This window comes from Citrobacter sp. Cpa228, from assembly GCF_030333085.1.
Lineage (GTDB): Bacteria > Pseudomonadota > Gammaproteobacteria > Enterobacterales > Enterobacteriaceae > Citrobacter > Citrobacter pasteurii.
Genome location: NZ_JAOWGQ010000052.1, coordinates 112,533 through 170,203, shown reverse-complemented (window position 1 = coordinate 170,203; position 57,671 = coordinate 112,533). Strand labels below are relative to the sequence as shown.

General features: G+C 51.7%; 57 protein-coding genes, 1 other RNA gene and 1 other annotated feature (2 of these 59 cut by a window edge). Of the genes, 22 read left to right on the top strand and 36 right to left on the bottom strand.

The features are described from left to right. From clpB to rluD, 3 genes are all read right to left on the bottom strand, one after another. Window positions 1-550: the 5' portion of an ATP-dependent chaperone ClpB gene (gene clpB / locus OGX91_RS16075; protein ID WP_286626827.1), read on the bottom strand. 2,024 nt of this gene lie to the left of the window's left edge; 550 of the gene's 2,574 nt are visible here — the first part of the coding sequence; it begins with the start codon at window positions 548-550; its stop codon lies off the left edge, out of view. A 129-nt stretch (window positions 551-679) separates the two neighbouring features. Next, a complete protein-coding gene (yfiH, locus tag OGX91_RS16070; protein WP_005130413.1) occupies window positions 680-1,411 on the bottom strand; it encodes a purine nucleoside phosphorylase YfiH in 732 nt (243 codons plus the stop codon). Continuing rightward, window positions 1,408-2,388 (bottom strand): 23S rRNA pseudouridine(1911/1915/1917) synthase RluD, encoded by a 981-nt coding sequence (rluD, locus tag OGX91_RS16065; RefSeq protein WP_005130415.1) that lies wholly within the window; start codon window positions 2,386-2,388, stop codon window positions 1,408-1,410. Before rluD ends, yfiH begins: the two co-directional genes overlap by 4 nt. Window positions 2,389-2,519: 131 nt before the next feature. Here rluD and bamD point away from each other — a divergent pair, with 131 nt between their 5' ends. The 4 genes from bamD to pheA all read left to right on the top strand — a co-directional run bounded on the left by bamD (window position 2,520) and on the right by pheA (window position 5,276). Then, window positions 2,520-3,257 (top strand): outer membrane protein assembly factor BamD, encoded by a 738-nt coding sequence (bamD, locus tag OGX91_RS16060; RefSeq protein ID WP_005130417.1) that lies wholly within the window; start codon window positions 2,520-2,522, stop codon window positions 3,255-3,257. A gap of 269 nt (window positions 3,258-3,526) precedes the next feature. Continuing rightward, complete coding sequence (gene raiA, locus OGX91_RS16055; protein ID WP_005130418.1) at window positions 3,527-3,865, top strand: ribosome-associated translation inhibitor RaiA; 339 nt, start codon at window positions 3,527-3,529, stop codon at window positions 3,863-3,865. A gap of 102 nt (window positions 3,866-3,967) precedes the next feature. Next, window positions 3,968-4,093: a sequence feature (Phe leader region), on the top strand. Further along, window positions 3,969-4,016 carry a pheA operon leader peptide PheL gene (pheL, locus tag OGX91_RS16050; RefSeq protein WP_100250063.1) on the top strand — a complete coding sequence of 16 codons (48 nt, stop codon included), beginning with the start codon at window positions 3,969-3,971 and terminating at the stop codon, window positions 4,014-4,016. (Overlaps the previous feature by 48 nt.) Window positions 4,094-4,115: 22 nt before the next feature. After that, a complete protein-coding gene (gene pheA, locus OGX91_RS16045; RefSeq protein WP_286626824.1) occupies window positions 4,116-5,276 on the top strand; it encodes a bifunctional chorismate mutase/prephenate dehydratase in 1,161 nt (386 codons plus the stop codon). A 96-nt stretch (window positions 5,277-5,372) separates the two neighbouring features. Here the strand turns inward: pheA and tyrA are convergent, their stop codons facing one another. Both tyrA and aroF read right to left on the bottom strand, forming a co-directional pair. Continuing rightward, a complete protein-coding gene (tyrA, locus tag OGX91_RS16040) occupies window positions 5,373-6,494 on the bottom strand; it encodes a bifunctional chorismate mutase/prephenate dehydrogenase (protein WP_199948031.1) in 1,122 nt (373 codons plus the stop codon). Window positions 6,495-6,504: 10 nt separating this feature from the next. Further along, the gene (gene aroF / locus OGX91_RS16035; protein WP_005130422.1) at window positions 6,505-7,575 is read right to left on the bottom strand and encodes a 3-deoxy-7-phosphoheptulonate synthase AroF; all 1,071 of its coding nucleotides are present in this window, start codon (window positions 7,573-7,575) and stop codon (window positions 6,505-6,507) included. A gap of 214 nt (window positions 7,576-7,789) precedes the next feature. On the opposite strand from aroF, the gene OGX91_RS16030 reads away from it, so the two are divergent. The 4 genes from OGX91_RS16030 to OGX91_RS16015 all read left to right on the top strand — a co-directional run bounded on the left by OGX91_RS16030 (window position 7,790) and on the right by OGX91_RS16015 (window position 10,555). Beyond that, window positions 7,790-8,164, top strand: coding sequence for a DUF2799 domain-containing protein (locus OGX91_RS16030; RefSeq protein WP_149692442.1), 375 nt, complete (start codon window positions 7,790-7,792; stop codon window positions 8,162-8,164). Window positions 8,165-8,322: 158 nt separating this feature from the next. Continuing rightward, window positions 8,323-8,841, top strand: coding sequence for a regulatory sequestration protein YfiR (gene yfiR / locus OGX91_RS16025; RefSeq protein ID WP_040234078.1), 519 nt, complete (start codon window positions 8,323-8,325; stop codon window positions 8,839-8,841). Then, window positions 8,834-10,060 (top strand): diguanylate cyclase DgcN/YfiN, encoded by a 1,227-nt coding sequence (gene dgcN, locus OGX91_RS16020; protein ID WP_005130426.1) that lies wholly within the window; start codon window positions 8,834-8,836, stop codon window positions 10,058-10,060. Before yfiR ends, dgcN begins: the two co-directional genes overlap by 8 nt. Window positions 10,061-10,072: 12 nt before the next feature. Further along, window positions 10,073-10,555, top strand: coding sequence for an OmpA family protein (locus tag OGX91_RS16015; RefSeq protein WP_188232267.1), 483 nt, complete (start codon window positions 10,073-10,075; stop codon window positions 10,553-10,555). Between the two features lie 125 nt (window positions 10,556-10,680). On the opposite strand, the gene rplS is transcribed toward OGX91_RS16015, so the two are convergent. From rplS to ffh, 5 genes are all read right to left on the bottom strand, one after another. Then, the gene (gene rplS, locus OGX91_RS16010) at window positions 10,681-11,028 is read right to left on the bottom strand and encodes a 50S ribosomal protein L19 (RefSeq protein ID WP_002914145.1); all 348 of its coding nucleotides are present in this window, start codon (window positions 11,026-11,028) and stop codon (window positions 10,681-10,683) included. 40 nt (window positions 11,029-11,068) lie between these two features. Beyond that, complete coding sequence (gene trmD, locus OGX91_RS16005) at window positions 11,069-11,836, bottom strand: tRNA (guanosine(37)-N1)-methyltransferase TrmD (RefSeq protein ID WP_005130430.1); 768 nt, start codon at window positions 11,834-11,836, stop codon at window positions 11,069-11,071. Between the two features lie 44 nt (window positions 11,837-11,880). Beyond that, entirely contained in the window at window positions 11,881-12,429 is a 549-nt protein-coding gene (gene rimM, locus OGX91_RS16000; RefSeq protein WP_286626833.1) for a ribosome maturation factor RimM, read from the bottom strand. Window positions 12,430-12,447: 18 nt separating this feature from the next. Beyond that, a complete protein-coding gene (gene rpsP, locus OGX91_RS15995) occupies window positions 12,448-12,696 on the bottom strand; it encodes a 30S ribosomal protein S16 (RefSeq protein ID WP_003031228.1) in 249 nt (82 codons plus the stop codon). 247 nt (window positions 12,697-12,943) lie between these two features. After that, window positions 12,944-14,305 carry a signal recognition particle protein gene (gene ffh / locus OGX91_RS15990; protein WP_286626819.1) on the bottom strand — a complete coding sequence of 454 codons (1,362 nt, stop codon included), beginning with the start codon at window positions 14,303-14,305 and terminating at the stop codon, window positions 12,944-12,946. A 165-nt stretch (window positions 14,306-14,470) separates the two neighbouring features. On the opposite strand from ffh, the gene OGX91_RS15985 reads away from it, so the two are divergent. After that, entirely contained in the window at window positions 14,471-15,262 is a 792-nt protein-coding gene (locus OGX91_RS15985; protein ID WP_040234068.1) for a cytochrome C assembly family protein, read from the top strand. Between the two features lie 18 nt (window positions 15,263-15,280). Continuing rightward, window positions 15,281-16,570, top strand: coding sequence for an HlyC/CorC family transporter (locus tag OGX91_RS15980; protein WP_005130434.1), 1,290 nt, complete (start codon window positions 15,281-15,283; stop codon window positions 16,568-16,570). Window positions 16,571-16,619: 49 nt separating this feature from the next. On the opposite strand, the gene grpE is transcribed toward OGX91_RS15980, so the two are convergent. Further along, window positions 16,620-17,213: a nucleotide exchange factor GrpE gene (gene grpE, locus OGX91_RS15975; RefSeq protein WP_005130435.1), complete on the bottom strand. Its 594-nt coding sequence runs from the start codon at window positions 17,211-17,213 to the stop codon at window positions 16,620-16,622. A 122-nt stretch (window positions 17,214-17,335) separates the two neighbouring features. Here grpE and nadK point away from each other — a divergent pair, with 122 nt between their 5' ends. The 3 genes from nadK (at window position 17,336) to bamE (ending at window position 20,455) form a co-directional block, all read left to right on the top strand. After that, window positions 17,336-18,214, top strand: a complete 879-nt coding sequence (gene nadK / locus OGX91_RS15970) for an NAD(+) kinase (protein WP_005130436.1) — start codon at window positions 17,336-17,338, stop codon at window positions 18,212-18,214. 85 nt (window positions 18,215-18,299) lie between these two features. Continuing rightward, window positions 18,300-19,961 carry a DNA repair protein RecN gene (recN, locus tag OGX91_RS15965; RefSeq protein ID WP_286626815.1) on the top strand — a complete coding sequence of 554 codons (1,662 nt, stop codon included), beginning with the start codon at window positions 18,300-18,302 and terminating at the stop codon, window positions 19,959-19,961. A 149-nt stretch (window positions 19,962-20,110) separates the two neighbouring features. After that, on the top strand, window positions 20,111-20,455 hold the full coding sequence (gene bamE / locus OGX91_RS15960; RefSeq protein WP_003826401.1) for an outer membrane protein assembly factor BamE: 345 nt from the start codon (window positions 20,111-20,113) through the stop codon (window positions 20,453-20,455). A gap of 50 nt (window positions 20,456-20,505) precedes the next feature. Here bamE and OGX91_RS15955 read toward each other — a convergent pair whose 3' ends face one another. Together OGX91_RS15955 and ratA are read right to left on the bottom strand one after the other, a co-directional pair. After that, the gene (locus OGX91_RS15955; protein ID WP_003839823.1) at window positions 20,506-20,802 is read right to left on the bottom strand and encodes an RnfH family protein; all 297 of its coding nucleotides are present in this window, start codon (window positions 20,800-20,802) and stop codon (window positions 20,506-20,508) included. Then, window positions 20,786-21,229 carry a type II toxin-antitoxin system toxin RatA gene (gene ratA / locus OGX91_RS15950; RefSeq protein ID WP_040234063.1) on the bottom strand — a complete coding sequence of 148 codons (444 nt, stop codon included), beginning with the start codon at window positions 21,227-21,229 and terminating at the stop codon, window positions 20,786-20,788. The genes OGX91_RS15955 and ratA overlap by 17 nt, the downstream gene beginning before the upstream one ends. Window positions 21,230-21,383: 154 nt before the next feature. On the opposite strand from ratA, the gene smpB reads away from it, so the two are divergent. From smpB to OGX91_RS15910, 8 genes are all read left to right on the top strand, one after another. Then, entirely contained in the window at window positions 21,384-21,866 is a 483-nt protein-coding gene (gene smpB, locus OGX91_RS15945) for an SsrA-binding protein SmpB (protein ID WP_003031211.1), read from the top strand. Between the two features lie 581 nt (window positions 21,867-22,447). After that, entirely contained in the window at window positions 22,448-33,412 is a 10,965-nt protein-coding gene (locus OGX91_RS15940; RefSeq protein ID WP_286626813.1) for a BapA/Bap/LapF family large adhesin, read from the top strand. 101 nt (window positions 33,413-33,513) lie between these two features. Continuing rightward, window positions 33,514-34,923 (top strand): TolC family outer membrane protein, encoded by a 1,410-nt coding sequence (locus OGX91_RS15935; RefSeq protein ID WP_149692445.1) that lies wholly within the window; start codon window positions 33,514-33,516, stop codon window positions 34,921-34,923. Further along, entirely contained in the window at window positions 34,920-37,106 is a 2,187-nt protein-coding gene (locus OGX91_RS15930; protein WP_286626811.1) for a type I secretion system permease/ATPase, read from the top strand. The genes OGX91_RS15935 and OGX91_RS15930 overlap by 4 nt, the downstream gene beginning before the upstream one ends. A gap of 7 nt (window positions 37,107-37,113) precedes the next feature. Continuing rightward, on the top strand, window positions 37,114-38,277 hold the full coding sequence (locus OGX91_RS15925) for a beta-barrel domain-containing protein (RefSeq protein WP_149692480.1): 1,164 nt from the start codon (window positions 37,114-37,116) through the stop codon (window positions 38,275-38,277). A gap of 72 nt (window positions 38,278-38,349) precedes the next feature. Next, window positions 38,350-38,713, top strand: a transfer-messenger RNA (tmRNA) gene (gene ssrA, locus OGX91_RS15920). Window positions 38,714-39,194: 481 nt separating this feature from the next. Beyond that, on the top strand, window positions 39,195-39,572 hold the full coding sequence (locus tag OGX91_RS15915; RefSeq protein ID WP_286626810.1) for a hypothetical protein: 378 nt from the start codon (window positions 39,195-39,197) through the stop codon (window positions 39,570-39,572). A gap of 231 nt (window positions 39,573-39,803) precedes the next feature. Then, a complete protein-coding gene (locus OGX91_RS15910; protein WP_137379016.1) occupies window positions 39,804-40,475 on the top strand; it encodes an SOS response-associated peptidase in 672 nt (223 codons plus the stop codon). Here the strand turns inward: OGX91_RS15910 and OGX91_RS15905 are convergent. Beyond that, window positions 40,468-41,736 carry a Y-family DNA polymerase gene (locus OGX91_RS15905; protein ID WP_286626808.1) on the bottom strand — a complete coding sequence of 423 codons (1,269 nt, stop codon included), beginning with the start codon at window positions 41,734-41,736 and terminating at the stop codon, window positions 40,468-40,470. The two genes, OGX91_RS15910 and OGX91_RS15905, sit on opposite strands and share 8 nt — an antisense overlap. Before the next feature lie 2 nt (window positions 41,737-41,738). Further along, window positions 41,739-42,158 (bottom strand): translesion error-prone DNA polymerase V autoproteolytic subunit, encoded by a 420-nt coding sequence (locus OGX91_RS15900; protein ID WP_199946487.1) that lies wholly within the window; start codon window positions 42,156-42,158, stop codon window positions 41,739-41,741. A gap of 77 nt (window positions 42,159-42,235) precedes the next feature. On the opposite strand from OGX91_RS15900, the gene OGX91_RS15895 reads away from it, so the two are divergent. Continuing rightward, entirely contained in the window at window positions 42,236-42,478 is a 243-nt protein-coding gene (locus tag OGX91_RS15895; RefSeq protein WP_115642623.1) for a DinI-like family protein, read from the top strand. Window positions 42,479-42,543: 65 nt separating this feature from the next. On the opposite strand, the gene OGX91_RS15890 is transcribed toward OGX91_RS15895, so the two are convergent. From OGX91_RS15890 to OGX91_RS15790, 21 genes are all read right to left on the bottom strand, one after another. Continuing rightward, complete coding sequence (locus tag OGX91_RS15890; RefSeq protein WP_286626805.1) at window positions 42,544-42,930, bottom strand: tail fiber assembly protein; 387 nt, start codon at window positions 42,928-42,930, stop codon at window positions 42,544-42,546. Between the two features lie 11 nt (window positions 42,931-42,941). After that, the gene (locus OGX91_RS15885; RefSeq protein WP_005120669.1) at window positions 42,942-43,535 is read right to left on the bottom strand and encodes a gp53-like domain-containing protein; all 594 of its coding nucleotides are present in this window, start codon (window positions 43,533-43,535) and stop codon (window positions 42,942-42,944) included. Between the two features lie 11 nt (window positions 43,536-43,546). Beyond that, complete coding sequence (locus OGX91_RS15880; protein WP_286626803.1) at window positions 43,547-44,128, bottom strand: YmfQ family protein; 582 nt, start codon at window positions 44,126-44,128, stop codon at window positions 43,547-43,549. Next, window positions 44,119-45,177, bottom strand: a complete 1,059-nt coding sequence (locus OGX91_RS15875; RefSeq protein WP_286626802.1) for a baseplate J/gp47 family protein — start codon at window positions 45,175-45,177, stop codon at window positions 44,119-44,121. The genes OGX91_RS15880 and OGX91_RS15875 overlap by 10 nt, the downstream gene beginning before the upstream one ends. Continuing rightward, a complete protein-coding gene (locus OGX91_RS15870) occupies window positions 45,164-45,589 on the bottom strand; it encodes a phage GP46 family protein (protein ID WP_005120666.1) in 426 nt (141 codons plus the stop codon). The genes OGX91_RS15875 and OGX91_RS15870 overlap by 14 nt, the downstream gene beginning before the upstream one ends. Further along, on the bottom strand, window positions 45,589-46,137 hold the full coding sequence (locus OGX91_RS15865) for a phage baseplate assembly protein V (RefSeq protein ID WP_199954182.1): 549 nt from the start codon (window positions 46,135-46,137) through the stop codon (window positions 45,589-45,591). The genes OGX91_RS15870 and OGX91_RS15865 overlap by 1 nt, the downstream gene beginning before the upstream one ends. Further along, window positions 46,137-47,216 carry a phage baseplate assembly protein gene (locus OGX91_RS15860; RefSeq protein ID WP_286626798.1) on the bottom strand — a complete coding sequence of 360 codons (1,080 nt, stop codon included), beginning with the start codon at window positions 47,214-47,216 and terminating at the stop codon, window positions 46,137-46,139. Before OGX91_RS15860 ends, OGX91_RS15865 begins: the two co-directional genes overlap by 1 nt. Beyond that, window positions 47,213-48,514 carry a DNA circularization protein gene (locus tag OGX91_RS15855; RefSeq protein WP_286626795.1) on the bottom strand — a complete coding sequence of 434 codons (1,302 nt, stop codon included), beginning with the start codon at window positions 48,512-48,514 and terminating at the stop codon, window positions 47,213-47,215. The genes OGX91_RS15860 and OGX91_RS15855 overlap by 4 nt, the downstream gene beginning before the upstream one ends. Before the next feature lie 58 nt (window positions 48,515-48,572). Then, entirely contained in the window at window positions 48,573-49,028 is a 456-nt protein-coding gene (locus OGX91_RS15850; RefSeq protein WP_286626793.1) for a hypothetical protein, read from the bottom strand. A gap of 71 nt (window positions 49,029-49,099) precedes the next feature. Continuing rightward, a complete protein-coding gene (locus tag OGX91_RS15845) occupies window positions 49,100-50,872 on the bottom strand; it encodes a phage tail tape measure protein (RefSeq protein ID WP_286626791.1) in 1,773 nt (590 codons plus the stop codon). A 120-nt stretch (window positions 50,873-50,992) separates the two neighbouring features. Continuing rightward, the gene (locus OGX91_RS15840; protein WP_075847823.1) at window positions 50,993-51,280 is read right to left on the bottom strand and encodes a phage tail assembly protein; all 288 of its coding nucleotides are present in this window, start codon (window positions 51,278-51,280) and stop codon (window positions 50,993-50,995) included. Beyond that, complete coding sequence (locus tag OGX91_RS15835; protein WP_181499241.1) at window positions 51,280-51,636, bottom strand: phage tail tube protein; 357 nt, start codon at window positions 51,634-51,636, stop codon at window positions 51,280-51,282. The genes OGX91_RS15840 and OGX91_RS15835 overlap by 1 nt, the downstream gene beginning before the upstream one ends. Next, window positions 51,636-53,135, bottom strand: a complete 1,500-nt coding sequence (locus tag OGX91_RS15830; RefSeq protein WP_286626790.1) for a phage tail sheath subtilisin-like domain-containing protein — start codon at window positions 53,133-53,135, stop codon at window positions 51,636-51,638. Before OGX91_RS15830 ends, OGX91_RS15835 begins: the two co-directional genes overlap by 1 nt. Further along, window positions 53,125-53,301, bottom strand: coding sequence for a DUF2635 domain-containing protein (locus OGX91_RS15825; protein ID WP_286626788.1), 177 nt, complete (start codon window positions 53,299-53,301; stop codon window positions 53,125-53,127). The genes OGX91_RS15830 and OGX91_RS15825 overlap by 11 nt, the downstream gene beginning before the upstream one ends. An 8-nt stretch (window positions 53,302-53,309) precedes the next feature. After that, window positions 53,310-53,870 (bottom strand): phage tail terminator protein, encoded by a 561-nt coding sequence (locus tag OGX91_RS15820; protein WP_137363653.1) that lies wholly within the window; start codon window positions 53,868-53,870, stop codon window positions 53,310-53,312. After that, window positions 53,870-54,373 (bottom strand): hypothetical protein, encoded by a 504-nt coding sequence (locus tag OGX91_RS15815; protein ID WP_286626787.1) that lies wholly within the window; start codon window positions 54,371-54,373, stop codon window positions 53,870-53,872. Before OGX91_RS15815 ends, OGX91_RS15820 begins: the two co-directional genes overlap by 1 nt. Then, window positions 54,348-54,761 (bottom strand): phage head closure protein, encoded by a 414-nt coding sequence (locus OGX91_RS15810; protein ID WP_137363655.1) that lies wholly within the window; start codon window positions 54,759-54,761, stop codon window positions 54,348-54,350. Before OGX91_RS15810 ends, OGX91_RS15815 begins: the two co-directional genes overlap by 26 nt. Next, window positions 54,758-55,081 (bottom strand): head-tail connector protein, encoded by a 324-nt coding sequence (locus OGX91_RS15805; protein WP_137363656.1) that lies wholly within the window; start codon window positions 55,079-55,081, stop codon window positions 54,758-54,760. Before OGX91_RS15805 ends, OGX91_RS15810 begins: the two co-directional genes overlap by 4 nt. 80 nt (window positions 55,082-55,161) lie before the next feature. Further along, on the bottom strand, window positions 55,162-56,382 hold the full coding sequence (locus OGX91_RS15800; protein WP_286626786.1) for a phage major capsid protein: 1,221 nt from the start codon (window positions 56,380-56,382) through the stop codon (window positions 55,162-55,164). A gap of 9 nt (window positions 56,383-56,391) precedes the next feature. After that, window positions 56,392-56,991, bottom strand: coding sequence for an HK97 family phage prohead protease (locus tag OGX91_RS15795; RefSeq protein ID WP_101701334.1), 600 nt, complete (start codon window positions 56,989-56,991; stop codon window positions 56,392-56,394). Beyond that, window positions 56,984-57,671, bottom strand: the 3' portion of a protein-coding gene (locus tag OGX91_RS15790; protein ID WP_101701335.1) for a phage portal protein. It continues 545 nt past the right edge of the window; only the last 688 of its 1,233 coding nucleotides appear in the window; the start codon falls outside the window, past its right edge; it ends in the stop codon at window positions 56,984-56,986. The genes OGX91_RS15795 and OGX91_RS15790 overlap by 8 nt, the downstream gene beginning before the upstream one ends.

Below are 57,671 nucleotides of genomic sequence, written 5' to 3'. Positions count from 1 at the left end.
CACGACCAATAACCGGATCGAGTTTGCCTTGTTCGGCGCGTTCGGTCAGGTCGACGGTATATTTTTTCAAGGCCTGACGTTGGTCTTCAGCCCCCTGGTCATTCACGCTTTCACCTCCACGCATTTGTTCAATTGCCTGAGTGATATTGGCGGTTGTCGCTCCAGCTGATTTTAATAAATCGGTCAGCGTACCGCGTGACTCAAGCGCCGCCAGAACGAACAGTTCTGACGAAATAAAGTTGTCCCCACGTTTTTGCGCCAGCTTGTCGCAAAGATTCAGTACGCGCACCAGATCCTGAGAAGGCTGCACATCACCACCGGTACCTTCTACCTGCGGCAAGCGGCTCAACGCCTGGTCAATCGCTGTGCGTAACTGGCCAGCATTAATGCCAGCGGACGTTAACAAAGGACGAACCGATCCCCCTTCCTGATTCAGCAAGGCGCTCATTAGATGAAGTGGTTCGATGAATTGATTGTCGTGCCCCAATGCGAGTGACTGGGCATCGGCAAGAGCAAGCTGGAATTTATTGGTAAGACGATCCAGACGCATAACTCCTCCCATAACAGGTCAAAATTGCTACTGGAGATTAAATGAGGTCATCCCTCAATTATTCAAGGTGAATGACCTGAATTATGTGAAAAGAAAATTACACGTACCGGATCGTCTTGATTCTTTAGGTTATATCAGCCAAATAAAACTTGCCATACGACCCGTGGTATTGTCGCGACGATAAGAGAAGAACGTCTCACTTTCGCTGAAGGTGCAATGGTCACCACCGTAGACGTTCTCAACCCCCACATTTGCCAGACGCTGGCGCGCAAGCTGGTAGATATCCGCCAGATATTTTTCACCACGCGGCACAAATGCACTGTCAGCGTGCGGATCTTTTGCCATAAACGCTTCGCGGACTTCTGCTCCCACTTCAAACGCGTCCGGGCCAATCGCCGGCCCTAACCAGGCAATAATGTTTTCCGGTTTATCGGCAAAGCACGCCACCGTTTCTTCCAGCACACCTTCACATAACCCGCGCCAGCCCGCATGGGCCGCCGCCACCTCTGTTCCAGCACGATTACAAAACAGCACCGGCAGACAGTCCGCCGTCATCACCGCACATACGGTGCCTGGCGTATTACTGTAAGACGCATCTGCACGTTTAGATAAGTATGGCCCGCCGCTTAACTTCAGGACGTCTTTACCGTGTACCTGTTCAAGCCAGACGGGTTTCGAAGGCAGATTGCCCGCAGCAAACAGCCGCTTGCGGTTCTCTTCCACATGCTCCGGATTATCACCACAATGGGCACCCAGGTTAAGCGAATCATAGGGCGACAGACTGACGCCGCCAATGCGGGTAGAACTACAGGCCGCGACACCCTGAGGTATCGGCCACTGCGGGACAATTAGCTTACTCATAGCCAGGCAACATCATCCTTATGCTCTTCGAAATCAGCGCGCATCACTTCGATAAGCTCCACCATATCTTGCGGAATCGGCGCATGCCATTCCATCTCAATACCGGAAATCGGGTGATACAAACGCAACATGGTCGCGTGCAGCGCCTGACGGTCAAACTTACGCAGCACGGAGATAAACTCGTCAGAAGCGCCTTTCGGTGGACGCGGACGACCACCGTAGACCTGGTCGCCCACCAGCGGATGGGTGATATGCGCCATGTGCACGCGGATCTGGTGCGTACGTCCGGTTTCCAGACGCAACCGCAGACGCGTGTGCACACGGAAATGCTCCATAATGCGATAGTGCGTTACCGCAGGTTTCCCCATTGGATGCACTGACATATGCGTACGTTTGGTTGGATGACGGCTGATCGGTTCTTCGACTGTACCGCCCGCTGTCATGTGACCAATCGCCACGGCTTCATACTCACGAGTGATTTCGCGCAGCTGCAGTGACTCCACCAGACGCGTTTGCGCCGGGACAGTTTTCGCCACAACCATAAGTCCGGTTGTGTCTTTATCCAGACGGTGTACGATACCGGCACGAGGAACATCCGCGATTGGCGGGTAGTAATGCAGTAACGCATTCAATACCGTACCATCAGGATTACCTGCGCCCGGATGTACCACCAGGTCACGGGGTTTGTTGATGACAAGAATGTCGTCATCTTCATAAACGATATCCAGTGGGATATCCTGAGCTTCAAAACGAACCTCTTCATCAATTTCAGCATTGATGGAGACACGCTCTCCACCTAACACTTTTTCTTTCGGCTTATCGCAAAGATTGCCATTTACCAGTACGCGCTGGTCGAGGATCCATTCTTTTATGCGCGATCGCGAATAATCAGGGAACAATTCGGCCAAAGCCTGATCTAAGCGTTGACCAAGCTGATTTTCGGAGACTGTTGCGGTGAGTTCTACTCGTTGTGCCATAAACTGCTTCTTCGTTTAACGTTGGGTTTTACGGCTTTGCCGTTTAATATAGTGTGCTATTGTAGCTGGTCTTAACCGGGAGCAGGAACAGAGAATCTCCCGTATTACATTTTGAGGAAAGTCAAAACGTCATGACGCGCATGAAATATCTGGTGGCAGCAGCCACGTTGAGCCTGTTTTTGGCGGGTTGCTCTGGTTCAAAGGAAGAGGTGCCCGATAATCCGCCAAATGAAATCTACGCGACTGCTCAGCAAAAGCTGCAGGACGGTAACTGGAAACAGGCAATAACGCAATTGGAAGCGTTGGATAACCGCTATCCATTTGGACCGTATTCTCAGCAGGTGCAATTAGATCTCATCTACGCCTACTACAAAAACGCCGATCTGCCACTTGCTCAGGCTGCCATCGATCGTTTTATCCGTCTTAATCCGACACACCCTAATATTGATTATGTCATGTATATGCGTGGCCTGACCAATATGGCGTTGGACGATAGCGCGCTTCAAGGATTCTTTGGCGTCGATCGTAGCGATCGCGATCCACAGCATGCCCGAGCTGCGTTTAATGACTTTTCCAAACTGGTACGTGGTTATCCGAACAGCCAGTACACCACCGATGCCACGAAGCGTCTGGTGTTCCTGAAAGATCGTCTGGCGAAGTATGAATACTCTGTTGCTGAGTATTATACCGCCCGTGGCGCATGGGTTGCAGTCGTGAACCGTGTGGAAGGTATGCTGCGTGACTATCCGGATACGCAGGCAACGCGTGATGCCCTGCCGTTGATGGAAAATGCTTATCGCCAGATGCAGATGAATGCCCAGGCAGAAAAAGTAGCGAAAATCATTGCCGCTAACAGCAGCAACACCTGATTGACCTCAGAATGCAAAACGGCAGCCCAAGGGCTGCCGTTTTTTTATCCGTTAACACCACAACTGAAGCGGTTTAGCTGCGACGCATCCTATCAAATATGGCCTGCTTTCAGGTATTCCTCAAGTAAAAAATCGCCTGTTCCTGCGGTGCCTCACAAAAAGGTTTTCTTGACAAAAAGCGACAAAAATATGTGATTTAGATCACATATTTTGACATTAGGAACGGTATGCTGGAATCACCAAGACGGGAAAGACAAGAGGTAAAATTTATGACAATGAACATTACCAGTAAACAAATGGAAATTACTCCGGCAATTCGCCAGCATGTCGCAGACCGTCTCGCCAAACTGGATAAATGGCAAACTCATCTGATTAATCCACATATCATTCTGTCTAAGGAGCCACAGGGTTTCATTGCTGATGCCACCATCAATACACCGAACGGACATCTGGTCGCCAGCGCAAAACACGAGGATATGTACACCGCCATTAACGATTTGATCAACAAGCTGGAACGGCAGCTCAATAAAGTGCAGCACAAAGGCGAAGCCCGTCGTGCAACAACTTCAGTAAAAGACGCCAACTTCGTCGAAGCAGAAGAAGAGTAGTCCCTTACATTGAGTGTATCGCCAACGCGCCTTCGGGCGCGTTTTTTGTTGACAGGGTGAAAACAGTACGGGTACTTTACTGATATAGCCTAAGGAAAATTACATGAAACTTGTCCCGTTCTTCTTCGCATTCTTTTTTACCTTCCCCTGAATGGGAGGCGTTTCGTCGTGTGATAAAGAATGCGAAGACGAACAATAAGGCCTCCCACAACGGGGGGCCTTTTTTATTGATAACAAGAAAGGCAACACTATGACATCGGAAAACCCATTGCTGGCGCTGCGCGATAAGATAAGCACGCTGGATGAAAAATTACTGGCCCTGCTGGCAGAACGACGTGGTCTGGCGGTAGAGGTCGGCAAAGCCAAGTTGCTGTCTCATCGCCCAGTACGCGATATTGATCGGGAACGCGATCTGCTGGACCGTTTAATTCAGCTTGGTAAAGCGCATCACCTCGATGCCCACTACATCACGCGCCTGTTCCAACTAATTATCGAAGACTCCGTCCTGACGCAACAGGCACTGCTGCAGCAGCACCTGAACAAAATCAATCCGCACTCTGCACGCGTAGCCTTCCTGGGACCAAAAGGCTCTTACTCACACCTCGCCGCCCGTCAGTACGCCGCACGTCATTTTGAGCAGTTTATTGAAAGCGGCTGCGCGAAATTTGCCGATATCTTTAATCAGGTTGAGACCGGACAGGCAGACTACGCGGTAGTGCCTATTGAAAACACCAGCTCCGGCGGGATCAACGACGTTTACGACCTGCTACAACACACCAGCCTGTCTATCGTTGGCGAGATGACTATCACGATTGACCACTGTGTACTGGTGTCCGGCACAACAGATCTCGAGACTATTGAAACGGTTTACAGCCATCCGCAGCCGTTCCAGCAGTGCAGCAAATTCCTGAATCGCCATCCACACTGGAAGATTGAGTACACCGAAAGCACCTCAGCAGCAATGGAAAAAGTTGCGCAGGCTAACTCGCCGCGCGTGGCGGCTCTTGGGAGCGAAGCCGGAGGCGTGCTGTATGGTTTGCAGGTTCTTGAGCACATTGAAGCTAACCAGACGCAAAACATTACCCGCTTCGTGGTACTGGCACGTAAAGCAATCAATGTTTCTGACCAGGTGCCAGCGAAAACCACGCTGCTAATGGCGACAGGACAACAGGCCGGCGCGTTGGTTGAAGCGCTGCTGGTACTGCGTAACCATAATCTGATTATGACCAAGCTGGAATCACGCCCGATTCACGGCAATCCGTGGGAAGAGATGTTTTATCTTGATATCCAGGCCAACCTGGAATCGCCCCAAATGCAAAAAGCATTGAAAGAGCTGAGTGAGATTACACGTTCGATGAAAGTACTGGGATGCTATCCGAGTGAGAACGTGGTGCCGGTCGATCCGAGCTAACGTTTGACAATGCCGGATGGCACTACGCTTATCCGGCCTACAATTCATGCGATTTTTGTAGGCCGGATAAGGCGAAGCCGCCATCCGGCGTCTTAATTAAGGACGGCTGTCATTCGCCTGGCGCAACAGAGTGCGGCTTTCACTCTGGAAGCGCTGCGCATAATCGCCAAACCAATGTTCTACCTTACGGAAGCTGTCGATAAACGCTTGCTTATCGCCCTGCTCCAGTAAACCGATCGCCTCACCAAAACGTTGGTAGTAGCGCTTGATCAGCGCAAGGTTGCTCTCAGACGACATAATAATATCGGCATAGAGCTGAGGATCCTGGGCAAACAGACGGCCAACCATTGCCAGTTCAAGACGGTAAATAGGTGAAGAAAGAGCCAGCAACTGCTCCAGTTGCACATTCTCCTCCGCTAAATGCAGCCCATAAGCAAATGTCGCAAAGTGGCGTAGCGCCTGAATGAACGCCATATTCTGGTCGTGTTCAACGGCGCTGATCCGATGCAGCCGCGCCCCCCATACCTGAATCTGTTCCAGAAACCACTGATAGGCTTCCGGCTGCCGCCCATCACACCAGACGACGACCTGCTTGGCCAGACTGCCGCTGTCCGGACCAAACATCGGATGCAATCCCACCACCGGGCCATCGTGTGCCGCCAGCATCGCCTGTAAAGGACCGTTTTTCACCGATGCCAAATCGACCAGGATACAGTCAGAAGGCAAACGCGGTAATTTGGCGATCACCTGCTCGGTGACGTGGATCGGCACACTGACGATCACCATGCCGGCATCAGAGACGATCTCCGACGCACGCTCCCAGTCCTGTTGTTCCAGGATCCGCACCTGGTAACCTGACAGGGTGAGCATTTTCTCAAACAGGCGCCCCATCTGACCACCGCCACCGACGATCACCACCGGGCGCAGAGAAGGACAAAGCGTTTTAAACCCTTTGTCATTTTCACTGGAGTAGGACTCGCGCATCACCCGACGCAACACATCCTCAATCAGATCCGGCGGTACGCCCAGGGCTTCCGCCTCTGCCCTGCGGGAGGCCAGCATAGAGGCTTCCCGCTCCGGCACGTAGATCGGCAACCCAAAACGGCTTTTTACTTCACCAACTTCGGCAACCAGCTCCAGACGGCGTGCCAGTAAATCCAGCAACGCCTTGTCGACTTCATCAATTTGATCGCGTAATGCGGTCAATTCAGCAACCATAACCAACCTCTTATGCTACACGCGCCGTCAGCTGGCCGTTTAAATCCTGGCTAATTTCACGCAGTAGCGCATCCGTCATTTCCCAGCTAATGCAGGCATCGGTTACGGAGACGCCGTATTTCATTTCGCTACGCGGCTGTTCGGAGGACTGGTTGCCTTCGTGAATATTACTTTCAATCATCAAGCCAATGATCGAGCGATTGCCATCTTTGATTTGTGCAATCACGGATTCAGCCACGGCTGGCTGGCGACGGTAATCTTTATTGGAATTACCATGACTGCAATCTACCATCAGAGAAGGTCGTAGTCCTGCCTGCTCCATCTCTTTTTCACACTGGGCGACATCCGCCGGGCTGTAGTTCGGCGCTTTACCGCCACGCAGGATCACGTGACCATCTGGATTACCCTGCGTTTGCAGCAGTGCAACCTGCCCGGCCTGGTTAATACCAACAAAGCGGTGCGACTGTGCCGCCGCTCGCATGGCATTAATGGCGGTCGCCAGACTCCCATCTGTACCATTCTTAAAACCAACCGGCATGGAAAGACCAGAAGCCATTTCACGATGCGTCTGTGATTCAGTGGTACGCGCACCGATAGCAGACCAGCTAAACAGATCGCCCAGGTATTGCGGGCTGTTTGGATCTAACGCTTCTGTTGCCAGCGGTAGCCCCATATTCACCAATTCAAGCAGCAACTGACGCGCAATTTTCAGACCCGCTTCAACATCAAAAGAGCCATCCATATGAGGATCGTTAATCAACCCTTTCCAGCCGACGGTGGTACGGGGCTTTTCAAAGTAGACGCGCATCACCAGGTAGAGGCTATCGCTGACCTCTGCGGCAAGGGCTTTAAATCGACGAGCGTACTCAATAGCCGCTTCAGGATCGTGAATCGAGCATGGACCACACACCACCAGCAGTCGCGGGTCGCGCCCAGAGATAATGTCTGAAATGGTTTTACGCGACTGAGCGATTTGCGCCTCCTGTGCGAGGCTCAGCGGAAATTCCGCTTTAAGCTGCTCTGGGGTCATCAGAACCTGTTCGTCGGTAATGTGTACGTTGTTCAGCGCGTCTTTTTGCATGATGGTGATCCTGTTTAGCTCGTTTGCGATAGTTTTCCTCAGCGAGGAGGTAATCACGATAACACAACGGGTAAAGATTTCAATCCACATTCCGTAAATTTTTATTTACGGAATGCCATTTTACAGCAAAAACACCGCAAAATTCCGTACAATTAAATTTACACTCTTCTATATATGAATCCGCTATGCTTTAAAAAAACGGGGAGAACAGGCAATGAAGCAACTCATCTGTACCTTATTTGTATTATTTCTCAGCGGATGTCAGATAGATCCCTATACTTTTACTCCTACCTGGACAGGTACCGACTGGTTTGATGCCGGGATACAGGATGCCATTTCAGGCCATGTCGTTAAAGATAACGAGACACTTGCCGACAACTACAATGACCCGGAGGTCGATCGTGCCCAATATCTTAAGGGGTACGCCGAAGGACAAAGGAAAACCTGTCAGCAGGACTTTGTTTACGCGAGAGGATTGACCGGCAAAACCTTCCCCGCCAGTTGTGACACGGTAGACAATGTCAGTCGGTTACATGAGGCATGGCAAAAAGGAGCAAACGAAGGAGCGGCCTCAACAAGGTTAAATTAAACAAGAGCTTAAATTTTATAAATTAATGAGATTTAACTTAAATACTCAATACGCTCATTCCAGGAATAATGACGCCCTGGGAAAATAATGTTATTTTGTTGCAAACAATCTTGAATGTATATCGACGCAATACGGCAAACGCTGGTAGGTACCTATTCATGAGCTTTTCTTACCGACTCATACTTCTACTGGCACTGCTTCTGACCGGATTACCTCTGTACGCTCACAGCGTCACGGAAGAGGCAAAATCTGTGCGCTCTATGGTTTCCGGTATCGTCAGTTATACACGCTGGCCAGCACTTTCAGGGCCACCAAAACTGTGTATATTCTCTTCTTCGCGCTTTTCCAGCGTGCTGGAAGATACCCGAGCAGGAGCACTACCCTATCTTCCTGTCATCATTCATACGGAACAAGAAGTTTTAGTTGCGCAGTGTGATGGTTTTTATTTTGGAAAAGAAAGCCCCACATATCAGGCTGAACTAAAGAATAAATATCCTACTAAGGCATTGTTATTAATTGCCGAACAGAATCCCGAATGCGTTATTGGCAGCGCTTTTTGCCTCATAATTAAAGATGAAGACGTGAGATTTTCCGTAAATATGGATTCCCTGTCACGCAGCGGTGTAAGGGTGAGTCCAGACGTATTGATGCTTGCGCGGAATAAAAAGCATGAATAAGGGTCCTTCTCCCATAAAACGCCCAACGTTCAAGCGGACGCTGCGGCGTATCAGCATCGTCAGCGTACTGGTAACCATGACGCTGATTTGGCTGCTGCTTAGCATTTCGTCTGTGCTGGCTTTGAAGCAATACGCACAAAAGAACCTGGATCTCACAGCAGCAACCATGACCCGCACGCTCGAAGCAGCATTAGTCTTTTCGGATAGCGTTGCAGCGTCGGAAACGCTGGCGGCACTGGGACAGCAAGGGCAATTTTCAGTTGCAGAAGTCCGCAATCAAAAGCAGAAAGTGATCGCCACCTGGCGCTATGACGCGCAGGATACTACTGACAAAATCAGCGGTATCATCAGCCACTGGCTATTCCCGCAACCGGTAACTCAGCCCATTTTGCACAATGGCGACGTTATTGGTGAAGTGCGCCTGATTGCTCGCGACAGCGTTATTAGCCATTTCATTTATTTGTCGCTGGCCGTTCTTACCGGATGCATTTTACTGGCATCGGGTATTGCATTAATGCTTACTCGTTATTTACACAATGGTGTCGTGGACGCCCTGCAAAATATTACTGAGGTGGTACATGATGTTCGTACCAATCGTAATTTCTCACGGCGCGTATCTGAAGAACGGATTGAAGAATTTCATCTGTTTGCGCAGGACTTTAATAGCCTGCTGGATGAGATGGAAGAGTGGCAACTACGTCTCCAGGCAAAGAATGCCCAACTGTTGCGTACCGCGCTACATGACCCTTTGACTGGTCTTGCGAACCGTGCCGCATTTCGTAGCAGTATTAACGCACTGATGAACGACGACGCGGCCCACAGCAGCTCTGCGTTGTTATTCCTTGATGGCGATAATTTTAAATTTATTAATGATACCTGGGGACACGCTGCGGGCGATCGAGTCCTGATTGAAGTCGCAAAAAGGCTGGCCGAATTTGGTGGTAATCGGCATCACCCATACCGACTTGGCGGCGATGAATTTGCCATGGTGCTTTACAGCGTCCATTCTGAATACGAAGTTCAACGTATCTGCACGGCGTTGTCGCAAGAGTTTAATCGACCTTTTGACCTGCATAACGGTCATCTGGCAAGCATGACACTCAGTATTGGTTTTGCGCTGACGTGGGAACATGCCTCTGCCGAGAAATTACAAGAACTTGCCGATCACAATATGTATCAGGCTAAAAATTTGCGCGCTGAGCGCATTATTAAAAAATAAGGAATTACACACATGCTAAAACGTTTATTATCCCCGTTTATTCTCATCATGCTGATTCTGGCCGGTTGTCAGGCACCTCAGGGGAAATTTACCCCAGAGCAAATTGCAGCGATGAAATCGTACGGATTCACTGAAGCTTCAGGAGACTGGTCGCTGGGTTTGTCTGACACTATCCTGTTTGACAAAAACGACTATAAACTCCGCCCTGAAAGTGAAAAGCAAATCCAAGAAATGGCGTCCAAACTGGCTGCTACCGGGTTAAACCATGCTCGTCTGGATGGTCACACCGATAACTATGGTGAGGACAGCTACAACGAAGCTCTGTCACTCAAACGCGCCAATGTGGTTGCAGACGCCTGGGCTCAGGGTGCCAATATTCCACGTACTAACCTGACAACCCGAGGGCTCGGGAAGAAATACCCGCTTGCCAGCAACCAGACTTCAAAAGGCCGTGCCGAAAACCGCCGCGTTGCAGTCGTGATCTCGACACCGTAATCAATATCCAACTGGCTGCGCGTCGCGCAGTCATCTAATAAAAAAACAAAAAATAAAGGTCGGAATAAAAAAAGGGCCAGCCTTTCGGCCAGCCCTTTTCTAACAGGATGTCGCTTGCGCGAATCTTAGTTAAGACGCTCTTTGATACGAGCAGACTTACCAGTACGCTCACGCAGGTAGTACAGTTTAGCTTTACGAACAGCACCACGACGTTTAACAGCAATGCTGTCAACTACCGGAGAGTGAGTCTGGAAGACACGCTCAACGCCTTCGCCGTTGGAAATTTTACGAACAGTGAATGCAGAGTGCAGACCGCGGTTACGAATAGCGATAACCACGCCCTCGAATGCCTGCAGACGTTTTTTGGAACCTTCAACAACCCATACTTTCACTTCCACGGTATCACCCGGACGGAAGGAAGGTACGTCCTGCTTCATCTGTTCTTGTTCAAGTTGCTTAATAATGTTGCTCATAATTTAATCTCTTATCCTGGGTAAACTGATATTGGGGGTCTCAGACCAGCCCATCATGTTTATGTTGCTGTTGTGCGTGTTCCTTTTTGAACTCCGCCAGCAACCTTGCTTGCTCTTCAGTCAGAGCCAGGTTTTCCAGAAGTTCAGGTCTTCTAAGCCAGGTCCGGCCCAGCGACTGTTTCAAACGCCAGCGACGTATCTCAGCGTGGTTTCCCGACAGTAATACCGCCGGTACCTCCATCTGCTCTAACACTTCAGGTCGGGTATAGTGTGGACAGTCCAGCAACCCGTCAGCAAACGAATCTTCGATTGCTGATGCTTCATGACCCAGAACGCCCGGAATAAACCGGGAAACGGAATCGATCAGCGTCATTGCCGGTAACTCACCACCGCTGAGGACGTAATCGCCGATTGACCATTCTTCGTCAATTTCGGTTTGAATCACGCGCTCATCTATTCCTTCATAGCGACCGCACACCAGAATCAACTTTTGATTCGTTGCCAGTTCGCTAACGCCCGCTTGATCAAGCTTGCGTCCCTGAGGTGACAGATAAATCACCTTTGCGCCTTCACCAGCCGCAGCTTTTGCTGCATGAATGGCATCCCGTAAAGGTTGCACCATCATTAACATCCCCGGTCCGCCGCCGTAAGGACGATCGTCCACGGTACGGTGCCGGTCATGCGTAAAGTCACGAGGACTCCAGCTCTGGATGTTCAGCAGGCCATTTTTTACTGCCCGGCCAGTTACCCCGTAATCGGTAATTGCACGGAACATTTCTGGAAACAGGCTAACGATACCTATAAACACAAGCCAATCCCCATAACGCCGACTTTTACCGTTTATCCGGTGGTTTAAAAACCAGGATCCCAATCTACTTCAATAGTACGAGTAGCGAGATCGACTTTCTTGATAACCTGCCCATCGAGGAACGGCACAAGACGTTCCTTGATACCAAACGCATCTTTCAGGTTTGCCTTGATGACGATAACGTCATTCGAACCGGTTTCCATCATATCGACGACTTTACCGAGATCGTAGCCCTCAGTGGTCACTACCTGGCAGCCCATAAGGTCTTTCCAGTAGTAGTAACCATCTTCCAGCGCTGGCAACTGCGAGGAATCCACGACAATTTCACAATTAGTCAGTAGATTCGCCGAATCACGATCGTCAACGCCTTTCAGCTTGATGATCAGATCCTGATTGTGGTGCTTCCAGCTTTCCAGCTGTACTTGCTGCCACTGACCCGCCTTCTGGATAAACCAGGGCTGATAGTCAAAAATGCTTTCGGCGTCTTCAGTGGAAGAAAACACTCTGAGCCAACCACGGATACCGTAAGAAGACCCCATTTTCCCCAAAACAATGGGTTCCACAGGAGCCTGTGCGGCGAGTTGCTTGCTCATCATGACCACCGTGACAGATTAAGCTGCTTTGTTTGCTGCTTTGATCAGCGTAGCTACGCGATCAGAAATAGTCGCGCCCTGGCCAACCCAGTGAGCGATGCGATCCAGATCCAGGCGAGTGCCTTCTTCTTTTTCGCTAGCGATTGGGTTAAAGAAGCCAACGCGCTCGATGAAGCGACCGTTGCGTGCATTACGGCTGTCGGTAACAACAACCTGGTAGAACGGACGCTTTTTAGCGCCGTGACGAGCTAAACGAATAGTAACCATAACATCCTCTTGTGTGAATAAAACACCGGGCCCCATCGAGGGAAGGGACCCGGTGTCATATTAAAAGCCCGAAAATTTTACTGATTTCTGGGGAAAATGCAATCAGCAGTTGATAACTCTGCTATAAAAGGTCGTCGGCGGTGCCGTCAGTTCGGTACCGGCGTGCGCGCAGCCACCGGAGCGTACACGCAGTACGTGAGGATGGCGAGCACACCCCGGTGCCGAAATGGCAAACAAGCCAGGCCGATTAGCGACCAGGAAAACCGGGCGGCATCATCCCCTTCATACCACGCATCATCTTCGCCATACCGCCCTTCTTCATTTTCTTCATCATGCGCTGCATGTCGTCGAACTGTTTCAGAAGACGGTTAACGTCCTGTACCTGCATCCCGCAGCCCAGTGCGATACGACGTTTGCGGGAGCCTTTGATGATTTCCGGCTTAGCGCGTTCTTTCATCGTCATCGAGTTGATGATGGCTTCCATACGCACCAGCACTTTATCGTCCATCTGCGATTTCACGTTGTCAGGGATTTGCCCCATGCCCGGCAGCTTGCCCATCAGGCTGGCCATGCCGCCCATGTTTTTCATCTGCTTAAGCTGTTCAAGGAAATCATTCAGATCGAAGCCGTCGCCTTTTTTCAGCTTGCTGGCTAATTTCTCTGCCTGTGCACGGTCAACTTTGCTTTCGATATCTTCGATCAGCGACAGCACATCACCCATGCCGAGAATACGTGAGGCAATCCTGTCCGGGTGGAACGGCTCCAGCGCTTCCGTTTTCTCACCAACACCGAGGAACTTAATCGGCTTACCGGTGATATGACGAATAGACAATGCTGCACCGCCACGGGCGTCACCGTCGACTTTAGTCAGTACCACACCGGTCAGCGGCAGTGCTTCGTTAAACGCTTTCGCAGTATTCGCAGCATCCTGACCGGTCATGGCATCGACAACAAACAGCGTTTCTACCGGTTTGATAGAAGCGTGGACCTGTTTGATTTCGTCCATCATCGCTTCGTCAACGTGCAGACGACCGGCGGTATCCACCAGTAGCACGTCGTAGAATTTGAGTTTGGCTTCTTTCAGCGCGGCGTTAACGATATCGACCGGCTTCTGGCCGACGTCAGAAGGGAAGAAGTCCACACCGACCTGTTCGGCCAACGTTTCCAACTGTTTGATCGCCGCCGGGCGATAAACGTCCGCGGAGACCACCAGCACTTTCTTCTTGTGCTTCTCGCGCAGGAATTTACCCAGCTTACCGACGCTCGTGGTTTTACCCGCACCCTGCAGGCCCGCCATAAGCACCACGGCTGGCGGCTGTGCAGCCAGATTCAGGGTCTGGTTTTCTTCGCCCATTGCCGCAACCAGTTCGTTACGGACAATCTTGACGAATTCCTGACCCGGCGTCAGGCTTTTGTTAACTTCATGACCAACCGCTTTCTCTTTTACGCGATTGATAAACTCACGCACTACCGGCAGCGCTACGTCAGCCTCCAGCAGCGCCATGCGCACTTCGCGCAGCGTCTCTTTAACGTTGTCTTCAGTAAGGCGTCCACGGCCACTGATATTGCGCAGCGTGCGCGACAAACGATCGGTTAAATTATCAAACATTGTCTCTCGCCTGGGGTGGAAACGGTCGGTCGCAACAGCGACACATCAACAGAAATTTGTCGCAGTATAACATGAAGCCGCCTTTGTTGTTATGCAACGGTTGGAGCAGCGGTCACGTAACGCTATACTGCTTTTCTTTATTACTGGCCAACTGTCGACACCCATATGCCCGTTTTTGCTCTGTTAGCCCTTGTCGCCTATTCCATCAGCCTTGCGCTGATCGTTCCCGCCCTGCTGCAAAAAAACAGCGGCTGGCGGCGTATGGCTATTCTTTCTGCGGTTATCGCGCTGGTCTGTCACGCGTTTGCCCTGGAAGCACGTATTCTGCCAGGTGGTGAAAGCGGGCAAAACCTGAGCCTGTTGAACGTCGGTTCTCTGGTTAGCCTGATGATCTGTACCGTCATGACCATTGTGGCCTCGCGTAACCGCGGCTGGCTATTGCTACCGATCGTCTATGCGTTTGCATTAATCAATCTGGCATGCGCTACGTTTATGCCCAACGAATACATCACCCACCTTGAAGCCACACCGGGCATGATGATTCACATCGGGCTATCGCTCTTATCCTATGCCACCTTGATTATTGCCGCGCTGTATGCGCTGCAGTTGGCATGGATCGATTATCAGCTCAAAAATAAAAGACTGGCGTTCAACAATGAAATGCCGCCATTGATGAGCATTGAGCGCAAAATGTTTCATATCACCCAGATAGGCGTGGTTCTGCTGACGCTGACGCTGTGTACTGGCCTGTTTTATATGCACAACCTGTTCAGCACAGAAAATATTGATAAAGCCGTTCTGTCTATTGTGGCATGGTTTGTCTATATCGTTCTGCTGTGGGGACATTACCATGAAGGCTGGCGCGGACGTCGTGTCGTCTGGTTTAACGTCGCAGGCGCAGGCATTCTGACGCTGGCCTATTTCGGTAGCCGCATCCTGCAGCAGTTTGTGAGTTAAGTCTTTTAAGGAACCTACGTGGAACACATCTCCACCACCACGCTTATTGTTACGCTTCTCATCATGGTGGTTATTTCCGCCTATTTTTCCGGTTCCGAAACCGGAATGATGACCCTGAACCGCTACCGTCTGCGACACCGGGCAAAACAGGGAAATCGTCAGGCAAAACGCGTTGAGAAATTACTTCGTAAGCCTGACCGTCTGATAAGCCTGGTCCTCATTGGCAACAACCTGGTGAATATACTGGCCTCAGCGCTCGGTACCATTGTCGGTATGCGCCTGTATGGCGATGCGGGCGTCGCTATTGCCACCGGGGTATTGACGTTTGTGGTGCTGGTTTTTGCGGAAGTGCTGCCAAAAACCATCGCCGCGCTGTATCCGGAAAAAGTCGCCTATCCAAGCAGCGTCCTGCTGGCCCCGCTGCAGATTCTGATGATGCCGCTTGTCTGGTTACTGAATACCATCACGCGTCTGCTGATGCGTATGATGGGCATCAAAACGGATATCGTGGTGAGCGGTTCGCTGAGTAAAGATGAACTACGAACACTGGTGAATGAATCGCGCTCGCAAATCTCTCGCCGTAACCAGGATATGCTGCTGTCAGTGCTGGATCTGGAAAAAGTCAGCGTCGATGACATTATGATCCCGCGTAACGAAATCATCGGTATCGATATTAACGATGACTGGAAATCAATCGTCCGCCAACTTTCGCACTCCCCGCACGGACGTATCGTGTTGTACCGCGACTCACTGGATGATGCTATTAGCATGCTGCGCGTCCGTGAAGCGTGGCGACTCATGGCCGAGAAAAAGGAGTTCACCAAAGAGACCATGCTACGCGCCGCCGACGAGATCTACTTTGTCCCGGAAGGTACCCCACTCAGCACTCAGTTGATCAAATTTCAGCGTAATAAGAAGAAGGTCGGCCTGGTGGTCAACGAATATGGCGATATTCAGGGGTTGGTCACCGTTGAAGATATTCTGGAGGAGATTGTCGGTGACTTCACCACGTCAATGTCCCCGACGCTTGCCGAAGAAGTCACGCCCCAGAATGACGGCTCAGTGATTATTGATGGCAGCGCCAACGTTCGTGAAATCAATAAGGCGTTTAACTGGCATTTGCCGGAAGATGATGCGCGAACGGTAAACGGAATAATTCTTGAAGCACTGGAAGAGATCCCCGTTGCCGGCACGCGAGTGCGCATTGGTCAGTACGATATCGATATTCTCGACGTACAGGACAATATGATTAAGCAGGTACAGGTATTGCCGGTCAAACCACTTCGCGAGAGCGTATCTGACCAGTGAGGATAATCCAGACCGGGTAACGCATCAGCACTACCCGGTCTGAAGCTGATTAGCTTTTTGCTTTCGCCACAGACACCATTGCGGCGCGAATGGTACGTCCGTTCAGGGTATAACCTTTCTGCATGACCATCAGCACATTACCGGCAGCAACTTCATCAGACTCAACCATTGCAATAGCCTGGTGCACGTTCGGGTCCATCGGCACATCAATATCCGCAACCACCTGCACGCCAAACTTCGCCACGACATCCAGCATCGACTTGCGGGTCAGCTCAATACCCTCAACCATCGCCGCCATCGCGTCATTATCTTTGTCCGCCACTTCCAGCGCGCGGTCCAGGCTATCCAGCACCGGCAGCAGTTCGTTGACGAATTTTTCCAGCGCGAACTTATGCGCTTTTTCTACGTCCAGTTCGGTACGACGACGCAGGTTTTCCATTTCCGCTTTGATACGCAACACGCTGTCGCGCTCGCGAGTTTCGGCTTCAGCAAGCTGAGCTTCCAGATTCGCAATTTTTTCATCGCGCGGATCCACCTGCTCAGCAGAAGCGTCTGATTCAACCGCCTCAACTTCTTCGTGCTGATCCATGATAATTTCTTCCGGGGCTTGCCCCTCAGGCGTTTTCTGTTCTTTACTACTCATGAATTTCTCCGCGTTTTTTTCGCATTCATCTCGCTAACCTGGATTATTATGGGGATAAGATTCAGGGTTTCAAGGGAAGTACTCACATTGTCACTAATCTTCATTACAAGGACCTCGAGAAAATGAACAAACATTTCAAGTGTATTGGCATTGTGGGGCATCCACGTCACCCCACTGCACTGACCACACATGAAATGCTCTACCGCTGGCTGTGCGTCAAAGGTTATGAGGTTATCGTTGAGCAACAAATCGCCCACGAGCTGCAGTTGAAAAATGTGAAAACCGGTACGCTCGCAGAAATTGGTCAGCAGGCAGACCTCGCCGTGGTAGTCGGCGGCGATGGTAATATGCTGGGAGCTGCACGCACCCTGGCACGTTATGACATCAAAGTTATCGGGATTAACCGCGGCAATCTCGGTTTCCTGACCGATTTAGATCCGGACAATGCCCAACAGCAATTAGCTGACGTACTGGAAGGCCACTACATCAGCGAAAAGCGCTTTTTACTCGAAGCCCAGGTGTGCCAGCAGGATTGCCAGAAGCGCATTAGCACGGCCATCAATGAAGTTGTGCTGCACCCTGGTAAAGTGGCGCACATGATTGAATTTGAAGTCTATATCGATGAAATCTTTGCCTTCTCCCAGCGTTCAGACGGGCTAATTATCTCCACCCCGACCGGCTCTACCGCCTATTCGCTCTCTGCCGGAGGCCCGATTCTGACGCCTTCTCTGGATGCTATTACGCTGGTGCCGATGTTCCCGCATACGCTCTCCGCACGACCGCTGGTGATCAACAGTAGCAGCACCATTCGCCTGCGCTTCTCTCATCGCCGTAACGATCTGGAAATCAGCTGTGACAGCCAGATCGCCCTGCCTATACAGGAAGGTGAAGACGTATTAATTCGCCGCTGTGATTATCATCTGAACCTGATACACCCCAAAGATTACAGCTATTTCAATACATTAAGCACTAAATTAGGCTGGTCAAAAAAATTATTCTAATTTAACGCCAACCTCTTTACTGTATAAAAAACCAGTTTATACTGTATGTAATTACAGTTATGGTTTTTCATACAGGAAAACAGCTATGTTGGCACAACTGACCATCAGCAATTTTGCTATCGTTCGTGAACTTGAGATCGATTTTCAGAGCGGAATGACCGTTATTACCGGTGAGACCGGTGCGGGTAAGTCCATTGCCATTGATGCTCTCGGTTTATGCCTGGGCGGCAGAGCCGATGCCGACATGGTGCGTACAGATGCCACACGCGCCGATTTGTGTGCGCGTTTCTCTTTAAAAGACACCCCTGCGGCGCTACGCTGGCTGGAAGAAAACCAGCTTGAGGAAGGTCGTGAGTGTTTGCTGCGTCGCGTTATCAGCAGCGACGGCCGCTCCCGAGGCTTTATTAACGGTACCGCCGTTCCGCTGTCGCAACTGCGCGAGCTGGGACAGTTGCTTATTCAAATCCACGGCCAGCACGCGCACCAACTCCTGACGAAATCTGAACACCAAAAATCGCTGCTTGATGGTTATGCCAATGAAGTGACCCTGACTCAGGAAATGGCCGCGCGCTACCAGCTTTGGCACCAAAGCTGCCGCGACCTGGCGCATCATCAGCAACAAAGCCATGAACGTGCGGCCCGGGCTGAGCTGTTGCAGTATCAATTAAAGGAACTGAACGAATTCAACCCGCAAGTGGGCGAGTTTGAGCAAATTGATGAAGAGTACAAGCGTCTGGCTAACAGCGGGCAGTTGCTCACCACCAGCCAGCAAGCGCTGGCTATCATGGCAGACGGCGAAGACATTAACCTGCAAAGCCAGCTATACAGCGCAAAACAGCTGGTTAGTGAACTGGCGGGAATGGACGGTAAGCTCTCCGGTATTCTGGACATGCTGGAAGAGGCGACCATCCAGCTCAGTGAAGCCAGCGACGAGCTGCGCCACTATTGCGATCGTCTGGATTTAGACCCTAACCGCTTGTTCGAACTGGAACAGCGAATTTCTAAGCAAATCTCGCTGGCGCGTAAACATCATGTTGCCCCTGAAGTACTACCACAGTTCTATCAGTCATTGCTGGATGAACAACAGCAACTGGACGATCAGGCCGACTCTCTCGAAACCTTAACCCTGGCGGTGAACAATCACCACCTGCAGGCACTGGAAACGGCAAAAATGCTGCACCAACAGCGCCAGCATTATGCTCTGGAGCTGGGACAACTTATTACAGAGAGCATGCATACTCTCTCAATGCCGCACGGTGTCTTTTGCATTGATGTGAAATTTGAGGAACATCATTTGAGCTCAGACGGTGCCGATCGCGTAGAGTTTAAAGTGACCACTAACCCGGGTCAGCCGTTACAGCCGATTGCGAAAGTCGCTTCCGGTGGGGAGCTGTCGCGCATTGCGCTGGCTATTCAGGTTATTACCGCACGTAAAATGGAAACCCCGGCGCTGATTTTCGATGAAGTGGATGTCGGCATCAGCGGCCCGACGGCAGCGGTTGTGGGTAAACTACTGCGCCAGTTGGGTGAATCAACCCAGGTGATGTGCGTCACCCACCTGCCGCAGGTTGCTGGCTGCGGCCATCAGCATTTCTATGTCAGCAAAGAAACTGACGGTGCGATGACTGAAACACACATGCAGCCGCTTGATAAACGCGCTCGCCTGCAGGAATTAGCCCGCCTGCTTGGCGGTAGCGAAGTGACGCGCAATACCCTCGCAAATGCAAAAGAACTGCTGGCGGCATAAACTTTTTTACCTTGTGAAGGTCTGAGTTCAACATAAAATCGCCGACCGACCCGACAGCAAAAGGTTTTAAAGTGGTGAAAGGTCTATTATCATCGGCATATTACATATGAGCCGCGTACTGCTCGGGCCCGAAAAGGAATCAAATCACTATGCGCTGTAAAACGCTGACTGCTGCTGCAGCAGTACTACTGATGTTGACTGCAGGCTGTTCCACTCTGGAGCGAGTGGTTTACCGCCCTGACATCAACCAGGGAAACTATCTGACACCTACCGATGTCGCCAAAGTGCGTACAGGTATGACGCAACAGCAAGTTGCTTATGCACTGGGTACACCAATGATGTCCGATCCTTTTGGTACTAACACCTGGTTTTATGTGTTCCGTCAGCAGCCAGGGCATGAAGGCGTTACTCAGCAAACGCTGACGCTGACCTTTAACAGCAGCGGCGTATTGACCAACATTGATAACAAACCCGCTCTGACCGACAACAAGTAGGTCTAAAAGATCAAAAAAAGGTGCTCAATGAGCACCTTTTTTATTGTCTGTTATTTTTTAGCGGATTTCTCTGCTCGCTGCCTACGCAGTTCTTTCGGATCGGCAATCAGCGGCCGATAAATTTCCACCCGATCGCCGTCATGCAGAACATCAGCAAGCTTAACCGGACGGCTGTAGATGCCCACTTTATTTTTACTGAGATCGATATCGGTACGTAATTCCAGCAGCCCGGAAGCGCGGATAGCCTCTTCAACGGTTGCACCCTGCTGCAGCGTGACGCGCTGTAAATACTGTTTCTCGGGCAGCGCGTATGCTACTTCAACGACAATTTTAGCCGACGCTGACACTGTAAACCTCTTTTGCACGAACCGTGAAAGCCTGCACCATATTCGACGCCAGCTCTTTAAATATACGGCCAAATGCCAGTTCGATCAGTTTATTCGTGAACTCAAAATCAAGATGAAATTCAATGCGACACGCTTCCTGGCTCAGCGGCGTAAACTTCCAGCCGCCAATGAGTTTTTTGAACGGTCCATCGACCAGATGCATGAGGATGCTCTGGTTACTGGTCAGTTGATTACGTGTGGTGAACGTTTTGCTAATCCCTGCTTTAGAAACATCCACAGCCGCTGTCATCTGCCCCGGAGTCGACTCCAGGACACGGCTTCCGGTGCAACCCGGTAAAAACTGAGGATAGGATTTAACATCATTCACTAACTGATACATCTGTTCCGCACTGTAAGGTACTAAAGCGGTCCGGCTAATCTGAGGCATAACAATTTCCATCAATATCAATCGTGCAAATAATACCATTTATCATCCGCTAAAAAAAACGCTAAAGCCCAACTCGTGCTAAGATAGCGCCTTGCGCCCCGCTGGATGAAATGGGGTGTTTTTCAATTCCAGATTACCTATACTGAGCGGCATTATGACGAAGAAAAAAGCACACAAACCTGGCTCAGCCACAATCGCGCTCAACAAGCGCGCACGACACGAATACTTTATTGAAGAAGAGTTCGAAGCTGGGCTCGCATTACAAGGCTGGGAAGTCAAATCCCTGCGCGCAGGAAAGGCCAATATTGGCGATAGCTATGTCATTCTCAAAGACGGCGAAGCGTTCCTGTTTGGCGCCAACTTCACGCCGATGGCTGTTGCCTCAACGCACGTCGTGTGTGACCCTACTCGCACCCGTAAGCTTCTGTTAAACCAACGCGAACTTGACTCCTTATATGGACGCATGAATCGTGACGGTTACACCGTCGTGGCACTTTCGCTGTACTGGAAGAATGCCTGGTGCAAAGTCAAAATTGGCGTTGCAAAAGGGAAGAAACAGCACGACAAGCGTTCCGATGTAAAAGAACGTGAGTGGCAGTTGGACAAAGCTCGTATTATGAAAAATGCAGGCCGTTAAACACAATTTCCCTGTGACCAGTCTCTCCTCCTGAGGCTGGTTCTTATTTTTTAGTTATTGAAACCCACACAATACATTCACCAGATTTATAGTTTATTTGTGCTGAATCGTTCAGGTATGAAATAAACCTCTCTAACGTTACCATAGCAGTCCATAGTCTAATAAAATAAAATCTCAAGACCATGTCGCTCATATTTTTCACTTATTTAATAACACTATTGTTACTGGTGTTTATTATATCAACGTGCATTTACAGTAAAACAAAGACATTAATATACAATAAGTTACAACAACATCAATTGTTAAAAGCATACTGAAAAGTATCTTTTTCAAATGACTAAGTATTTTTTAATATGGATAAGTTGCAGAATGCTTTCTTTCTGACTATATCATCTAATACGAAAGAACTATTCAATCCAAAGGACCCGAGCGTAATTAATCAATAAAATAACATCTGCTTGATCTAATCAATGAAATTACAAGTATAAATTCATTTTTATGATGAACGGACCCCTGTCTGCTCATTTTCCCAACGCGCTGTTGCGGATTAATACTCCCGGCATGCCATCAGGAGTGAACATATGCGTCTACTCGCCGTTGTATCAAAATTAACTGGCGTTTCCACAAATGTTGAATCCTCTGAAGTAACGCTAAGTTCGCCTTCTATCGTGAAACTGTCGGTATCGCGTGAGGAGATGAGCCAACTCGCACGCGTTAATCAGGATTTGGTTGTCACACTCCGCTCAGGTGAAACCATCACCATTAAAAACTTCTATGTCGGAAAAGGTGATGCGCAAAACCAGCTTGTCCTGGAAGACAGCAATGGCGCGCTATGGTGGGTTCAGGATACTGATGGGGCATTCCACTATCAGCATCTGGACGATCTCACCCCATTAATGGCGAGCGAAGGCAGTCATGAAGGCGGCGCAGTTTGGCCCTGGGTTCTTGGCGGGATCGCCGTGGCTGGGGGAATCGGCCTCGCCGCCGGTGGTGGTGGCGGTGGCGGTGGCGGTGGCGGTGGCGGTGGTAGCAGTAGTGGCGAAAATGGTAATAATGCTGGCAATGGCAATGGCAATGGCAATGGCAATGGCAATGGCAATGGCAATGGCAATGAAGGAAATGGTGCTGGCGACGGAAATGGCAACGAAGTAAATGGTGATGACGGCTCGCCACCCACGACAACGCCCACGATGCCAAGCGTACCGATTATTACCAGCGTCACTGACAATCAGGCTCCCATTACTGGCATTGTCAATCAACAGATATCCACTAATGATAATACGCCAGAACTTCAGGGCACTGGTCCCGCAAATGCCACCTTACATATTTTCGATAATGGTACCGAAATAGGTCAGGTCCCTATCGATGCTAACGGGAACTGGACGTTTACTCCATCTTCCCCGCTCGCGGAAGGCACTCACCAGTTTACGGTCAGCGCATCAAACAATGCGGGCAGCAGCGCAATCTCAGACAGTTGGGTCATTACCGTCGATACCACCCCACCTGCCGCCGCAGTAATTTCTTCAGTGAATCAGGAAGGCACCACGGTGACGGGTAGTGCAGAGCCCGGAAGCACTGTCACCATCATTGGCAGTAACAACCAGGTTCTGGGTTCAGCCATCGCCGGTTCAGGCGGCACCTTCACTATTAGCATATCGCCCTCGCAAACACATGGTGAAACGCTGACAGCAAAGATTCAGGATAAAGCAGGCAATATCGGGCCAGATACCTCATTCAGTGCCTCAGATTCCGGTTTTCCAGGCGTACCCGTGATTGTCAGCGTTATAGATGATGTCGCGCCCTCCGTTGGGTCATTGACCAACAATCAGTCCACTAATGATGCGACCCCAACGCTTTCCGGGACAGCTGACGCTCACAGTACGGTTAAAATTTACAATTACGGGGTATATGTCGACAGCGTTGTCGCCGACAGCAACGGTAGTTGGGACTGGACCTCCAGCACAAACTTGCGGGATGACTCATACGCTTTCACCGCTACGGCAACCAACCACCTGGGTACGGGGGGAATATCGACGGTATTCAATATCAATATCGATACTCAGCCGCCGTTATCACCAGACGATCTGAATGTATCTGCCGATGGCGCTGTCGTCACTGGTACGGCTGAACCCGGCAGTACCGTGACTATAACCGACAATAATAATCATTTAATCGGCAGTGGTGTTACCGGGCCAGATGGCTCGTTTACCATCACCATAAACCCACCACAAACCAATGGCGAAACCATAACCGCTATCGCTACCGATCCAGCAGGAAACCCGAGTTTGCCAGAAACAGCACTCGCTCCCGATATCACCGCCCCGCAACCGCCCACAAACCTGACAATCAATAACGCGGGCGATCAGGTTTCCGGCATGGCAGAGCCCAACAGTACCGTACATATTCTCAATCCTGGTGGCACTATCATTGGCACGACCACCGCTGATGCAGACGGAGATTTCACCGCCACACTGGTTCCGCCACAAACGAACGGCGACCATCTTGTCGCCAACGCAACGGATGCAGCAGGTAATACCAGCGATAACACAGCAGTCACCGCGCCAGACAGCACCGCACCTGACGCACCAACAGGGGTGATTGTCGCCGGGGATGGTGGTTCAGTCAGTGGACATGCTGAAATCGGCAGCACTATCACCGTAAAAGACGGCAACGGGAATACGATTGGCGTGGGTCAGGCAGACAGCGGTGGCCACTTTGCCGTGTCGATCACCCCGTCACAAAACAAGGGTGAAACGGTAAAAGTGACTGCAACGGACAGCGCAGGCAACGAAAGTCTGCCCGCTTCCGCGCTGGCTCCGGATATTACCGCACCAGACCAACCGATTATTATTGCCGTCTTAGACGATGTTCCCGACGTCATCGGAAAAATTGATAACAACACGCTGACAAACGACGATAAACCGGAAATTAAAGGCACCGCCGAAGCGGGCTCGCAGGTAAAAATTTATGATAATGGCACCCTGCTTACCACCGTTACCGCCGATATCAATGGTAACTGGGACTACACGCCGACCACCGCGCTGAGCCAGGGCGCACACGTATTTACGGTTACGGCAACCGATGCCGCCAACAACACTAGTAGCGCCGCCAACTGGAAAATCATTGTCGATAGCGTCGCGCCGACCGTCCCGGTCATTACTCTGATTAACGATGACGTAGGAACCATCACGGGTAACATCGCGAATAACAACTGGATAACCAACGACAACACGCCGACCCTCTCCGGGACCGGCGAGCCAGGCTCGCTGGTGAACCTGTATGATAACGGTTTGCTGATAACGGTGATGCTCATCGACAAGTCAGGTACCAGGAGCTATACCGTCCCGGACAACAAGCAGCTTGCCGATCGCGACCATCATTTTACAGTATCCGCAACGGATGCCGCCGGTAACGTCGTCACCTCCCCCGTCGCGGTCACCATTACCGTTGACACCCAGCCTCCAGCGACTCCTGTCATTTCAGCCGCCACAGATGACATCGGCAATGCGCCCGTTGACTTGCCTTCTGGTAGAAGCTCAAACGATAACCTGCCGTCACTGAAGGGGACCGGAGAAGTTGGCTCCACCATCACTATCTACGATGGTGCCACACCGATTGGAACGACCACCGTTGTGGCCGGAGGAAGCTGGAGTTTCCCGGTCGCCCAGCCACTTAGTGAAGGTTCGCACACATTGTCAGCTATCGCGACAGATGCGGCGGGTAACGCCAGTACCGCCGGAAGTTTCATGCTGACTGTCGACACAACGCCCCCCGCGGCCCCGATCATCACCTCTGCGGAAGGGCTTATTGGCATTGAAACTAAAGCACTGAGTAATGGCGGCAGCACGAAAAGCGACAACCCTAAACTATCCGGAACAGGTGAACCGGGTGCGACAATTACGATTTATGAGAATGGCGGCCTCGCCGGCATCACTACCGTACAGCCAGACGGCACCTGGACATTTACCCCGACCTCACTTGCCGATGGGCCGCATAAATTCACCGCCACGGCGACCGACGCTGCGGGCAACACAGGGATCCCATCGGCGGGCTTTACGTTGACGGTGGATAATCTGCCGCCAACGCAACCGCTCCCCCCCACCATTACGGACGACGTCAATCCGATAACCGGGGTCGTGACAAACGGCATGACTAACGACACCACGCCAACGTTCAGCGGCACGGGGAGTGTCGGCGATCTCATTACCCTCTATCTTAATGGCAACTCTTCGTCGCAGGGTACCGCGACGGTTGGGGCAGACGGTAGCTGGAGCTTTACACCATCAGTGCCACTTCCCCAGGATGTTTATCAGGTGACCATTACGGCGACCGATCCTGCTGGCAACGTCAGCCCGCCATCAAATGCCATCCTCCTGGAGATCGATACAACGCCCTCTGTCCCCCCTGTTATTCTTGTCGTCAATGATAATGTCGGTGGTTTCCAGGGCGATCTTGCGCCTGGCGCAATAACAGATGATACGACGCCAACTATTCACGGAACCGGCACTGACGGCGACACGATCACGCTGTACAACGGCAGTACGATTATCGGTACCACAACGGTGGTTGGCACCACCTGGAGTATTACTCCAGGGACGGCACTGGCAAACGGAAGTTATACGCTAACGGCCATTGCAACCGATGCGGCAGGGAACGCCAGTACCCCATCAAACAGCGTCGCGTTTACGGTTAGCAGCACCGTGCTGACCTTACCGCAGGTTACGGATATTGAAGATGACGCTGGCGTCATTATCGGTTCATTGACCAACGGTAGCGTTACGGATGATACCACCCCAACAATCAGCGGAACCGGTGCGCCGGGCAGTACGGTCGTCATTTTCGATGGTGGCAATCCTATTGCCGAAACCCTCGTTGCGGCGAATGGTAGCTGGAGTATTGAGATTACGCTGACGGGAGATGGCCCGCACACGCTGACGTTCGGCACCAGGGATGCCGCGGGTAATTCCCTGGCGGCAGGAAACCCTGTAATGTTGATACTCGATACGCAGCCTCCCGCCGCGCCAATCGTCACCAATGTTGACCCGAACGGCACGCTGGTGAGCGGGACAGCCGAGCCCGGCAGCACCGTCATCATCAGAAATGGTACCACGGTACTGGGTCAGGGTATTGCGAATAGCGTTACAGGTGTCTACACCGTCTCGATTTCACCCGCACAAACTACGGGGCAGAATCTGAATGCAATCGCCCTGGATCAGGCGGGCAATAGCAGCGACTCTACGCCGTTTAACGCGGCTACTTCCAGCATTCCGCATCCGCCAACTCTCGAAATCATTGATGATGTCTCGCCCGTTACAGGAGTGATTGGCAACGGTAAAACCACCAATGACACCTTACCGCTGTTACAAGGAACCGCCACGGCAGGAGCAACGGTTAAAATTTATCAGGATGGGAATGTAATCGGTACGGTCACCGCCGATGCAGTCTCCGGCGCATGGAGCTATCCATTATTCACCCCGCTGACAAACGGCACGACCTACAATTTCACCGTATCGCAAACTGTAAACACAGAACCCAGTGGGTTGTCGCCCAATTACGCCATTACTATCGATACTAGCGCCCCACCAGCACCCGCGATCATCAGCGTGATTGACGACGTATTACCGGGCACAGGATCGTTAGATACCGGACAAATTACCAACGATGCACGCCCGACCTTCAATGGAACCGGCGAAGTGGGTGCGACTATCACCCTTTACGATAAAGGTATCGCGATTGGCACAACAACCGTGAGTGGCAGCGGATACTGGAGCTATACCCCGACAAATGGGTTGGGAGAAGGCGAGCATATCTTTACCGCACGCGCAACGGATGCGGCTGGCAACCAGGGCGATCCCTCCAACAGCTTCCGGATTATTGTCGATACGTTAATCCCAGGCGCGCCCTCTATTGTGACGGTAACGGACGACGTCGGTACCCCGCAGTCCCTTACATCCGGACAGCTAACCAACGACAACACCCCAACGCTTGCTGGTGTCACCGAGGCCGATTCAGTGGTTACCATTAGCGATAATGGCGCGGTAATTGGCACAACCACCAGTGATGAAAACGGCAACTGGAGCTTTACGCCAACTCCAGCACTTAGTGAAGGCAATCATTCGTTAACCGCAACCATCATGGACGGTGCTGGCAATATCAGCCCGGCAAGCCCACCTTTCGTTCTGGTAGTTGATACGCTGCCACCCGCGGCGCCGAGCATTACCTCGGTGATTGACGATCAACCCGGCAACACATCGCTGACTAACGGACAATTGACTAACGATGCACAACCCACGCTGAACGGCAAAGGAGAGATCGGCGCATCTATCACCATCCGCGATAAAGGCGTTGATATTGGTACAACCCAGGTTGATGAGACCGGCAACTGGAGCTTCACGCCGGATACCCCGCTGACTCAGGGGCAACACATCTTTACCGCCGTTGCCACCGACCAGGCGGGCAATATGGGTGGGGTATCTTCATCCTTTACCCTCGAACTGGATTCCATCGCCCCGCCGCCCCCCATCATTAGCACGGTGCTGGACAATACGGCTCCCACAACAGGCGCGATATCCAATGGGCAGACGACAAACGAAACACGCCCGGCACTGAGCGGCACGGGCGAAGTGGGAGCGACCATTACCGTTCTGAGCGATGGTCAACCCATTGGCACCACCACCGTGGGTGCGGGAGGTATCTGGAACTTTACCCCAACGGATGCACTGAGCAACGGCCCGCATACATTGACCGTCACCGCGACCGACAGTGCAGGTAACACCAGCCTTGCGTCGAACGGCTTTGGGCTCATCGTTGATACGGTATCGCCGGGTATACCCATCATTTCTCAGGTCGCAGATGATATCGGCCCGCTGACGGGCAGTCTGAACAACGGCCAGACCACAAATGATGCGCAACCCACGCTCAGTGGTAGGGCAGAAGCCAATTCCACGATCATAATTTATGACAATGGCACCTATCTCGGTACCGCTCCGGTAGACGCCAATGGAGCCTGGAACTTCACGCCAACAGGCGGACTTGGAAATGGTAACCATGCGCTCACGGTGACCGCCACGGACGCAGCCGGAAACGTCAGTCAACCATCCGCCACATTTAACATCATTGTGGATACCGTTGCCCCGCTTGCCCCCACCATTATCCAGGCCGTCGATGATGTACAGCCCGGCACAGGGACTCTGTCCAGTGGAGCCTGGACCAATGACACCCGTCCGCTGCTCAGTGGCTCAACGGAAGCGAATGCCCGGGTCGCGATTTACGATAACGGCACGCTACTGGGGACGGTAACAGCCACAATAGATGGGACGTGGGAATATCTGCCACCCACACTGAGCAACGGTCAACATACATTCACTGCCATCGCCACAGACGCCGCAGGCAATATCGGTGCCACCTCAAGCGGATTTATTATTAATGTCGATACGAACCCACCGCCAATCCCACAACTGATCTCGGTCATAGATGACATCGCAGGGGGAGTTTTCAATGCAGCGCTGAACAATGGGCAGCTAACCAACGATGCCCGCCCAACGCTCAACGGTACCGCCGAAGCCGGTAGCACTGTCAGTATCTATGACGGGAACACTCTGCTTGGTACTGCGCTGGTGCAAAGCAATAATAGCTGGACATTTACCCCGACCACGCCGCTCGCGATCGGATCCCATACCTTCACTGTGACCGCTACCGATGCGGCAGGTAATACCAGCGGCGCAACAACAGGTTTTACCGTGGTGGTGGACACCGCTGCTCCGGCACAGCCTTCAATAAGTAGCATTATTGATGATGTTGGCCCCAACACCGGTGCGATTGGCAGCAACCAGCCCACCAATGACTCACGCCCAACCCTGAACGGATCCACAGAGGCCAACGCGCGAGTCGATATTTATGATAATGGCAGTTTTGTCATCAGCGTAACGGCTGACAGCACCGGCAACTGGAGTTACACGCCGTCCTCTGCTCTGGCTCAAGGGGCACATTCTTTTACCATCACGGCGACAGATGCAGCGGGGAATACCAGTGGATTATCGTCTGCAGCAGCCATTGTGGTCGATACCATCGCCCCCGGTGTTCCAACCGGGCTGGCGGTCAATGCCAATGGAACGGCGTTAACCGGCGTGGCCGAAGCGAACAGCACGGTCATTATCACCTCCGGTAGCGGAACGGTACTCGGCACCACAACAGCGAATGCTTCCGGTAACTTCACCTTTACCCTGAATCCACCGCAAATTAGTGGGCAAACGCTGCTGGTCAGCGCACAGGATGCCGCTGGCAATACCGGCATCACAGGAAACGTGCTGGCCCCATTTACCGGTGTTCCTCCCGCACCAGTGATCTCCAGCGTATTCGATGATGTCGGCACCATCACGGGTCTGGTCACCGCCGGGAAAACCACGAATGATACCCGCCCAACACTGAGCGGAACTGCGCAGGCAAACGCCGTTATCAACCTGTATAACAACGGCACGTTGATGGGTAGCACAACCGCTGACGGGAATGGGATCTGGAGTTTTACGCCAGGCAGCGCCCTGAGCGAAGGCAACCACGCGTTTACCGCCAACGCCACAAATGCCAACGGCTCGAGCGTTTTGTCTGGCTCGTTCAGCGTCATTGTGGATACCACGCCACCGCCACCCCCTACGATTTTGATCAGCGCCGATGGCGGAACAGTGAGCGGCATCGCCGAAGCCGGCAGTACGGTTACGATATCCCTGCCTGGTGGCAGCAGCGTGACAGCGGTCGCCAACAGCAGTGGGGTCTACAGTGCCACCTTGCCTGTACGCCAGATTGAAGGTCAGTCGTTATCTGCAACGGCAACCGACGCGGCAGGCAACACGTCATCGCCTGCCAGCATCATCGCGCCGGTACTCCCCCTGCTGGCAGAAGATAATGTCACCCGTTTGCCGCTACAGACTGACGTGACAATCAGCACTGAGCATCAAAGCGATTACGGTTTCCTGCTGGTGAACGCACTGGGTAATGTCGCCAACGTGCTGGGTAACAACACAGCAAGTGTTAATTTCAGCATCCAGTCTGGCGGTAGTGGCTCCATCACCATCAACGCCGCGGCGACCGGCATTGTGCTGTCACTATTAAGCTCAATGGAGATTGTTATCCAGCGCTATGACACCTTGCTCAACACCTGGATAACCGTGGTCGATACCTCGAAACCCAATTTTGCCAGTTTGCTAACCATCGGAGCCTCTGGAGTGACGCTCAATTATGATGGGCTGACAGGTGGGGATTATCGCGTGGTTAGCTTCAACACTAACCTGCTGGCGACCGGCGCTTACACCAGCCTGGACGTTGCCGTGGTGAAAACCAACGGCGGAACCATCACCGGGGGAACCACAGAATCCGGTAACATCATCACCGATACCGATCCAACTCACGGTCAAGATAACGCCCCTTCCGGCACGCTGGTCACCACTATCACTGACGGTAACGGCAACGTCGTGAACGTCCCGGCGGGCGGCATTGATGTGCAGGGGAAATACGGCATTCTGCATATCAATCAGAATGGTAGCTACACCTATACCCTGACCAATACGTCAATCTCAGTGTATGGCCGTTCCGAAAGTTTCACTTACACGCTGACGCATGGTAGCGATCACTCCTCGGCAAAACTGGTGGTCACGCTGGGTCAGGCCCCAACCACCAGCACGGTAACGGCAGCAGACGATGTGGCTGCGCTGACTTACGGGACGCAGGCCATCGCAGTCGACAACCATCCATCACAACAAACCGGCTTCACGCTCGCCAGTGTTGGTTTGGGACAATTGCTGGATGTCAGCCTGGTCAACGGTTTGACCAACCCGATTAAATTCAACGTTGATGACGGCGCGACCCGAACGATAACGGTTCAGGCCAGCGTACTTGGCGTAACGCTGGGCGGCTTTGATCTCTATGTCTACCGCTTCAACGAGTCTATTCAGCAGTATGAGCAGTACCGGGTACAGCCGAACTGGATCACCGCCCTACTGAGCGGCAATTCACCGGCGTATACCATTACGCTGCCGGGCGGTGACTATCTGTTCCTACTAAACGCTTCCGGCGGCCTGACGCTGCTGACCAGCTATACCCTGAATATTCAGGCCGATCACACCTACGCCGTCGACAGCCTGAGCGCGGTAACCAACGGTAATATTCTGGTCAATGACTCGGCTCCGATAAACAGCGTCATCACCGAAGTGAATGGTGTTGCGATTAACGGGACGGGCACCACCAGTATTAACGGACAATACGGCACCCTGACTATTGATGCGAAGGGGAACTATACCTACACCCTGAAAAGCGGACTGGGCGCAGACGGTATCAGCACACCGGACAGTTTCGTCTATACGGTCAAAGCCCCCAATGGCGATACAGGAAGCGCCTCGCTGAACATTACGGCGACCCCGCAGGCGCTGGACGCAGTAAATGATGTCAGCAGCATGATGGCGGTGAGTACCGTTCAGGACTCTGCGGCATACGGAAGCGGCGCGCTGGGCACAGCGACGATTCCGACGCTGGGGAGCAAAGCAACTGGTTCAGGTTCGTTTGATATCGCAACAAATGACGTACTGAAAGGCGCCACGCTCAACTTCAGCATCGGCACACTTATCACCGTCGGTACGCTGGGCGTAACCTGGACAATCACCGGTCCTGACGGATTCTCGCTTTCAGGCTCTGTACCCGCCAGCTCTATCAGCCTGTTAGGCAGTTCAATTGCCGTCTCGCTGGGTAATGCCGAGCTAGCCGCTGGTCATTACAGCATCAGTTTCACAGGAACGATGGGGGGACTGGCCGTTGGCAACGTCAGCATTACGCCGAACGTCACGGGCACGACATGGCACCTCAATACCTGGGACGTTAACACCACGACGATGAATGGCAATATTTTTGATGGCAGTGATGCCGCTGGCACGCACGATCAGCTCTCAACCGTCCATACCCAGCTCACTATCACCGGCTTTAACGGCAGTACCGCCACACTCAATCCGACCGGCAGCATCAGTAGCACAACAATCCAGGGTCATTATGGTTCACTGACCATGAATCTGGATGGCTCATACATCTATACGCTGAAACCGGGTACAACCGTGGCATCGATGACCAGCAAAGAGACATTCACCTACACGCTTAACGACCAAAACGGGCATACGGACACCGCGACGCTGACCATCAATATGAATCCGCAGATGGCAAGCACCGCACAGCATGACGTGATCACCGGCTCGGTCTACGGCGATACGCTGATTTATCACCTGCTTAAGGCCAGCGATACAACGGGTGGTAACGGAACGACAGACACCTGGACCAACTTCTCACTGGCTCAGGGCGACAAAATCGACATCGGCGACCTGCTGGTAGGCTGGAACGGACAAAACGCCACGCTCGGCAACTACCTCACAGTGACCACCAGCGGTAACAACACCATCGTTTCCATTGATCGCGACGGTACAGGCAGCACGTACCACACCACTAACCTCGTAACACTGGAGAACGTCCACACCACGCTCGATGAGCTGGTGCAACAAAATCACATTGTGACCTGAAACGAACGCCATACCGCTATAACGATATAACAACAGCCCCGGATGCCATGACGTCCGGGGCAATAACAGTCGTCACGGCCCTATTTTGCAAGGGATAAACTATGAGAAATGTCGCCCCTGTTGCTGTAATGCTGGCATTAACGTTTTGTTCCGTTCGTGCGAATGCCGAAGATGAACCGCAAGTTATTACGCCGGAAGGGCTGGCAGCCAGTCAGATGCTTCCCTCTCTGGATGGTTCTGTGGCCGATCTACCGTTGAGCGTTGCCGCTCCCGGAAGCCTGACGCTTAACGACGCGGTGAGCCGCGCCGTGAGCTGGCATCCTTCTATTCGTGAATCCATTGGCAAACTGCTCTCGCAAAATGAGCAGATAGACGTGGCGAAAGCGAAATATTATCCGCAAGTTACAGCCGGAATGAACAACGGCTACAGCAATACCTACACTGACCATGGCTTCAGCCCTGCACTGGTCATTTCGGTGTCACAAATGCTGTATGACTTCGGCAAAGTCGCCAGCCAGGTGCGCGCCGAAACCGCCGGTTCAGCGCAGCAACAGGCAAACGTGTTACTCAGCATCGATACTGTCGCTCACGCTACCGCCAATGCCATCGTCCAGGTTCAGACATGGCAACAGATGGTGGATGCCGCCGAAGAGCAACTGGTCGCGCTAAACGGTATTGGTCGACTGACCAGAGAACGTAATGATGAAGGGGCGACCTCGCTGTCAGACGTGGTGCAAACCGATGCGCGTATTGAGTCTGCTCGTTCACAGCTGGCGCAATATCAGGCCAATCTCGACAGTAGCAAAGCGACATTGATGAGCTATCTCGGCTGGAACTCGCTTAACGGCATCAGCAATGAGTTTCCGGTAAAACTGGATAGCAGTTGCGATGTGGTAAAACCGGAGGATAAGTTAGTTCCCGCGGTGCTGGCGGCATGGGCGCAGGCGAACGTCGCGCAGGCCAACCTGGATTACGCCAACGCACAGATGACGCCAACCATCTCTCTGGAGCCATCGGTTCAACACTATCTCAACGACAAATACCCCAGTCATGAGGTGCTCGACAAAACGCAGTACTCAGCGTGGGTAAAAGTCGAAATGCCGCTGTATCAGGGCGGCGGTCTCACCGCCCGACGCAACGCCGCCAGCCACGCGGTAGAGTCCGCACAGTACTCTATTCAGCGCACTCGACTCGAAGTACGACAGAAATTACTGGAATCCCGCAGTCAGGCGATGAGTCTCGCGACTGCCCTGCAGATCCTGCGCCGCCAGCAGCGGCTGAGCGAACGCACTCGTGAACTGTATCAACAGCAGTATCTGGATCTCGGCTCACGCCCATTACTTGATGTTCTTAACGCCGAACAGGAGGTGTACCAGGCCCGTTTTGCCGAACTTCAGACCCAAAGCCAGCTTCGCCAGTTACAACTGAACTGCCTCTACAACACCGGAGCGTTGCGCCAGGCGTTCGCCTTAAATAACCGCAGTATTCAATCGGTGGAGATCCAGCTATGAGCGACGTCGAGCCGGTTATTGAAGATGCTATTGGCGAACCCGCCCTGAGGCAGTGGGCACAGGCAGTTACCCACATTGCCGGTCACTATCGCCTCACTTGCTCGCCTGGTGCTATTCAGGCTAACGCCCCATGGTTCGAGGGGAAAAACAGAACCCTTGCTTTGACGCAATTAGCACGCCAGGCGGGACTTTCCTTTCATACGCTGGATACCGCAAAGCAGGTACTTAACCAATGGCGTTTGCCGGTGGTGGCGGAACTGCACGGCGGCCAAATCATGGTGTTAGAACATTTCAACGGTGAAGACGCACTGGATGTCTTTATTATTACCGACGAGGGACAACGCAACCGGCTGGTGGTGGCTGAGCTTCTGCCAGAAATCCATACTATCACCGCACTGCGCCCGTTATCGGCGTTAAAAGACAGTCGGGTTGATCGCTATATTTCGCGCTTTAGACCCGACTGGATACGCGAGCTGGTTTTACAAGATATCCGCCCTTACCTGCCCGTCATGATTGCCGCCTTTCTGATTAATGTCCTGTCGCTTGCCGGGATTATTTTTTCGATGCAGGTTTACGACCGGGTGATCCCCGCCCAGTCGTATCCGACACTCTATGTTCTCTCGACCGGCGTCCTGGTCGCGGTATTGTTTGGCTTTTTGCTTCGCGAAGCGCGTACCCACATTATGGATCTGCTCGGCAAACGCGCCGATATGCGCATTTCCGATCGCGTGTTTAGCCACGCATTGCGGCTGCGCAACAGCGCCGTCCCCCGCTCAACGGGGAGTTTTATTTCCCAACTCCGCGAGCTGGAGCAAATCCGGGAGATGATCACATCCTCAACCATGTCGACCATCGTCGACCTGCCGTTTTTCTTTCTGTTTATCGTGGTGCTGGCCTGTATTGCCCCGCCATTGGCGTGGATAGCCCCCGTCGCCGCCCTGCTGATGATCCTGCCTGGCTTGCTGTTACAGAAGAAGCTGGCGGTACTTGCTAACCAGGCCACGCATGAATCCACTCTGCGCAACGCGGTACTGGTCGAAAGCGTTCAGGGGCTGGAAGACATCAAGCTGATGCAGGCGGAAAACCGCTTTCTACAGCAGTGGAACAGCTACATCCGTATTACTGGCGAGTCAGGGCTGCGCACGCGCAGGCTGACTCAAGGGCTAATTGGTTGGGGCATGTCAGTGCAAAGCCTGGTCTACGCCGCCATCATTATGTTCGGCGCGCCGATGGTTATTGAAGGCACGATGACCACCGGGGCCGTGGTGGCGGCGTCGATGCTCGGTTCCAGAATGATTGCCCCAATGGCTAACCTGTGTGGTGTGCTGGCTCGCTGGCAGCAGGTCAAAGCGGCCAAAATGGGGCTGGACAGCATTATGCAACTTCCCACCGAGACGCAGCACGATGAAGACCGGGTACACCAGGAAATCTTCCGTGGCCACTATCTGTTTGAAAATGCGCACTTTCGCTACCACAGTGACGACCAGCGCGTACCGTTACGCATCTCGCGTCTGGAAGTGATGCCCGGAGAGCGGATTGCTATTCTCGGGCGTAATGGCGCGGGTAAATCAACCCTGCTACAGGCTATGGCGGGCGGCGTGGAGATTATTCAGGGAGATGTCCGACTCGATAACCTGAGCCTGGCGCAAATCGATATGGCTGATTTACGCCGTAATATCGGCTTTCTCAGCCAGAACGCACGGCTTTTTTTCGGTACGTTACGCGAGAACCTGACACTCGGCGCACCGCATGCCAGCGACACGCAGATATTCGACGCGCTGGAGGTCAGTGGCGCGTCAGCATTCGTCAAACAGCTCGCCAAAGGGTTGGCGCACCCCATTATGGAAGGCGGTAATGGACTTTCCGGCGGGCAGCGTCAGTCAATTCTGCTCGCAAGAATGTTACTGCGATCGCCCAATATCGTACTGCTCGACGAACCCAGTGCCGCGTTGGATGAACACACCGAACGGGAATTTATACAACGGTTAAACCAGTGGCTGGGCAACCGCACACTGGTTGTCGCCACGCATCGCGTTCCGGTTCTGGAGCTGGTCGAGCGCGTGGTGGTGCTCAAAGAAGGTCAACTGGTCATGGATGCCCCAAAAGCGCAGGCGCTAAATGCAAATCGGGCACCTGCACAGACTCACGGTCGGGAGTGGAAAAATGAAAACCAATCCGCATGACGCCGCCATGGACGACCTCGATATCCGCCAGGAACACCGTTTTTCCGGCGCCAGTCGCATTATTCTGCTCAGCACACTGCTGTTTGCTGTCCTGGGGATCTGGGCGTATTTCGGCAAGCTGGATGAAGTCTCTACCGGCAGTGGGAAAGTCATCCCCAGCTCTCGCGAACAGGTATTGCAGTCGCTTGACGGAGGGATCCTCGCCGAACTCAGCGTGCACGAAGGTGATAAAGTTCAGGCCAACCAGATTGTCGCCCGCCTCGACCCAACGCGTTCTGAATCCAACGTTGGGGAAAGCGCCGCCCGATACCGTGCATCTTTAGCGTCAAGCGCCAGACTGAATGCCGAAGTCAACGATTTGCAGCTAACGTTCCCCAGCTCGCTGCAAGCCTGGCCGGATCTTATCGCCTCTGAAACGCGGCTGTATAAAAGCCGTCGCGCGCAGGTTGCTGATTCTATGGCGGAACTGCAGGATGCGCTGGTCTCGGTAAATAAAGAACTGGCCATTACCCAACGGCTGGAGAAGAGTGGTGCCGCCAGCCATGTGGAAGTGCTGCGCCTGCAACGCCAAAAAAGCGATCTGGGATTAAAAATCACCGATCTGCGCTCGCAATATTACGTGCAGGCGCGTGAAGCGCTGTCGAAGGCCAACGCCGAGGTAGATATGCTGGCGGCCATCTTAAAAGGTCGCGAAGATTCCGTCACCCGCCTGACCGTTCGCGCCCCGATGCGCGGTATCGTAAAAAACATCCAGGTCACCACGATTGGCGGCGTTATCCCTCCTAACGGCGAAATGATGGAGATTGTCCCGGTAGACGATCATTTGCTGATTGAAACCCGCCTGTCACCGCGCGATATCGCGTTTATCCACCCCGGACAGCGGGCACTGGTAAAGATTACTGCCTATGACTACGCCATTTACGGAGGGCTGGAGGGCGTGGTCGAAACCATCTCCCCAGATACCATTCAGGACAAAGTGAAGCCGGAGATCTTTTACTATCGCGTTTTCATACGAACCCATCAGGACTTTTTGCAGAACAAGCTGGGACGCCATTTTTCTATCGTACCGGGCATGATTGCTACTGTGGATATAAAAACAGGTGAAAAAACCATCGTCGACTATTTAATCAAACCATTTAATCGTGCAAAAGAAGCACTGCGCGAGCGGTAAATCCTTGCGGTTAAGGGGTTGTGGGGGCTGGTCACGCGTGTCACAAGTCTGTTATACTTGCTCTAACACATTGGGGCTGATTCTGGATTCGACGGGATTCGCGAAACCCAAGGTGCATGCCGAGGGGCGGTTGGCCTCGTAAAAAGCCGCAAAAAAATAGTCGCAAACGACGAAAACTACGCTTTAGCAGCTTAATAACCTGCTCTGAGCCCTCTCTCCCTAGCTTCCGCTCTTAAGACGGGGATCAAAGAGAGGTCAAACCCAAAAGAGATCGCGTGGATGCCCTGCCTGGGGTTGAAGCGTTAAAACTAATCAGGCTAGTCTGGTAGTGGCGTGTCTGTCCGCAGGTGCCAGGCGAATGTAAAGACTGACTAAGCATGTAGTACCGAGGATGTAGGAATTTCGGACGCGGGTTCAACTCCCGCCAGCTCCACCAATCATGATTGGACAGTGCCAGGACAGCACTAGCAATAACAGGAAGTTAGCAGTCTCAGCAGGACACCGACCAGACGGTGAGGGGACAAAAAAGGATACGCAAAGGAGCCGCGGCTCTGTAGTAACAAAGAAGCCCGCTGATGCGGGCTTCTTTGTTTTCCTCTTACTGAGAATTCTGACTGGTAAGGATGCTTTTTTGTTTAACGCGCTCGTAACTGTCTAATTATTATGGCTCCAGCTATGATATCGATCACCATTCACAATGATTGATTAATATCATCATAAAGTTTGTCTTTCGTTTACCGATTTTAGGTGTATAAACTTAGTACAGCACTTTCACATAGTTATCACAGCATTTGCGTATTAGTGCGTTCTATCACAACTTTCAGCCAATGCTTATTGTATTTAGGCTTGATAGTACCCATTATTAGAGTATGATGATTGACCAATTTTACTCTGCATACATATGGTCAAAGGTTGCAATGTTACAAGAAGAAAAGGATGCATACGACAAGGCTATTGCGTCGGTTGTCTATGCTTTAGAATCGTTAGGATCGCTTTTTTCTGTTCACGGCATGGAAGGTCTGTATGAGTTAACGAATCCGAGTTTTAAAGAACTTAAAGATTCCTTAGCTAAAATGAAAGCAGGCGCGGAAGAGCTCAATCACGACATTGAGCGTATGGTAACAGAAAAGAATGACATTGATGCCGCAGGAGCCAGCGTGGGCTTGATGAATATCCGCCAAGGCATCATGTATGCAGAAAGTCTTTTAATGGCTGTTCAGCAGAAGGATTTGAAGAAATCCCTTGAGGCTCATGAACAAGTTGTTAATCACGGAATTCAACCCAATACTTGGTAGTAACCAGAGCAGGAGCACAAAACGCTATGAATAAATCATTGCAGAAACTTCTTTTGAACTCTTATCGGCTTCGTGGTCTGATTGATGATCTAAACCAACGCGCATCTAAGAAAAAACCTGTTAAGAAAGCCGCTTAACAGAAAAACCCGGCAATGCCGGGTTTTTTATTGCCATCCTCTCCCCCATCCACATCTACTACACTTTCAGTCAAACGCATGACCGGAGGTTTCTATGTGTGGACGCTTTTCACAGTCAATGACGCGTGAAGATTATCTTGCCCTTCTCGCTGATGAATCAGAACGCGATATTCCATACGATCCAGAACCCATCGGAAGATTCAACGTAGCGCCAGGAACAAAAGTTCTGCTTCTGAGCGAACGTGATGAGCAGTTGCATCTTGATCCAGTTATCTGGGGATACGCCCCCGGTTGGTGGGATAAACCGCCGCTCATTAACGCACGGTCTGAAACTGCTGCCACCAGCAGAATGTTTAAACCACTCTGGCAGCATGGTCGCGCAATTTGCTTTGCTGATGGATGGTTTGAGTGGAAAAAGGAAGGCGACAAGAAACAACCTTACTTTATTCACCGGGCAGACGGTCAGCCGATTTTTATGGCGGCGATCGGCAGCACACCATTCGAACGTGGAGATGAAGCAGAAGGTTTCCTGATAGTGACAGCTGCGGCCGACAAAGGGCTGGTAGATATTCACGACAGGCGGCCTCTGGTACTTTCACCAGAAGCCGCTCGCGAATGGATGAGGCAGGACATTGGAGGGAAAGAAGCTGCGGAAATTGCGGCCGACGGTTCCGTGTCGGCTGATAAATTTATATGGCATGCCGTAACGCGTGCCGTCGGGAATGTGAAAAATCAGGGAGCAGATTTAATTAAGCCTGTTACTTAACCTGAAGCAGATCCTCATAGCGAGTCGTGTATCGTGGTGACAGCATCTCTCTCTTCATCGCCCATTGTTGCTGAATCCCTTGTCCGGCGAAATAAAGTGCCCCTCTGCCTTCCTTTGCATTCAGATGGTCGAGAACTTCCATCAGCTTCTCGCTGCCACGACGCGGCGCATTATCATCGAACAGATTCAACTGGGCTATGCCCTGACTGAAGAAGTCTCCCAGCATGACTCCTGCTTTCTGATATCGGTGCCCGTCTTTCCATATTGCATCCAGGCTTCGCGTCGCTGCTGCAATAATGTCCCGACTGTCCTGTGTCGGGGTGAGCAGCTTCACTGACGCACTGTTACCGTAGTACGGTTCGTTCAGCGCAAAGGGTGACGTTTTGACAAAGGTCGATATGAACCGGCAAAACTGATGCTCGCCACGCAACTTTTCCGCAGCGCGCGACGCATAACTGCAGATGGCCTGCCGCATAGCGTCATAATTGGTAATGCGTTCCCCAAACGACCGGGAACAGACGATTTCCTGCTTTACTGGTGCAAACTCCTCCAGTTCAAGACAGGGCTCTCCACGAAGCTCGCGCACTGTTCTCTCCAGGACAACATTGAAGTGCTTCCGGATAAAACGTATATCAGTATCAGCCAGCTCAAGAACCGTTTTAATCCCCATGGCCTCCAGCTTCTTGCCGATACGCCGCCCGATACCCCAGACATCATCAACCGGAAGTGCGGACATAAGTTTGCGCTGGCGTTCGAGGTTAGATAAATCCACCACTCCCCCCGTCTGTTTCTGCCATTTTTTTGCGGCATGATTTGCCAGCTTGGCCAGTGTTTTTGTCTGAGCAATGCCAACGCCGACCGCCAGGCCAGTATTTTGATAAACCGCATCTTTTAACTCACGCCCAAAATCCTCCAGAACGCGGCAATTCCTCACACCGGAAAGGTCACAGAAAGCTTCGTCTATCGAATAAATTTCGCATCGTGGTGACAATGCCTCCAGTGTGGCCATTACCCTGCTGGACATATCTGCGTACAGTTCATAATTGCTGCTGAAGCAAACAACACCACATCGGCGGAATAAGTCCTTTTGCCTGAAATACGGGTCTCCCATTTTCACACCAATCGTTTTGGCTTCCGCGTTACGGGCAATAACACAGCCATCGTTGTTTGAGAGAACCACAACCGGCCTTCCCTTCAGGTCTGGCCGAAATGCAGTCTCACAACTGGCATAAAACGAGTTCACATCAACCAGAGCAAACATGTTCAGCTTGCCGCTTTCACGATAAACGTCACAACGCCAAAGATATCAAGCGTATCTTCGCTGTTTATCCTGATGGGTGCATAAGCACTGTTTTCAGGAATAAGCATAACGACCGGGTTTAACTGCAGACGTTTAACAGTAAACTCGCCATCAATGGCAGCAATCACAATATCTCCATGCACAGGCTTTCTTGATCGATCGACGACCAGCAAATCGCCATTACCGATACCCGCACCGATCATGGAATCGCCAGATGATTTTACGAAATAGGTCGCACTTGGGTGTTGCACTAACAGCTCGTTGAGATCAATACGTTTCTCAACATAATCCTGCGCTGGCGAAGGAAATCCGCATGGAACCAAATCGCCAAATAAGGGAAGCGCAACGATCTGACGTAGCTCGACTGGTGAATAAAACTTCATAATAAACTCACTCGCATTGATACTGTTTATACATACAGTATATACTGTCATTATATACAGTAAAGAGGAGCTAAAGCATGTTCGTGGAACTCGTTTATGACAAAAGGAATTTTGATGGTCTTCCCGGTGCAAAAGACATCATTCTGGGCGAACTGAGTAAGAGGGTTCACCGGATTTTCCCCGATGCTGATGTCCGGGTAAAACCGATGATGACGCTGCCGGCGATCAACACTGACGCCAGCAAACATGAGAAAGAACAGATAAGTCGGACTGTTCAGGAAATGTTTGAAGAGGCTGAGTTCTGGTTAGTCAGTGAATAAAATTCTGTCCGCTACAGCTTGATTGTAAAAACGTGCTGTAGCGGGATCATGACACACTGGGCATGTTAACTGGCCTGTTCCCCCGGAGGCGTAGGCCAGACAGGTTTTGACGTATCAACCCGCATCAACATCACACGGTACTTCTTCCATTCAGTTAAAGCTGCGGTTTCTTCTTCCGTCGCTATACCTGCATCAACAGCATCCTGTCGCCATGAAATTTCTGTATCAGCGACTGATTTCAGCGACCGCCGTTTCTGCTCTGCGCGTTCCTGCTGCTCATCTTTAGTTAATTCAGGGTACGGAACCAGAACAGGAAAACCATTATCATCGGGCTGAATCTGACCATTAATTTGGCTGTCTAAAATTCTCTGGCCTTCGTCGTTGCTGATATGTACAAAACTCCCCGGGATTTTGTCATCGGGAGTGTTGTCGCCATAAAATCCGTTATTCAACGCGCAATACTTCATACAACCCCCTTACCAATTGCGATATAAGAAAATGTGGTAGCGATCCCCGAAGATTTAGAGTCAGCAGAAAGAATTCTGGCTCCTGCTGCCGTGCTATTTGATAAATCCCACCCGACAGCGTTCACCCCTTCAGGACCTGAAGAAATATCCGACGGCGCAACCAGATATGGTATGCCAACAAAAGCGCGTGGAAACTGAACACTGCCTGTTCCGTTGCTGCCCGTTGAACCTCGCCCCCATACAACCTGGAAATCTCCTAACTGGAAAGAACCAGATTCAGAAACGCTTTCCCGCAGACCAAGGTTTGAGAGAGCCTCTGCAACTGCCCCATCAGCTTTAATATCGGCAAACGGGTGAGCGCGGCTAAGCAGTAATGCCTTCACCGCCGTCAGCACCTGGTTACGCTTTGATTTATCCAGGGCTACGCCAGAAGCTTCAACGATCCCTGCAAGTTCCTCCTGAATGGAATCACAATAATCATCATCAAGATCGGTGGCGGGTGTCCCTGTTTGCGGGTTTCCGCGAGTAAAGCCATTCTTCCCTGCACCGAATTTGTCTTTCTGCGCAGTGGGTGTATCAATACGATGCATAATGTCTCCGGTTACGGATATTTGAATAAAACGTAGGTATGGGACGGACAGAGTTTATTGATTACGCACTCTGCGACGGTGTCGCCCCAGTAGCGAATTGGCGTTGTGCAATCATCAATGCATGTCATCCAGGTGGCATCGCTGGAAGCGGGCATGTTTACCTGCCAGTAATATCGCCATTCCGTTGAGTACACGGCATCTGTGCATGCTGATGTGCATTTAAATGGGCCTTTGTTATAGCGCGTGATTGTTGCGCCATACTTCCCCAGTGCTTCCAGTTGCCTTAGATAGAAGTCTTCGTTGATTCCGCCGGTTAGATTTACTTTCGCGTCCAGCCTCTGCTGTCGTTGCCGTAATGTTTGCGTTCCTGTCGGAATGCATTCATCAGGAAGTCCACAGCATTTTTCCCAGCGATTGATCAGCTCGGTGGTAGTTCTGGGGTCAAGTTCCAGCATAAGATCGTCAGCGCGCTGGTGAACCCTGAGCAGCGACGGTGCAGCCCCTTTTATCGCGACATCTTCAGGTGACCATGCAGGCCCCGGTGGCAAGAGAGCAGAGAGCAACTGGACATAATCATCTTCACTTACGCCCATACGATATCCCCCATGACAGCCAGTTCATTCTTCGCGATCGGTGTATCGACAGCAGGTGAAATCAGCGTGTGGCTGCGCTCCCCTGCGGCAATCGAAATTGCTTCGTTGATACGCGATAATTCCAGCGTCCCTTCGGGATAACCATCTCGCAACAGGAACGAAAGCAACTCAGCTTTAACAGCTGCGCGGGTTGTTTCGTTGTCAGGATTTAAATCGATGGTGAAGTCGATAATTTTTGGCGTGGCTTTGAACACATAGAGATCGGAACCGGCAACCGGTGCTAACGGCTCAATGTGATCCTGTGCCGCCGCAACCGTCGTATCATCAAGAATCGGGTTAATCAGGTCGCTGCTGGCTATCATAACGCCAACCGTTCCCGTCCCCATCCAGTGTCGGTAAGTCCATGCGCGTGTTACGCCAGGCACTTCTTTTGCCCAGACAACATAATCACCGTCAGCGCCGCCTTGCGGGGTCCAGTAGTAACGCTCCAGAACCCGTGCCCGCCAGACCTCAAGGTCTTCAATATCAAAACCGCCAGCGATCGTATCGGCCATGCCGCCGGAAGGAAGTCCGTTAACCGGCGTAACCAGTGAGAGCGCCTCACCATCATCCATATTTCCGGTCATACCTGTCATGCTGCAGACAACGGGTACACGAAGCACGCCACCGGAACTCGTTGCGTCTGCCTGAGCGATGTACTGGACGAGGTCGTCACGCTGAATTACCGATCCTGCACTCACTTTGAGCCCGTTCGTTACGCCATCCCAGCGCATAAAACCTGATGCGGACACAGCCTCTTTTCTCGGGCAGCGTTTCATCGCCGCATGCCGATAAAGCCATGACTCATCGCAAAGATCAGGCAGCATATTCATCGCCAGATAATCGATATAGCCATAAACCGTATGCAGCGCCCCGGCATAAACCCTGGCCCTGACATCTTCATCCATGCGGCGAAGTTCATCATTGATGTCAAGGCGTGCAAAAAGGTCGGCGCGGATCATACTGATGTTTTCGGCCAGCGTTGGCCGCTGAAATTCACTGTCCGCCATTGGTGATCACACTCCACAGGTCGTTAAAAGAAATCGTTACCGGACCATCCCGGCGCCAGAGGACGATCGTATTCCCCAGCTCATTAATACCGGTTCGCTGGATATCAATGTCGATACGAGATACCACACCGTCATCCAGCATCCATTGAAGAGCTTCACGCAGATAGTTGCGCACGGTATTCACCAGGGCGTTCGTGAGCTTGCTCCGCTGGAGTAGCCACAATTTCGAACCATAACGGTCGTTCGCGACAACCGGCCAGGTATCGCCCCACCACCCCATCGGAACATCAGCGTTATCATCAGGATCGGCGCGGCGGTGGGTGAATAAAGAAATCACTACAGCGCGGGTGAGCGGATCAAGCTGAGAACCGGCGCTTACCCGTTTCCCATTTACCGTAAGCCAAAGTTCCATCACACCCCCATTTGTTTATCAGGTGTATCGGTGTTATTGCCCTGCCCGTTTTCTCTGTGTTTATGCCCGTTATAAGCAATACGCATCGCCGACATTGTCTGGCCAGAAGTATCACAGAGGTCTTTGATCTGGCCCGTTGACTCAATATCCATTTCAAAGCGGGCTTTAGGCGCGTTTTTAAACGTAATCACCTTGCCACCACCATCAACAACAATCCCGGCGCGTGTCAGCGTGACTGACTGCCCCTGGTCATCGTAGAGAGCAACCTCCCCCGTTTTGAGCCCCTTCATGCGATAGCGACGATCAGACACGGTGATCGCAACGGCGTGAGAACGGTCACCATCAGGAAACAAAACAACAGCCTCAGCCCCCGCTTGTGCACGAGAAGTGAAGCCATAGGGTTCAAGGTGCTCAATACCCGCCTTTTGCTGCCCAGCCAGTAACTCAACATCTATCATCTGGCACTTAGAAGCCGCATTGATACTCTTCACCACAGCGCGGCCAATGAGTCCTAACAGTTGCCTTTGCAGACTTTGCATCACGCTCATCAGAACGGGTCCTCTTTGACTTTCCGTTTTTTGCCACGCTTCTTGCTGTCATTTTCAGGTTCTGGCAGATAGGCATCCGGCGGCCCGACACGTAGTTCGGTTATTGTGCCGTTGTTGTCTTTAGTGAATGACACTTCAGAAATGAGCAGCTCGCGGTTATTGAAGCCACAAATGGGGTCATAGACGATAACGCGCTGGTTTGGTTGCCACAGTGAACCGTCACCCTGCCGCCAGCCCCACACTGTGTACGTGGTTTCATCGGTACGTGCAGCTCGCTGGCGCGCCTCGAATTCAGCACGCGCAATACAACTGGCTCCTGTTGACTGCCCCGTCTGCTGTACTGCCATGGGACGATAGCGACCAATTGATGCGTCTGTTGTTTTTGCGCGAAGCGCCGTTGTTGTCGCAGCCCCAAAATCATCATCGTTTCCGGCACGCTGCCCCGATACCTGGTAGGTTGAAAAACGTTCACGAATGCTTTTCTCGGTATCGCAGGAAATAACGTTTTTACCCAGCACCAGAGCTGTATGAGCCCGCGTGCTACCAATACCGCCGATAACAAGCCTGCCTAGAGTGTCGTCGTAGGCCAGCGCCTGCTGTTGTCCAAGCATCTTGTTGAGGACTTCGATGACCGTTTCACCGTGATCGGGTTGTACACCGGGAATGGCGCCACCCGGTGCACCAGCGTTTACAACCGCTATACCGAAAGGTCTGGCGAGCGCCGATGCTACCTGAACGAGGGATTGTCCATTGAACTGAGTCGGCTCAGCGGAACAATCAATCAGATCGGCAGTAAGGCTGCGCCCGCTAATTCCGACGCTAATTGAATGCGCATCGTAGCGGACAGGCGTAGCTTCAATCCAACCGGTAACCACCAGATCATCACCAATGAGCACCTCTACTTTGTCGCCGTTTTTAACGCGAGGCTGAAGCGATGCAACACCATCACCACCGGGCCATTGCCGGGTGATCTCCACGCTGAAATCACGCGCCAGCCTCTCTATCCCGGCACCAATTCGAATTGACGTCCAGCCGCCCCATTCACGTCCGTTAACCCTCAGCGTTACGTTATCGTTCATCGTACAGGAACCCTCAGTGGAGATACCGGCACAAAGCCCGGGTGAGCCACAGCATTACGCCTGACAATGTCAGACTCCCGTGCAGCGTTATCGAACCAGGTCGCTGCCAGAACCAGTGCCGGAGTTACCTCATCAGGCGTCCTGATAACTGTCTTTTGGGTCTGCACAAGGCGGTGTTTTATGTCGTTGTTAAGGTCAGACTTCACCCGGCGCAAAGCCAGAAACAAACGGTCATCGGTAGTACGTGATAGCTCTTTATCAATAGCGGTATTCAGCGTGTCGCGGATATCAACGAGGTCATCCCACGTCGGCACATCAACCACTGCCGTTTCATCTGGTACATTATTCAACTCAGGATGAGTCACAGAAGGCCAGCCAGTGGGCTGCTGGCTTTGTTCGCCTGTCGTGATAACTGGCGCGGGTAACGTCGTGACAGCATAAGCCGCTTCGCTTATTGCTGTTGTGCGAATCGCACTGGCAACATAATTACTTTGCTGCTTCTGGTTCTGCGTCGTCCTGCTGTCCGTTTTCCATACTCCACGCGGAGCCAGATCGCTGCCCAGGGATATGCCGGAGAAATTTTTAATCATTGTGTACAGGTCGCTGGCATTACCAGCGAGCCGGTTCCCCGAACGCCACATTTTCTGCAACTGGTCAACAAAGCCTTTACCTGAAGATGGCGGCGGGAGCAGAACAGAAATATCACCCTGCATTAGCCGTGTGGCGGCGGAAATACCGGAATCCACCATCGACATTTTGTCAGAAACATAGCCAAGCATGCTGGTCGCATCGTCAATCACGCCGTTCTGGACGAAATCAGGCATTCCGTCCATGCCAAACTGGTCGAAGTTATCGCTGATGCAGTCATCAAGAGCAGAGCAGGAGGAAACCAGCGTGTTGGCCGTAGCGGCCCCTGATGTCGGATAAGTGAGTTCACCAGCCTCAACGAAACGAAGATCAAAGCGCACCATGCGCCCTTCACTGCTCGATGAACTCACGTTAATTTCGCCATCGACGCAAACGCTCATCTCGCCATATGCTGGATGGATAAGGGTCCCCGGCCCCGGCTTATTGAGAGCCTCAATTAGTCTGTCACGTTGCTCATAGCAGTCATCGCCGATGACATACCCAGAAAATTTAGGTCTTGAAGTTGCTTTACCCAGGTCTTCCGTATAGGGCTTATTACGGTTCACAAATTCGTGTGTTTCGACGCGCCGCCCAGCGGTTAGACTCTCGTCTTCAGTTTTGAACGGAACGCCACGAAACGACGCATCCACCAGCCGATCTTTCCACGCCATATAAACTCCGGGCATAAAAAAACCCGCCGCAGCGGGATTTATTTGAATGTAGAGGAAATCATGAAGGTTTTACTATCTTACAGTTAATCCATTTTATCCCAGACTCACCGTTTTTATTAACACCAGTCCTTACCTCCCCCTTCTTTAATATATCAACAAAAAACTGTCCGCTTGGCATTTTAAAGATATAACTCATACCGATAACTTCATCAGACATAAAATTATCATCAGGTGACATGGTGACAATTGATGTTATTTGGGCAGGGGTTTCTCCTGAGTCTTTAAAAACAAAAGCTCCAACTGACTTATTAATATCATAGGAGACATTCGAAACTACAATTTTCCCACTAGCCGACTTGATCGGGCAATCAATATCAATTGATGCGTTTATCTCACCATTTCCATCAGCTGCAGTTTTAGTCTCATTAACAAATGAGGAGGCAAGACCATCTTTCGCAATTGCTAAGTGCGGCAAAGCCATCAGCAGCCCAACAGCTAATAAATTGTATTTCATTTCCATTCCCTGTTTTGAGTGCTTGCATTCACGCTAACCATCATACAAATGGCTCTATTGGTCAAGCATGATCACCCACCCATTCCAATTCTCCCAATTCTTGTGTAACCAACATCATGGTTTACATCGATGCCAGAAGACTTTGTGCCAGTAACATTCATTCCGGCTGGAGCATTTTTAAAGTCTACAGTCACTGTTGCTTCTGGCTTGCTGTGGATTTTATTTATGCTGTATTGATTATATTCTTGGTATGGTGTGCCTGAACCATACATCCCATACCCACCAGCGCCATAATGCGAAGCATTCATACTAACGCTGGCATCGCTAGCGCCATCAGTGAACCATTCAATGATCGGTTTTAATTTTTCCCACATGTCCTGGAACCACTTCACGACAGGGCCCCAGTTATTAATAATCAGACCTAAGGGAGTCCAGCCGAACACGGTTTTAAAAAGCTCCCAACCAGTAGCGAAGTAAGGCGATATTGCTTCCCACATGTTTTTAAAGAATGGGCCGACAACATCCCAGTTCGCAATTAGTAACCCTGCTGCAAGTGCAATACCTCGGATAATTAAACCTATTGGCGAAGCGCTAGCGACGAACGACATAACTTTCAGAGCCATACTAACTCCCGCCACTGCGACGCGAAGCGCCACAAAGCCAGCAGCAGCGCCAAGCAACGCACGAACCATGGCTGGGTTTCGTGATACAAAATCCGTTGATTTCTGAATAAGAGGCATTAGCCCAGAAGCGCTAGCATTAATCTGTGGTAATAGCGCATTACCAAGCGCCACACCAGCATGTGTAGCCTGATTTCGTAAGAGTTGTAACTGGTTTGCTGTTGTTGCCGCACGAGCTTCATACTCTTTTTGCATTGAGCCGGTATACTGCGACGCATCTCCAACCATATTGAAGTTTTTCTTCAGTAGGTCGAGGTTCGTTAGCAGCGGTGCAATTGCGCCAATAGACTCCTTGCCAAAGAGCGCGTTCAGTGCTTTCGGCTGCCTGGCCTTATCCAGTTTCGAAATACTTTCGAGAACCTTCAGCATTGTGCCCTGGGCGTCTTTTTGCATATCAGCGGCGAGCTTCTTGGAGTTAAACCCAAGGAACTGGAATGCTTCCTGCTGCTGCTTTGAGCCACCAGTAATTGCTAGCATGAAGTTCTTAATACCTGTAGCTGCAACTTCCTGCTCAACACCAACACCAGCTAAGGTTGCCCCTAACGCTGCAATTTGACCTGAAGCAATACCGGCAACCGCGCCAAGTGGCCCAATACGGGTGACGATGTCAGATATTTGCTGAGCATTAGCTGCGCCATTGTTCGACAAGTAGTTAATTTTATCCGCAAGAGAAACAACTTCCTGTTGAGTCATCTTAAATGACGTTCTCCACTTCGCCATCATGTCGCCAGATTGATCCGCAGACTGGTCAAAGGCGACCCCCATTTTCAGGGCGTCCTCAGCAAATTGCTTCAAATCTTCTCGCGCGATACCAGCCTGTCCGCCGGCCGCCACCAATTTTGCAATATCGTTCGCGGCCATTGGCAGGCGATCCGACATTTTTAAGATGTCTTCCCCCATTTCAGCGAACTGCTTTGGTGTATCAAAATCGACAACTTTGCGAACATCAGCCATCTGCGATTCAAAATCAATAGCAGCTTTCGCGCCTGCAATAAATGGGGCGGCAAATGCGCCGCCACCAATCAGATCACCTACAGAAAAATCACCCAAGCCGCTGGATTTAATGCCCTTCTGAAAACCTTTAATTTTCTTCTGCATTGAAGACAACGCAGGAGAGAGTTTGTCTACCCCAGTAATAAGGGCTTTCAGTTCAAATTCAGCCATTTTTATTTTCCTGAATTATGCGATTGGCCTGTTCTGCAAATAAGCCGAGCACTGAAAACGGTTCGTCGAGCATTTCAAGGGGATTGATGCGCCAATATTTGGCGCAATCAAAATAATGATTCAGGAGTTGTCCTGCGCTGAGTTCCCGAGGAAAAAACCCACAATCTCCCAACTGATAGTATTCAGATCGGAAGGTTGCATTTCATCAACTGAACTTGGTGGAACACCGGCCAGCCGTGAAATGTATTTGGCAATTACACCTGCATCCATTTTCACACCAGCATCACCACTTGCTGTATATGGGAAGCCGAGCTCACGAACATCCTTTCCCGTCGGCTCGCGCAGTTCCAGCACATGGAGCTCATCACCATGAGCACGAACTGATTTACTGAGTTTAATTTCTTTCATTATTGGTAATCCCCTTCTTCACCGTGGAATTCAAGATCCGCCGTACCTTCTTCGGCGTTGTGGTTTGCTTCTCCGTGCAGCCAGGCTGAAGACAAGACATAAACCTGACCGTTTGCCAGTTCGGCTGTAATGGTCATCTGGTCTGACGTCGTCACCTTGTTGACCGGGAAATCTTTCGGCACCTTAAACGTGCCCTTAACATATGGTGCGCGGTGAGTCTCTTTTCTGTCGACGTCACCAGCCATGCCAATGACATCATCATTGACCTTCGTGTTCATCGGCACCTCAATGCCTCCGGTCAGTGACAACTGCTGACCGTCAATTTTGAAATAACAGGTACCTGCAATGCGCGCCATTATGCGGACTCCTCTTGATACTGAAGGCGGAACTGGTTAACGACCGCAAACACTCGCAGCTGGTTAACATAGTCAGGTGGGAACAGAGTGTTGAGCCGGTTCGGGTCAGTCGCGTCACGCTCAACAATGAGGTATTGCTTGAACAGATCATAGTTCTCCACAATCCCGGCACGCTCCATCTGACGATAGGCCGCCAGCAGTTCCCCTTTGATAACAGCCGGGGTAACAATCGCCTGACCAGGACCGAAGCGCGTACCGTCGTTCGCCAGTTTATGACGGCCATATTTGCTGGTAATAACCGATTTCAGCCTGCGCAGGACATAAGCGCTGGTATGCAGCGTCTCGCTGTCGAGATAGCTGTTATCGGCAACACCATAGGCGTTTTTCCTGTACGTTGTAACGTCGCGCTGAATGCGCAGCGTGCCGCTTTCAACGTATGACGTTGCAATCCCATGCGACAGCAGAGACTGCTGTTCGGTCATCGTGAAGCGCTTCCCTTTTGGTGCCGGTAGCATATCCACGAGTTCACCTGTCTGGGTTGGACGCGCCGGATCGTTACGGATAAAGACCGCATTACGTGCGGTGCGACTGGCTGCCAGTTCATCTGCCGGAGTCTGAGTTTCTTTCTCGTACCCGGCCAGGGTGATGTGCTGTTGGTTAAGCTGATCGCCTGCGGCAACCAGATCAGAAAGCGTTCCGAGTTTTGCGGTATAAACGTGGCCATAAAGCTGGCGCGCATAGCTCCAGCGACCGCTGGTATCGTTCATTTCGCTGACAAATGCATTCACCGAAGCCAAATCGCTGAACGGATGACCAATATAATCAAACGGCTCATCGGCCATGGCGGCAATAGCACCGTTGAGTACCGGAGCCCCCGTTCCGGCAGTGCCTGCGGCGACGGCTACAGCTATGCCTGCGGGCAAAACCTCCCCGCCACCGTAACCGTAATAATTCAGAACCACGGGGATGTCATTCCCGCTCAGCCCTTTATGACGCGCTGTCAGAGTGACCACGCCAGCAGCAGACGAAGCGATAACCGGCAATGTCGGATCAGCATTGATTGCATCTTTAATGCCCGATGCCACAGCCTCAACATCATCACCGCTTACAACTGCTGCCTGAATACGAGTACGCCCGACATAAACATTCACCGTGCCGCTCTCAGTTGCTGCGCCAGTTACGGTCAGGGTATACGTGGCCGCCACTCCTGCCGCTGGCTCAGGGACAGCAATGATGTAAAGCTCACCAAAAGGATCTGTTTTACGATACGCAGCAACCATGCGTGCAAGCTGACTACCGGGACCACAAACCTGTTTCGCATAATCAGCAGATGGCATCAGTACCAGCGAATCAGGCTCAATTGCCGCACCGGTGTTTGCGTGACCCAGCAGCAACGACGGCGCTGACTCCTGACTTGTATTTGCCGCCGAATTATCCATCTCAGCATAAAACAGTGGCACCAGCGTATTTGCCGGGATAGTGCTGAAACTAACGGTCATTGGTTTCCACCTTTTTCTGTTTAACTTTGTTCACGCGCCTGATATCGCCAGCGGCTTCCCGGCGCAGCCAGTAACTGCTTTCTTCAACATTTCGCCCTTCAACAGGCAAAATGTCGCCTCGGGCAGGGTCAGGTACTGACCGCCCGTTTTGGGGTTTTACAAACATGGGTTTCCTCAGGAGGGAAGAGTTATCTCTGTGTGATGCTCGGGCTCCCCATCAGGGCCATGTCCCGGATCGATAAAATCAACATCAATCGCCAGCGTTTTAAAATCAGCCAGATCGTTCAGTTCATCCTGCTGGCGGGTGTCATCTTCTGACAGCTCATTCAATACAGTGAAGTCGAACTGGTAGCTCAGTTCATGCCGGTTCACATCAAGCAACGTACCACCTGCATAGATGATCGGGTTTCCGCACTCTTCAGGATTCCAGCCCAGGAGCGCTTTAAACAGTGACTGTCGCACATCGTGAACAACATCATATGAGGCAAACTGACCGCGTTCATCCCGGCCATTGCTGACAAACACAATGACGGCAAACCCTTCGGTTAAATCCTGCCAGTAGTCAGTCTGGCTCTTCTGTTCCCCTGGCGAATCATCGCCGGGAACAACATAAGCCGCCGGCAGTTTCATCTTTCCGACTTCCGGCAAGTCCTTAAACTGCGCAGCACCTGCTACACGATTCTGGAATTCCGGGCAACGCGCCCGTAGTGCTGCAATAATCGGGGCCAGTTTCATCAGAGTCGCCTCTCCGGTTTGAGTGATAGCCTCAGTTCACGCGTCAGGTAGTAACGCGTCCACGGGTTGTTTTTGTTGAGTGTCTCAACCATGAAATTATTACGCGGGGCCAGACGCCAGCCGCTACCACCAGAAGCACCACGGTGATGACTGCGCCGACGTTTTGCGCCACCGCGCACACCGTAGAAGAGAAATGCCGGGTAAAAATCGCCAGTGATGAGCCGGTTACCCTGCCCGTTCCTCTGGTTCGGTGCAATACGTGCCATAAAACCGGGTCGCCGCCCACTTGCTTTTGGCACCATGTAGCCAATGGATTTTGCAAGGCGGCCTGTCTGGTATCCTGGGTTCTCACCTGGTTCAGATCGACCGCGACGCATCACCAGACGGCGTGCGTCGCGCATATGGCGCTGGCCGATGGTGACAAAGGCACGCCGGACACGCGCGCGGTTGAAGCGCATTTCGTTCGGCTGCTGAAAATCAACGTGTAAAAAGGGTTCCGCCACTGGAATTCCCCCCGGTATTTTCTGTAAATGAACCCAGTTCGGTGCACTCAAGAAGCAGAAACCGTCGTTTACTGTTTAGATCACGAACACGTTTCACGCGGTACACCTCATCTCCCTTCACCACTTCAAAATCGCTGGTAATTCCGCGGCGCCAGCGAATGGTGATGTAATGCGTGATCACGTTATCGGTCTGAGCCGTTTCCAGGTATGTCGTCGCGCTGGTCTGGATTACCTTAGCCCAGACCGGAAATACCACCGGATATTCAGATTCGGTACCAAAATCAGCAGAAGGGACATCAACCCGTTTTCTGAGTATCACCCGTTTATCAAGCTCCCCCGGATCGGGTAGCAGGTATGTCGCACTTGTTTGCGCCTGTCTCAGTTTCATAATGGGATGAACCGATGAGGACCGACGAGCCAGTTGAAAGACTGTGGCATTTCTGTTTTTTCAACCTCGGATACCGATGAGCGGTTCTCGTAAAAATGCGTTACGAGAAGCAGCATCCCAAGCTTGATATCGTCGGTTAAAACCAGTCCATCGGGATCATTATCTGAAACACCTGAATTAGCATCGTATAGCGTTCGATTCAGAAAGCTTTCTGTACGCTTCTGAACCGCACCGCCCAGAAGTGTCAGCAGCTCATCTTCATCGTCGTAATCGTCCTCCAGGCGCAACTGACTTTTAATTTCTTCCAGTGTCAGAAGCATAAAACCTCCGTGCCCGTCAGATGACGGGCATAAAAAAACCGCTCTCGCGGCATCATATAAAACAGGATGAATAATTATGCTTAGGCCGGTTTACCCACCAGCGCTTTGATGGCTGCCGTATCTTCCAGCACACAATCGAAGCGGTGGAATGCCAGGAACGCCGTCTGATCGTATTCTGCATAACGCTCAACCAGGCGCTTCAGAGTCATATAGGAAACCCGGCGAACGATGAAGCGGTTAAAATCGCCCAGGAAAATAAACTTCTTGCTAGCTGCCGCAGCATCAATTGCCTGATCAATTACATACGGAATACCCAGAACTGTCGCAGGGGAGCCACCAACAACATCAGGAAGCCACAATGGACGTTTCTGATCATCCACCATCTCTTCAATCACCTGAAGCGTCCCGTCGTTAAATGCCCAACGGAATTTTGGACCACCACGGTAAGCCGGATCGATTGCATGCTTCAGGCTATTCATTTCCTGCCAGGTGAATGTAGCTGCTGCTGCCGCAGAAACAGTACCGGTAACTGAAGCCGCCAGCCCTTTTGGCTGCAACGGTGCGCCAGCCCCCGTGCCCTGCACCAGATATTTAGCTTCGCCGCGGCCAATACGTTGCGCAATACGCCCCGCAAGGTATGCTTCGATATCTACACCACTGTCCTGCAGCAGTTCGTTAGAAACGCGGATGATTTTGGATGACAACTTCTTAGCACCCAGGATCGCGGTACCGAACGTCACATCACCTTCACTGGCCGCGTTGTTTTCTGCGAGCAGTTCGCCTTCTTCAGCAGTACCGTCAGAAGTTGACCAGGTAATATCCTGACCGTTTGAGGTATTAAGAATTTGCGCAACGCTCACGATTCCGCCGTAGGCTTTCATTGAATCAATGATGGTATTACGCATCTGAGTTGGGACGGTATAGCCACCTTTATCATCAGGTGTGGTTCCCTGAGCACGCAGTTCTTTAATTGCCTGACGCTCTTCAGCGGTCAGTTCAGCAAATCCGTTACGCAGGAAGCGGTCAAACGCAGCGGCGCGGCGTTCATCAGCCTGTTTTTCCGGTGTAGTCTGCTGGGCGCGCAGTTCCGGCTCCTGATCGTCAACATAAGTCTGATCCTGGCGTCGAAGTTCTTCCTCACGCCCGATACGCTCATCCAGCGCCTGCAATTGACTGCGGGCATCATTCCATTTTTTATTCTGCTCTTCAGACCAGACAGTATTTTCCGGAATGCTGTCGTGCAGGGCGCGCATCTCTGCGGCAATGGTGTTACGTTTCTGCTTCAGTTCGTGCAATTTCATGGATTTTCCTTACGCGTTAAGAAGAGTCAGCAGGCGCTCACGCGCCATTCGTTGAGTGATGGCGGTCTGTAGCGCACCGCTGTCGCGCGCCTCCTGCCAGGCTTTCATGGATCGGATGCCAGAATCAGCCTCCTGGTAGGCCGGATAGGTCACCGGACTGACGTCAAAGAGGCGTGAAAAACGATTAATTTCGCGAATGACTATCCCTTCGTCGTCCTGATACCAGTTCTCACCATCGTGCGCTACGCGGAAAGCAAAAGACGACTGGTTGATATCACCGCGCATCATCGGGGCAAGTACCAAATCGCGAATGGTCTGAGTATCCGGCGCCGCGATGTCATAGCGCAGGCCTTTATCATCGACATTCACGTTTAACGTTCCTGACGAACTACGCCCCAGAATAAAGTTCGGGTCATGGTTAAATAACCCCCGGATATCGTCGCCAAGCACGTCATCGAAAGCGCCTGGTTTGATAATTTCGCGAAACCCCCAGAGGGGTTCTGAGCGACTGTTAAACACCGAGCCGTAACCGATAATTCGCGTGGGCTGCTCGCCCTGCTGCTCGGCACGGACCTCACCGCTGTAACAGCGAGTCTCGCGATCACTCATCGGTTTTATCCTCTTCGGTTTTGGTTTTGTTTTTCTTGAAATCGTCTGCAGGGTTAGCGGCATTAACGCTGACAAGCATTTCGTCCAGCCCATCGACCGGGTTCATATCTTCAAAAGCACGGGCTTCATTGCGGCTCATCCAGCCATCGGTGATCGCGAAGTGATAGAACTGCGCGCGCTCCTGCGGTGTACCGCGCAACAACCCAGTAAGGTTAAAGCGAACGTAATAACCTGCTGCCAGTTCTGCCCGTGTAAACAGCCGACGGTTAAGCTCCTGCTCCCAGTTCGTCACCCAGGGCATCATTGAGTAACGAACAAACTGAATGGCCTGTTGTGTTATGTTGCTGAAGGTGGCTTTTTCGAGGTCGTTAATCATGTGTGCCGGTACGTTGAAAATCCCGGCTATCATTGAGCGATTTAGCTTGGACATGTCGATGATCTGCGCGTCAATTGGCGATACAGTCAATGCCCTGTAATCCAGATCCGCAGGCAGCAGCATGGTTTTGTTTTCCTGGCTCCGTAGCGCCAGCGCGGCTTTTTGCCAAACCTTTTTGAGCCGTTCCCATCCTTCGCTTTTAATTTCCCCCTTCACCGTGACGATGCCAGCAGGCCTTGCATTCCCACTAAAGAAGCTCTCCGTATACTTCTGACCGCTCATGCCCATACCGATTGTTTCAGCA

Excerpts from the sequence above, each read along its gene's own strand:
- yfiH (WP_005130413.1), bottom strand. The coding sequence starts at position 1,411 with ATGAGTAAGCTAATTGTCCCGCAGTGGCCGATACCTCAGGGTGTCGCG.
- rluD (WP_005130415.1), bottom strand. The coding sequence starts at position 2,388 with ATGGCACAACGAGTAGAACTCACCGCAACAGTCTCCGAAAATCAGCTT.
- bamD (WP_005130417.1), top strand. The coding sequence starts at position 2,520 with ATGACGCGCATGAAATATCTGGTGGCAGCAGCCACGTTGAGCCTGTTT.
- raiA (WP_005130418.1), top strand. The coding sequence starts at position 3,527 with ATGACAATGAACATTACCAGTAAACAAATGGAAATTACTCCGGCAATT.
- pheA (WP_286626824.1), top strand. The coding sequence starts at position 4,116 with ATGACATCGGAAAACCCATTGCTGGCGCTGCGCGATAAGATAAGCACG.
- tyrA (WP_199948031.1), bottom strand. The coding sequence starts at position 6,494 with ATGGTTGCTGAATTGACCGCATTACGCGATCAAATTGATGAAGTCGAC.
- aroF (WP_005130422.1), bottom strand. The coding sequence starts at position 7,575 with ATGCAAAAAGACGCGCTGAACAACGTACACATTACCGACGAACAGGTT.
- OGX91_RS16030 (WP_149692442.1), top strand. The coding sequence starts at position 7,790 with ATGAAGCAACTCATCTGTACCTTATTTGTATTATTTCTCAGCGGATGT.
- yfiR (WP_040234078.1), top strand. The coding sequence starts at position 8,323 with ATGAGCTTTTCTTACCGACTCATACTTCTACTGGCACTGCTTCTGACC.
- dgcN (WP_005130426.1), top strand. The coding sequence starts at position 8,834 with ATGAATAAGGGTCCTTCTCCCATAAAACGCCCAACGTTCAAGCGGACG.
- OGX91_RS16015 (WP_188232267.1), top strand. The coding sequence starts at position 10,073 with ATGCTAAAACGTTTATTATCCCCGTTTATTCTCATCATGCTGATTCTG.
- rplS (WP_002914145.1), bottom strand. The coding sequence starts at position 11,028 with ATGAGCAACATTATTAAGCAACTTGAACAAGAACAGATGAAGCAGGAC.
- rimM (WP_286626833.1), bottom strand. The coding sequence starts at position 12,429 with ATGAGCAAGCAACTCGCCGCACAGGCTCCTGTGGAACCCATTGTTTTG.
- rpsP (WP_003031228.1), bottom strand. The coding sequence starts at position 12,696 with ATGGTTACTATTCGTTTAGCTCGTCACGGCGCTAAAAAGCGTCCGTTC.
- ffh (WP_286626819.1), bottom strand. The coding sequence starts at position 14,305 with ATGTTTGATAATTTAACCGATCGTTTGTCGCGCACGCTGCGCAATATC.
- OGX91_RS15985 (WP_040234068.1), top strand. The coding sequence starts at position 14,471 with ATGCCCGTTTTTGCTCTGTTAGCCCTTGTCGCCTATTCCATCAGCCTT.
- grpE (WP_005130435.1), bottom strand. The coding sequence starts at position 17,213 with ATGAGTAGTAAAGAACAGAAAACGCCTGAGGGGCAAGCCCCGGAAGAA.
- nadK (WP_005130436.1), top strand. The coding sequence starts at position 17,336 with ATGAACAAACATTTCAAGTGTATTGGCATTGTGGGGCATCCACGTCAC.
- recN (WP_286626815.1), top strand. The coding sequence starts at position 18,300 with ATGTTGGCACAACTGACCATCAGCAATTTTGCTATCGTTCGTGAACTT.
- bamE (WP_003826401.1), top strand. The coding sequence starts at position 20,111 with ATGCGCTGTAAAACGCTGACTGCTGCTGCAGCAGTACTACTGATGTTG.
- ratA (WP_040234063.1), bottom strand. The coding sequence starts at position 21,229 with ATGCCTCAGATTAGCCGGACCGCTTTAGTACCTTACAGTGCGGAACAG.
- smpB (WP_003031211.1), top strand. The coding sequence starts at position 21,384 with ATGACGAAGAAAAAAGCACACAAACCTGGCTCAGCCACAATCGCGCTC.
- OGX91_RS15940 (WP_286626813.1), top strand. The coding sequence starts at position 22,448 with ATGCGTCTACTCGCCGTTGTATCAAAATTAACTGGCGTTTCCACAAAT.
- OGX91_RS15935 (WP_149692445.1), top strand. The coding sequence starts at position 33,514 with ATGAGAAATGTCGCCCCTGTTGCTGTAATGCTGGCATTAACGTTTTGT.
- OGX91_RS15930 (WP_286626811.1), top strand. The coding sequence starts at position 34,920 with ATGAGCGACGTCGAGCCGGTTATTGAAGATGCTATTGGCGAACCCGCC.
- OGX91_RS15925 (WP_149692480.1), top strand. The coding sequence starts at position 37,114 with ATGGACGACCTCGATATCCGCCAGGAACACCGTTTTTCCGGCGCCAGT.
- OGX91_RS15915 (WP_286626810.1), top strand. The coding sequence starts at position 39,195 with ATGTTACAAGAAGAAAAGGATGCATACGACAAGGCTATTGCGTCGGTT.
- OGX91_RS15910 (WP_137379016.1), top strand. The coding sequence starts at position 39,804 with ATGTGTGGACGCTTTTCACAGTCAATGACGCGTGAAGATTATCTTGCC.
- OGX91_RS15905 (WP_286626808.1), bottom strand. The coding sequence starts at position 41,736 with ATGTTTGCTCTGGTTGATGTGAACTCGTTTTATGCCAGTTGTGAGACT.
- OGX91_RS15900 (WP_199946487.1), bottom strand. The coding sequence starts at position 42,158 with ATGAAGTTTTATTCACCAGTCGAGCTACGTCAGATCGTTGCGCTTCCC.
- OGX91_RS15895 (WP_115642623.1), top strand. The coding sequence starts at position 42,236 with ATGTTCGTGGAACTCGTTTATGACAAAAGGAATTTTGATGGTCTTCCC.
- OGX91_RS15885 (WP_005120669.1), bottom strand. The coding sequence starts at position 43,535 with ATGCATCGTATTGATACACCCACTGCGCAGAAAGACAAATTCGGTGCA.
- OGX91_RS15880 (WP_286626803.1), bottom strand. The coding sequence starts at position 44,128 with ATGGGCGTAAGTGAAGATGATTATGTCCAGTTGCTCTCTGCTCTCTTG.
- OGX91_RS15875 (WP_286626802.1), bottom strand. The coding sequence starts at position 45,177 with ATGGCGGACAGTGAATTTCAGCGGCCAACGCTGGCCGAAAACATCAGT.
- OGX91_RS15870 (WP_005120666.1), bottom strand. The coding sequence starts at position 45,589 with ATGGAACTTTGGCTTACGGTAAATGGGAAACGGGTAAGCGCCGGTTCT.
- OGX91_RS15865 (WP_199954182.1), bottom strand. The coding sequence starts at position 46,137 with ATGAGCGTGATGCAAAGTCTGCAAAGGCAACTGTTAGGACTCATTGGC.
- OGX91_RS15860 (WP_286626798.1), bottom strand. The coding sequence starts at position 47,216 with ATGAACGATAACGTAACGCTGAGGGTTAACGGACGTGAATGGGGCGGC.
- OGX91_RS15855 (WP_286626795.1), bottom strand. The coding sequence starts at position 48,514 with ATGGCGTGGAAAGATCGGCTGGTGGATGCGTCGTTTCGTGGCGTTCCG.
- OGX91_RS15850 (WP_286626793.1), bottom strand. The coding sequence starts at position 49,028 with ATGAAATACAATTTATTAGCTGTTGGGCTGCTGATGGCTTTGCCGCAC.
- OGX91_RS15845 (WP_286626791.1), bottom strand. The coding sequence starts at position 50,872 with ATGGCTGAATTTGAACTGAAAGCCCTTATTACTGGGGTAGACAAACTC.
- OGX91_RS15840 (WP_075847823.1), bottom strand. The coding sequence starts at position 51,280 with ATGAAAGAAATTAAACTCAGTAAATCAGTTCGTGCTCATGGTGATGAG.
- OGX91_RS15835 (WP_181499241.1), bottom strand. The coding sequence starts at position 51,636 with ATGGCGCGCATTGCAGGTACCTGTTATTTCAAAATTGACGGTCAGCAG.
- OGX91_RS15830 (WP_286626790.1), bottom strand. The coding sequence starts at position 53,135 with ATGACCGTTAGTTTCAGCACTATCCCGGCAAATACGCTGGTGCCACTG.
- OGX91_RS15825 (WP_286626788.1), bottom strand. The coding sequence starts at position 53,301 with ATGTTTGTAAAACCCCAAAACGGGCGGTCAGTACCTGACCCTGCCCGA.
- OGX91_RS15820 (WP_137363653.1), bottom strand. The coding sequence starts at position 53,870 with ATGAAACTGGCCCCGATTATTGCAGCACTACGGGCGCGTTGCCCGGAA.
- OGX91_RS15810 (WP_137363655.1), bottom strand. The coding sequence starts at position 54,761 with ATGAAACTGAGACAGGCGCAAACAAGTGCGACATACCTGCTACCCGAT.
- OGX91_RS15805 (WP_137363656.1), bottom strand. The coding sequence starts at position 55,081 with ATGCTTCTGACACTGGAAGAAATTAAAAGTCAGTTGCGCCTGGAGGAC.
- OGX91_RS15800 (WP_286626786.1), bottom strand. The coding sequence starts at position 56,382 with ATGAAATTGCACGAACTGAAGCAGAAACGTAACACCATTGCCGCAGAG.
- OGX91_RS15795 (WP_101701334.1), bottom strand. The coding sequence starts at position 56,991 with ATGAGTGATCGCGAGACTCGCTGTTACAGCGGTGAGGTCCGTGCCGAG.